The organism is Bacteroides sp. 3_1_23 (assembly GCF_000162555.1).
Classification (GTDB): domain Bacteria; phylum Bacteroidota; class Bacteroidia; order Bacteroidales; family Bacteroidaceae; genus Bacteroides; species Bacteroides ovatus.
Window position 1 is genome coordinate 367,639 of sequence record NZ_GG774955.1, and the last position, 57,671, is coordinate 425,309.

29 protein-coding genes and 3 pseudogenes (1 of these 32 running past the window's edge) are annotated in these 57,671 nt (G+C 42.3%); 21 read left to right on the forward strand and 11 right to left on the reverse strand.

The features are described 5' to 3' along the window. Positions 1-219: pseudogene (locus HMPREF9010_RS26400) on the reverse strand (ISL3 family transposase); the annotation flags it as partial. Between the two features lie 150 nt (positions 220-369). On the opposite strand from HMPREF9010_RS26400, the gene HMPREF9010_RS05205 reads away from it, so the two are divergent. Then, positions 370-2,118 carry a pectinesterase family protein gene (locus HMPREF9010_RS05205; RefSeq protein ID WP_008650704.1) on the forward strand — a complete coding sequence of 583 codons (1,749 nt, stop codon included), beginning with the start codon at positions 370-372 and terminating at the stop codon, positions 2,116-2,118. Between the two features lie 165 nt (positions 2,119-2,283). After that, the gene (locus tag HMPREF9010_RS05200; protein ID WP_008650707.1) at positions 2,284-6,819 is read left to right on the forward strand and encodes a two-component regulator propeller domain-containing protein; all 4,536 of its coding nucleotides are present in this window, start codon (positions 2,284-2,286) and stop codon (positions 6,817-6,819) included. 144 nt (positions 6,820-6,963) lie between these two features. Here the strand turns inward: HMPREF9010_RS05200 and HMPREF9010_RS05195 are convergent, their stop codons facing one another. The 7 genes from HMPREF9010_RS05195 to HMPREF9010_RS05165 form a co-directional block, all read right to left on the reverse strand. Continuing rightward, a complete protein-coding gene (locus HMPREF9010_RS05195; protein ID WP_004309412.1) occupies positions 6,964-8,460 on the reverse strand; it encodes a pectate lyase in 1,497 nt (498 codons plus the stop codon). A gap of 35 nt (positions 8,461-8,495) precedes the next feature. Continuing rightward, entirely contained in the window at positions 8,496-10,157 is a 1,662-nt protein-coding gene (locus HMPREF9010_RS05190) for a pectate lyase (protein WP_008650710.1), read from the reverse strand. 31 nt (positions 10,158-10,188) lie between these two features. After that, positions 10,189-11,772 (reverse strand): hypothetical protein, encoded by a 1,584-nt coding sequence (locus tag HMPREF9010_RS05185; protein WP_004309414.1) that lies wholly within the window; start codon positions 11,770-11,772, stop codon positions 10,189-10,191. A gap of 93 nt (positions 11,773-11,865) precedes the next feature. Next, positions 11,866-13,494 carry a pectinesterase family protein gene (locus tag HMPREF9010_RS05180; protein WP_008650711.1) on the reverse strand — a complete coding sequence of 543 codons (1,629 nt, stop codon included), beginning with the start codon at positions 13,492-13,494 and terminating at the stop codon, positions 11,866-11,868. A gap of 84 nt (positions 13,495-13,578) precedes the next feature. Further along, positions 13,579-15,456: a DUF5123 domain-containing protein gene (locus tag HMPREF9010_RS05175; RefSeq protein WP_004309416.1), complete on the reverse strand. Its 1,878-nt coding sequence runs from the start codon at positions 15,454-15,456 to the stop codon at positions 13,579-13,581. 15 nt (positions 15,457-15,471) lie between these two features. Further along, complete coding sequence (locus tag HMPREF9010_RS05170; protein ID WP_004301514.1) at positions 15,472-17,379, reverse strand: RagB/SusD family nutrient uptake outer membrane protein; 1,908 nt, start codon at positions 17,377-17,379, stop codon at positions 15,472-15,474. Positions 17,380-17,404: 25 nt separating this feature from the next. Next, positions 17,405-20,662 carry a SusC/RagA family TonB-linked outer membrane protein gene (locus tag HMPREF9010_RS05165; protein WP_004301515.1) on the reverse strand — a complete coding sequence of 1,086 codons (3,258 nt, stop codon included), beginning with the start codon at positions 20,660-20,662 and terminating at the stop codon, positions 17,405-17,407. Between the two features lie 347 nt (positions 20,663-21,009). On the opposite strand from HMPREF9010_RS05165, the gene HMPREF9010_RS05160 reads away from it, so the two are divergent. The 13 genes from HMPREF9010_RS05160 to HMPREF9010_RS05110 all read left to right on the forward strand — a co-directional run bounded on the left by HMPREF9010_RS05160 (position 21,010) and on the right by HMPREF9010_RS05110 (position 42,615). Continuing rightward, the gene (locus HMPREF9010_RS05160) at positions 21,010-21,804 is read left to right on the forward strand and encodes a LiaF transmembrane domain-containing protein (RefSeq protein WP_004301517.1); all 795 of its coding nucleotides are present in this window, start codon (positions 21,010-21,012) and stop codon (positions 21,802-21,804) included. Between the two features lie 3 nt (positions 21,805-21,807). After that, the gene (locus tag HMPREF9010_RS05155; protein WP_004309417.1) at positions 21,808-22,626 is read left to right on the forward strand and encodes a LytTR family DNA-binding domain-containing protein; all 819 of its coding nucleotides are present in this window, start codon (positions 21,808-21,810) and stop codon (positions 22,624-22,626) included. Between the two features lie 118 nt (positions 22,627-22,744). Next, entirely contained in the window at positions 22,745-24,274 is a 1,530-nt protein-coding gene (locus HMPREF9010_RS05150; protein ID WP_004320967.1) for a pectate lyase, read from the forward strand. A 394-nt stretch (positions 24,275-24,668) separates the two neighbouring features. Then, positions 24,669-25,553 carry a hypothetical protein gene (locus tag HMPREF9010_RS05145; protein ID WP_032849846.1) on the forward strand — a complete coding sequence of 295 codons (885 nt, stop codon included), beginning with the start codon at positions 24,669-24,671 and terminating at the stop codon, positions 25,551-25,553. A 12-nt stretch (positions 25,554-25,565) separates the two neighbouring features. Then, a complete protein-coding gene (locus tag HMPREF9010_RS05140) occupies positions 25,566-27,371 on the forward strand; it encodes a DUF5123 domain-containing protein (protein ID WP_008650719.1) in 1,806 nt (601 codons plus the stop codon). A 34-nt stretch (positions 27,372-27,405) separates the two neighbouring features. After that, the gene (locus HMPREF9010_RS26615) at positions 27,406-27,699 is read left to right on the forward strand and encodes a BACON domain-containing protein (protein WP_032852881.1); all 294 of its coding nucleotides are present in this window, start codon (positions 27,406-27,408) and stop codon (positions 27,697-27,699) included. Between the two features lie 8 nt (positions 27,700-27,707). Further along, positions 27,708-29,792, forward strand: coding sequence for a BACON domain-containing protein (locus HMPREF9010_RS25030; protein WP_232284370.1), 2,085 nt, complete (start codon positions 27,708-27,710; stop codon positions 29,790-29,792). 44 nt (positions 29,793-29,836) lie between these two features. Further along, entirely contained in the window at positions 29,837-33,049 is a 3,213-nt protein-coding gene (locus tag HMPREF9010_RS05135) for a SusC/RagA family TonB-linked outer membrane protein (protein ID WP_032849850.1), read from the forward strand. A gap of 25 nt (positions 33,050-33,074) precedes the next feature. Continuing rightward, positions 33,075-34,976 carry a RagB/SusD family nutrient uptake outer membrane protein gene (locus HMPREF9010_RS05130; protein ID WP_004301526.1) on the forward strand — a complete coding sequence of 634 codons (1,902 nt, stop codon included), beginning with the start codon at positions 33,075-33,077 and terminating at the stop codon, positions 34,974-34,976. A gap of 20 nt (positions 34,977-34,996) precedes the next feature. Further along, a complete protein-coding gene (locus HMPREF9010_RS05125; RefSeq protein ID WP_008650727.1) occupies positions 34,997-36,649 on the forward strand; it encodes a DUF5123 domain-containing protein in 1,653 nt (550 codons plus the stop codon). A gap of 55 nt (positions 36,650-36,704) precedes the next feature. Then, positions 36,705-38,561 carry a fimbrillin family protein gene (locus tag HMPREF9010_RS05120; protein ID WP_004320964.1) on the forward strand — a complete coding sequence of 619 codons (1,857 nt, stop codon included), beginning with the start codon at positions 36,705-36,707 and terminating at the stop codon, positions 38,559-38,561. 41 nt (positions 38,562-38,602) lie between these two features. Then, positions 38,603-41,014 (forward strand): pectinesterase family protein, encoded by a 2,412-nt coding sequence (locus HMPREF9010_RS05115; RefSeq protein WP_008650728.1) that lies wholly within the window; start codon positions 38,603-38,605, stop codon positions 41,012-41,014. A 26-nt stretch (positions 41,015-41,040) separates the two neighbouring features. Beyond that, entirely contained in the window at positions 41,041-42,615 is a 1,575-nt protein-coding gene (locus HMPREF9010_RS05110; protein WP_032852883.1) for a glycoside hydrolase family 28 protein, read from the forward strand. 819 nt (positions 42,616-43,434) lie between these two features. On the opposite strand, the gene xyl3A is transcribed toward HMPREF9010_RS05110, so the two are convergent. Then, positions 43,435-46,026: a xylan 1,4-beta-xylosidase gene (gene xyl3A, locus HMPREF9010_RS05105; protein WP_008650730.1), complete on the reverse strand. Its 2,592-nt coding sequence runs from the start codon at positions 46,024-46,026 to the stop codon at positions 43,435-43,437. 341 nt (positions 46,027-46,367) lie between these two features. On the opposite strand from xyl3A, the pseudogene HMPREF9010_RS05100 reads away from it, so the two are divergent. From HMPREF9010_RS05100 to HMPREF9010_RS0124700, 3 genes and pseudogenes are all read left to right on the forward strand, one after another. Further along, a pseudogene (locus tag HMPREF9010_RS05100) lies at positions 46,368-47,951 on the forward strand (glycoside hydrolase 43 family protein); the annotation flags it as partial. A 120-nt stretch (positions 47,952-48,071) separates the two neighbouring features. Continuing rightward, positions 48,072-48,371 carry a carbohydrate-binding protein gene (locus HMPREF9010_RS26620; protein WP_232284381.1) on the forward strand — a complete coding sequence of 100 codons (300 nt, stop codon included), beginning with the start codon at positions 48,072-48,074 and terminating at the stop codon, positions 48,369-48,371. A 223-nt stretch (positions 48,372-48,594) separates the two neighbouring features. Next, positions 48,595-49,361: pseudogene (locus tag HMPREF9010_RS0124700) on the forward strand (class I SAM-dependent methyltransferase). Positions 49,362-49,494: 133 nt separating this feature from the next. Here HMPREF9010_RS0124700 and HMPREF9010_RS05095 read toward each other — a convergent pair. Further along, positions 49,495-53,835 carry a hybrid sensor histidine kinase/response regulator transcription factor gene (locus HMPREF9010_RS05095; RefSeq protein ID WP_008650731.1) on the reverse strand — a complete coding sequence of 1,447 codons (4,341 nt, stop codon included), beginning with the start codon at positions 53,833-53,835 and terminating at the stop codon, positions 49,495-49,497. A gap of 477 nt (positions 53,836-54,312) precedes the next feature. On the opposite strand from HMPREF9010_RS05095, the gene HMPREF9010_RS05090 reads away from it, so the two are divergent. Genes HMPREF9010_RS05090 through nagB form a run of 3 tightly spaced genes read left to right on the forward strand, consistent with a single transcriptional unit; the run spans position 54,313 to position 57,406 of the window. Further along, positions 54,313-55,290 carry a TIGR01212 family radical SAM protein gene (locus HMPREF9010_RS05090; protein WP_004305273.1) on the forward strand — a complete coding sequence of 326 codons (978 nt, stop codon included), beginning with the start codon at positions 54,313-54,315 and terminating at the stop codon, positions 55,288-55,290. A 58-nt stretch (positions 55,291-55,348) separates the two neighbouring features. Continuing rightward, positions 55,349-56,545, forward strand: a complete 1,197-nt coding sequence (locus tag HMPREF9010_RS05085; RefSeq protein ID WP_004305272.1) for an FprA family A-type flavoprotein — start codon at positions 55,349-55,351, stop codon at positions 56,543-56,545. 48 nt (positions 56,546-56,593) lie between these two features. After that, a complete protein-coding gene (gene nagB, locus HMPREF9010_RS05080; protein ID WP_004301540.1) occupies positions 56,594-57,406 on the forward strand; it encodes a glucosamine-6-phosphate deaminase in 813 nt (270 codons plus the stop codon). Between the two features lie 102 nt (positions 57,407-57,508). On the opposite strand, the gene HMPREF9010_RS05075 is transcribed toward nagB, so the two are convergent. After that, positions 57,509-57,671, reverse strand: the final stretch of a protein-coding gene (locus HMPREF9010_RS05075; protein ID WP_008650732.1) for a GDSL-type esterase/lipase family protein. The gene runs 1,964 nt beyond the window's last position; 163 of the gene's 2,127 nt are visible here — the last part of the coding sequence; the start codon falls outside the window, past its right edge; its stop codon occupies positions 57,509-57,511.

A 57,671-nucleotide genomic window follows, 5' to 3' on the forward strand; every position in this document is an offset into this window, starting at 1 on the left:
GTGCAATCGGTGACTGAAATGTCCGCAATAAGGACAGGAAGCCCCTTTGCCAGCCGTATGTAGAAAGACCGTCAATGAGCCAACAGCTTCAGAGATACCATCTTGTTGCTGATTATCGTAGCCAAGACTGAATCTGAAATCATGGAATAATCCCCTATTTGTAGGAGCATTTTCTTTTTTTGATGTATATTTGTACGTTGTAGATATGACTTGTTGCATTGTAACTCTTAATGATGTGGTGTCTTTAAAGTTACTAAAAAGCAAACATATCTACAACTTTTAATAGGATTAAGAAAGAAGAAGACAGTTGAAATAAAAAAGAGATTACCACCAAATTTGACGAAGAACCAAAATAAACTCATAGAGAGTATGAAAAATATGAAAACACTTAGGGTTAAAATGGTAGGGCTATTGGCTGTGGCTCTCATTCTTTTTTCTGCGTTTCGTGCAGACAAACCGGTCATCACTATCTTTATGATAGGCGATTCGACGATGGCTAACAAGAAAATGGATGGAGGAAACCCCGAACGTGGTTGGGGAATGGTGCTTCCCGGATTCTTCTCCGAAGATATACGGATAGACAACCATGCTGCCAACGGTCGAAGCTCCAAGAGTTTTATCAGTGAGGGACGTTGGGAAAAAGTGATTTCCAAAGTGGAAAAAGGAGATTATGTCTTTATTCAGTTCGGCCATAATGATGAGAAAGCAGACTCTACCCGTCACACTGATCCGGGGACAACTTTTGATGAGATTCTTCGCCGCTATGTAAATGAAACCCGTGCCAAAGGTGGAATACCGGTATTGTTTAACTCTATCGTCCGTCGAAACTTTGTGCAGCCGAAGGATGATGCCATCGCAAAAGATGTCCGTCGCACACCGGGGGAAAAGGAACAACCGAAGGAAGGTACTGTTTTATTCGATACGCATGGTGCTTATCTGGATGCTCCCCGCAATGTGGCAAAAGAATTGGGAGTAACTTTCATCGATATGAATAAAATCACTCACGACCTGGTGCAAGGACTTGGACCTGTAGAATCTAAGAAATTATTTATGTTTGTCGAACCCAATCAGGTGCCTGCTTTTCCGAAAGGCCGTGAAGACAATACTCACTTGAATGTATACGGAGCACGAACCATTGCCGGATTGGCGGTGGATGCCATCGGCAAGGAAATTCCGGAACTGGCGAAATATATCCGTCAATCCGATTATGTAGTGGCTCAAGATGGTAGCGGTGATTTCTTTACCGTGCAGGAAGCGATCAATGCAGTTCCTGATTTTCGCAAAGAAGTGCGTACCACAATTCTGGTTCGCAAGGGTACCTATAAAGAAAAACTGATTATCCCTGAATCTAAAATCAATATTTCCCTGATTGGAGAAGAAGGTACGGTATTGACTTATGACGGTTTTGCAAACAAGAAAAACGTATTCGGTGAGAACATGGGAACTTCCGGTTCGTCCAGCTGTTACATTTACGCTCCCGATTTTTATGCAGAAAACATCACCTTTGAGAATTCATCAGGTCCCGTAGGACAGGCAGTTGCCTGCTTTGTATCTGCCGACCGTGCTTTTTTTAAGAACTGCCGTTTCCTCGGCTTTCAGGATACTCTCTATACATACGGGAAGCAAAGCCGCCAATATTACGAAGATTGTTACATCGAAGGAACAGTCGATTTTATTTTCGGATGGTCTACCGCTGTTTTCAATCGCTGCCACATTCATAGCAAGTGCGACGGTTATGTCACTGCTCCCTCTACCGATAAAGGGAAAAAGTATGGCTATGTCTTCTATGATTGCAAACTGACTGCGGAACCGGAAGCTACAAAAGTATATCTGTCTCGTCCCTGGCGTCCGTATGCGCAAGCTGTATTTATCCGTTGCGAACTGGGTAAGCACATTCTCCCTGTCGGCTGGAATAACTGGGGCAAGAAAGAGAACGAAAAGACAGTCTTCTATGCCGAATATGAGAGCCGGGGCGAAGGAGCCAATCCGAAAGCGCGTGCCGCTTTCTCCCAACAACTGAAAAACCTGCAAGGATACGAGATTACGACTGTACTGGCAGGCGAAGATGGATGGAATCCGGTAGCGGACGGAAACAAACTGATAACAGTGAAACGTTGACTTGACGAATATGTAAAGAAATGAATTACTAAGCAAAAAACAATGGATATATAAAAGACAATAGATCACTTGTCCTATAGAATGGCTCGATTCTGTTAAATAGCCGCTAAAGATTGCATAAAAGTACAACTATTTTTCTATCTTTACGGCACAGAACCTAGTTATATGATGAAGAAAACCTTAATTTCAGTAATTCTTTTGCTAGCTATTGTGTTCTCGACACATGCGCAGCAGCACTGTTTTTTCACCCACTATTCTACTGAAGATGGATTGTCCCAAAATACGGTGATGAACATCTTGCAAGATCACAAAGACAACCTTTGGTTTGCCACTTGGGATGGAATCAACCGTTTCAACGGTTATACCTTCAAAACATATAAGGCTCGTCAGGGAAATTACATCAGTCTGACCAATAATCGCGTAGACCGTATCTATGAAGACCGTTATGGTTTTTTGTGGCTACTGACTTATGATAATCGTGTCCATCGTTTCGACCCGAAGACAGAGACTTTCGAACAAGTACCTGCTGCCGGAGAGGAGGGGAGTGCTTTCAATGTGCATACCATTGAGGTGATGCCGAACGGAACCGTCTGGCTGCTGACAGAAAATGACGGAGCCATCCGCATCCTAACTCATCCGAATGAGAATAATCGTCTGACATGGGATATTTATTCCAGTAAGACGGAACTGTTTCCCTCTTTGCATGTATTCAAAGTACATCAGGATAAAGCAGGCAATGACTGGTTGTTGACGGATAACGGCCTCGGCATGATCCGCCCCGGCAAGAAAGAACCGGATTCCTATTTTACGGAGACAAAAGGGAAGTTTGGCGGCATGAACCAAGCCTTCTATGCAGTACAGGAGCGGGATAAGGACATCTGCTTTGCTTCGGATCATGGACGTATCTGGTCTTATCAGAAAGATAGCGGAGAATTTACGTTGATCGAACTTCCTACAAAAGGGCAGATCACTTCCATTCACCCCGTTGCACCGGACGTTTCTGTAATTACTACCGATTCGGATGGTTTCTTTACTTATAACCTGCGGACCAAAACAAACGTGCATTACTCATTTTTGACTTGTAAGGCTTTACCCGCAAAACCAATCCTTTCTGCTTATGTAGACCGTTCTTCGGAAGTGTGGTTCGAGCAGGAAGAACCGGGTGTTGTAGCCCATTTTAATCCCTCGACCGGAGTGGTGACCCGTGAACAGATTCTTATTGAATACAGTAATCCCGAACGTTCCCGTCCGGCCTTCCATATCCATGGAGATGTAAACGGGTATCTTTGGGTACACCCTTACGGAGGAGGTTTCTCTTACTTCGATCCTCAAAAAAAACGGTTGGTTCCTTTCTATAACGGACTGGGTAGCCGTGACTGGCGCTTCTCCAATAAGATTCATTCGGCTTTCTCCGACAAACAAGGTAATTTATGGCTTTGCACCCACTCCAAGGGATTGGAGAAGGTGACTTATCGGAATGTACCTTTTGCGATGATGACTCCCATGCCGCATGAACATGAATCATTGCATAATGAGGTACGTGCCCTGTGCGAAGACAAACTGGGTAATCTGTGGGTTGGCTTGAAAGATGGTATGCTTCGTATGTATGATGCCGATAAAGCTTATAAAGGATACCTGACCGAAAGCGGCATCGTTTCTACTACCGGTACTCCCATGTTGGGAACTGTTTATTTTGTTATTCAGGATTCGAAAGGAATCATCTGGATTGCAACAAAAGGAGACGGACTTGTCCGTGCCGAGCCGACTTCTTCCAACGGAATGTCTTATAAACTGACCCGTTATCTTCATCGTGAAGAGGATATGTACAGTTTGAGCGATAATAATGTGTATTGTATCTATGAAGATCATTATGGTCGTATTTGGGTAGCTACTTTTGCCGGAGGTATCAATTATATCACGCAGAATGAAGCAGGAAAGACATTGTTTATCAATCACCGGAATAATCTGAAAGGGTATCCGATTGATCCTTGCTACAAAGCGCGTTTCATTACTTCCGATAATAATGGACGCCTGTGGGTAGGTACAACTACGGGAGCTGTTGCTTTTGATGAGAACTTTAAGAAACCGGAGGATGTGCAGTTTTATCATTTCTCCCGTATGCCGAACGATACGCAAAGTCTGAGTAATAATGATGTCCATTGGATTATTTCCACTAAGAAAAAGGAACTGTATCTGGCTACTTTCGGTGGGGGACTCAACAAACTGATATCTATCAGTAAGGACGGCCACGGAGAGTTCAAATCATATTCCGTACTGGACGGTCTTCCTTCCGACGTCTTGCTTTCTGCCCGCGAAGATAGTAAGGAGAATTTATGGATTAGTACGGAGAATGGAATTTGTAAATTTATCCCGTCTGAAGAACGTTTTGAAAGTTACGACGAACGTAGTATTACTTTCCCAGTGCGCTTTAGTGAAGCGGCTTCCACATTGACGGCTAAAGGAAGTATGCTTTTCGGTGCCAGTGGGGGAGTCTTTATATTTAATCCCGACTCTATTCGTAAGAGTAGCTATATCCCACCTATCGTATTCTCCAAACTGATGGTGACTAATGAGGATATTACGCCCGGAGATAACTCCTTGTTGAAGGTGGATATTGACGATACCGACCCATTGGTGCTCTCACACAAAGAGAATATTTTCTCCGTTCACTTCGCTGCACTCGATTATACTAATCCGCAGAATATACAGTATGCTTATATTCTCGACGGATTTGAGAAACAATGGACTTTTGCCGACAAGCAGCGTAGTGTGACTTATACGAATCTTCCGAAAGGAGAGTATGTGCTCCGTGTTCGTTCAACGAATAGTGATGGTGTGTGGGTGGATAATGAACGTATACTGAACATTGTTATTCTGCCTTCTTTCTGGGAGACGCCGGTAGCTTATGTGCTTTATGTTCTTTTTATTCTGATTATTATTCTCGTAGCCGTTTATATCCTGTTTACTATTTATCGGTTGAAGCATGAAGTTTCGGTCGAACAGCAGATTTCAGATATAAAACTGCGTTTCTTTACTAACATATCGCATGAGTTGCGTACTCCGCTTACGTTGATAGCTGGTCCGGTGGAGCAGGTCTTGAAGAATGATAAATTGCCGGCTGATGCTCGCGAACAGTTAGTGGTGGTTGAACGGAACACCAATCGGATGCTCCGTCTTGTCAATCAGATTCTGGACTTCCGCAAGATTCAGAATAAGAAGATGAAGATGCAGGTGCAGCGGGTGGATATTGTACCTTTCGTCCGTAAGGTGATGGATAATTTTGAAGCTGTGGCCGAGGAACATCGGATTGATTTCCTGTTCCAGACCGAAAAGGAACATCTTTATCTTTGGGTGGATGCCGATAAGCTGGAAAAGATTGTATTCAATTTGCTTTCCAATGCATTTAAATATACGCCGAATGGCAAGATGATTACGATGTTTATCCGGGAAGATGAAAAGACAGTTTCTATCGGTGTGCAAGATCAGGGGATCGGTATCGCAGAAAACAAAAAGAAGTCACTGTTTGTCCGTTTTGAGAATCTGGTAGATAAGAATCTTTTCAATCAGGCTAGTACGGGTATCGGACTTTCATTGGTGAAAGAGTTGGTGGAAATGCATAAAGCGACTATTTCCGTTGATAGTCATTTGGGAGAAGGGAGTTGCTTCAAAGTCGATTTCCTCAAGGGAAAAGAACATTACGATAAGGAAGCCGAGTTTATTCTGGAAGATGCGGATGCTCCGGCAAGAATGGGACAGGTAGTGGATATTGCCAATTCTTCCATTCAGTCTGAAACGTTGGTAAGCGATGATTCGGAGAAGATTGATGATGTGTATGGGGAAGAATTTGCGAAAGAAGAGAACTCCAAAGAATTGATGCTGTTAGTCGAAGATAATCAGGAGTTACGTGAATTCTTGCGCAGTATATTTTCTCCGATGTACCGGGTGGTGGAAGCTGCTGACGGTAAGGAGGGGGCAAACAAGGCTTTGAAGTACCTGCCGGATATTATCATCAGTGACGTGATGATGCCTGAAAAAGACGGTATCGAAATGACGCGTGAACTGCGTGCGGATATGACGACCAGCCATATACCTATCATTTTGCTTACTGCCAAAACTACGATTGAAAGCAAACTGGAGGGATTGGAATATGGTGCGGATGATTATATAACGAAGCCTTTCAGTGCTACCTATCTGCAAGCACGTGTGGAAAATCTGTTGATGCAGCGTAAGAAACTGCAAAGTTTCTACCGGGATAGTCTGATGCATATCAATATTTCTACCGGTCAGGAGGAAGTGCCTGTGGCTACGGATATGCCGTCTGCTGAAGAAGATGTGTCCGAAACTCCACCTACAACTCTCGAAATGTCTCCCAACGACCGTAAGTTTATGGATAAATTGATTGAATTGATGGAGCAGAACATGGATAATGGAGAACTGGTGGTAGATGATTTGGTTCGGGAACTGGCTGTCAGCCGTTCTGTCTTCTTCAAGAAGCTGAAAACACTTACCGGATTGGCTCCGATTGAATTTATCAAAGAAATGCGTATCAAGCGGGCTACACAATTAATAGAAATCGGAGAATTTAATATGACCCAGATTTCGTATATGGTCGGCATTAATGATCCGCGTTATTTCAGTAAATGCTTTAAAGCACAGGTTGGAATGACGCCTACAGAGTATCGGGATAGAGTGGGGAGATAATAATAGGAAAGGAAAGAAATAGAAAGGGGGATGTTCAAAGCTCCCCTTTTATCGAAATCACCCTCACTACAACTATCTGTGGCGAGGGTGATTTTTTGTTTATGAGAGTTCCGATACATTTACCCTCATCTTGGTTATCCGAAATTATTTTTTAGGGTATAGATGATTCACAAGGCTGTTCATATACATTTCCAGGTTTGTATATTCCGGGCTTAATGTATATTTGGCTCCGTCTGAAGGATCATTGGGATTAAGGTTGTGTTTCTTTTCCCATTCATCGGGAATACCATCACCATCTGTATCAACAAGTGCTGTTTCTGATTTATATTCCGGCCATCCTCCTACATCAGACGGTTGGTCAATCATTCCATTCGTGCTTCCGTGAGAACCTTCGTAAGTATAAGTGCCTTTGAGAGTTTCATCTACGATGCGTTGGTCTATGGCGTCACGGCGATATGAAGCACCGGCAAACTCGAGAACATCTTTGTAGGCTTTCTTGGCAGGTTGCAAAGAAGTATGTTCGGCTATGTCAAATGCTTTTTTAGACAGTACTTCCTTTTCTGTGGCAAAGTCCTTTTTGATAACCAGTCCGTAAGAGTTATCCATATTCACTTTATAAAGAGCCTCTTTCTGCTTATCGGTCAGTTTGGGACAGGTAGGATCCATATAGTTACCTTTGAAATAGAATACACCATGAACACCTGCTTTATTGTTGTTTTTGCCATCATCGGCATACGCTGTAAACAAGCGTTTGAAAGAACCTTTTGTCGCACTGAAAGGTCCCGGTTTATAGTAGTTATTGATAAAGTTGTAGGAACCTCCTTCACCGGCATAAGCACCGTCACTGCCATAATTATAAATCACATTATTGAATAATTCCACTTTTTCATCTTCCGGACGACCCGTATAACGGCTTCCGCAAAGACGGGGTGTGCGGTTAGTGTGATGGGCGAGTAAGTTATGGTGAAAAGTAGCAGGTTGTCCACCCCAGATACCCCCATAACCATGTGCTCCCTTTTCGTGGATAGAATTGGCGAGACTTTCACTGATGATGCACCACTGAAGTGTGAAATTACGGTTATCATAGAATGTGGCACATTCGTCCGTACACCAACTCATGGAGCAGTGGTCTATGATAATGTTTTGGTGCGCTTTAGTACCATTCATTGAGTCGTCACCTTTTTGTTTGATGTCGACTCCCATACGGGAACGGATGAAACGGACGATAACATTGTCTGCCTGAATAGAGAATGTATAGTTTTTCAGGCAAATGCCATCACCCGGAGCTGTCTGTCCTGCAATGGTCACATCACCATTGCTGAGTTTTAATGCTTTTTGTAATTCAATAATTCCGCTAACCGCAAAGATAATGGTGCGGGGACCTTTCTTGCTGATAGCCCAGCGAAGTGTCCCTTCCGAACCGTCGTCTGCCAGGGACGTAACAGTGTATACAGTACCTCCGGCACCACCGGTGGTATATTTTCCTGCTCCGTCGGCACCGGGGAAGGCGAGAACTTTGGAACGATCCGGGGTAGGATAGTCCTTTGATGTTTTTTCAACCGAAATGGCAGGTTGCATGGCTTGTCCCACTAGAGGAAAAGCCAATATCAAACTACAGATTGCTAATATATTCTTTTTCATTACTAATTTATCATTTGGGTTTGAATTTACTAAAATTATTCTATAACACTGCCACCTGTCGCACCATTTACCATGATTTCGTGCACCAGACTATTGAGATACATTTCCAGATTAGTGTACTTCCCGTTTTTGTCAATAGTCGTTTCTTTTCCATCAGCAGATTTCTTGGGATTCAAACCATATTCTTCTTCCCAGTAGTCGGGAATACCGTCACCGTCCGTATCTTTCACGTTTGCATTGGTTACAGATTTCAGAACATCGTAGGGATCACTTACTCCTAAGGCTGTGCAGACATCTTTCGGGTCGTTGATATATCCACTTTTGTTTTGTGAGTAGCCGGAAAGACCTTCCCATTTGCTGGCATCTCCCGTGCAACTTGCTTTTCTGTTTTTAACGTCGCTAATTATCAACTCGTCGACTTTATCACGATAGTTGCTGGCTCCTGCATAGCTCATCACACGTTCATAAGCCTCATCCGGCGTATGAGTTCTTACATTTCCTGTCTTAACTACCGGTGAACTTGATTTTATCTGGGTATGTTGGTTCCAAAGCTCCGTAGTTGCACAGTTTTTATTATCCATTTGTTCAAATACGCCTTTTGTCCAGTTATCATTGCTAACAGTCGTATTGCCTACCACTTTATTTCCGTCGATATAAAACTTCCCCCAAGTTTGAAGCCATTTTTTGTAAGCTTCGCCGGAGTAATTTTCCGGATATACATCCGGCTTGGCGATACGGTAAGCACGGTCTGCTTTACCGCTTTCATCGGTTCCGGGGCCTGGCTTGTAGTAGTTGTTAACGATATTCACGTGTTGCGCTTCACCACCGTAGCAGCCTTCGCCTCCCCAATTGTAGTAAACATTGTTGCGCATATCCACTCGCTCTCCATCGTTGTTGTTCAGTGCTAATGTAGTATATCGGGGACCAAGGCGTGGAACACGGCTTTCGCAATGGGCTATCAGGTTATGGTGGTAAGAGGCATAGTTTCCTCCCCAGTTACCGCCATATCCGTGAGAAGCGAATTTACCTGTGGCAGCATTGATCTTTACATCAGTCACACGTAAGGCTTGATAAGCTAAACACCATTGTACGGTAGAATTTTGCATACCATAGACAGAAAGACATTCATCGCTTCCCCAGCTTACTGAACAATGATCGATGATTACATTTTGTTTGTCACAACCTCCTAATCCGTCGCAGTCTACGTTAGAGTTTCCGGGGCGAAAACGGATGAAACGAATGATGATATTGCTGGAATTAATCGTAAATGGGTAATTGGCGATACAGATACCGCCCGGTGATGTTTGTCCGGCAATGGTCAGATCATCTTTCTGGGTTTTTAATTCCGATTTCAAATAGATGGTACCCGACACATCAAATACAATCGTTTTAGGACCGTCTTGTTTCATAGCCCAGCGCAGACTTCCGCTGATACTTCCACTGGTGTCGTCTTCAAGGCTAGTCACATGATAAACTTTTCCTCCGCGTCCTCCGGTGGTATTGCGACCGTGGCCTTCGGCGTATGGGAAAGCAAGAAGTTCTCCATAATCCAGTTGCTTGACATCAGAAGATGTCCCACCTGGATTATTTGTTCCTCCACCTGTATCATCTACAGGATCGTCGGAAGAGCATGAGGTACATAATCCTGCGATGCTGAATGCAATAGCTACATAAAATAGAGATATTTTCTGCTTCATTATCTTTTAACTGTTTGGGGATATAGACGATTTATTTGTTGGGATACAACGTTTCTACCAGACTGTTGAGGTAAACCTCCAGATTGGTATACGTTTTACTTAGAGTATATTTGGCACCGTCGGCCTTACTTTTGGGGTTCAAACCGTTGGCAGTCTCCCATTCATCAGGGATGCCGTCGCCGTCGGTGTCTTTTGGACCGGTTTCCTTTTTATATTCCGGCCAGCCACCTACATCGCTGGCTTTATCAATGAGTCCCTTTTCACTGCCATTGCTGCCGTCTGCCGTATAATCTCCGTTGCGAACGTTGGCTATGATGCGTTTATCGACATCATCATATTTTAAGGAAGCACCGGCATACTTTAATACTGATTCATAAGCTTCTTTTGCCGATTGAGTGAATTCGGATGCATCTTCGGAAATAGTAAATTCGTTACTTGACTGAAGTGCTTTTTCTCCTCCATCGGGTAAAGGAACGGCTTCTGTTGCATTGGGGTGTAACCCTTGCCAGTTGTCATTGTTTACAGAAGTAAGCAGAGATTGATATTCGGCTTTCAATTCAGGACATGTGCCATCAAAATAGTTTCCTTTCAGATAAAAAGTACCCCATATACCTTTGGTGTTTTTATTTGTACCGTCATCACCGTTAGGTTGGAAGATACGGTTTACAATATTTTTCTTGGTATTGGTAACTGGTCCGGGCTTGTAGTAGTTGTTCACGAAATTATAGCTTCCTCCTTCTCCTGCATAGCCACCATTGGTCGGTCCCCAGTTATAGAAAACATTATTTCGTAAATCGAGTTTTTCATTTTCCGGTTTCCCTGTATAGCGGCTACCGCATAAACGTGGTGTACGGCTGCTGTGGTGGGCTAATAAATTGTGGTGGAATGTAGCGGGTGATCCTCCCCATATTCCTCCGTAACCGTGATTACCTTTGGTGTGTACCGAACGATTCAAACTTTCGCTGATGATACACCATTGCATGGTAAAGTTAGTGTTATCGTAGAAAGAAGCACATTCATCAGTGCTCCAACTCATCGAACAATGGTCAATGATAATATTTTTATGTTGCTTTCCCCACAATGCATCACCGCTGTCGGCTTCTGCTTCTGTTGTAAAGTTGTCCGATCCCATGCGGAAACGCATGAAACGGATGATTACGTTGTCCGCCTGTACGGATACGGGATGTCCTTTCAGGCAAATACCGTCACCCGGTGCACTCTGGCCGGCAATCGTTACATCTCCGTTGGTTATCCTCAAGGGGCTTTTCAGTTCTATCAATCCACTTACTGCAAATACGATCGTGCGCTTTCCCGTGCGATTTAATGCGTAGCGTAATGTTCCTTGTGTTGTCTTATCGTTGTCTTCAAGCGAAGTTACTATATATACATCTCCGCCTGCTCCGCCGGTAGTATAACGACCTGCACCGTAAGCACCCGGAAAGGCATAACGCGTTTCGGCAGGTGTCTCTTCTTCACCACCTTCGTTCTCATTACCACCGTTACCGGTATTCTGTCCCGGTGTTTCATCGGTGATACTTGGGTCTTCGCTGCTGCAAGCAACCGATAGGTTGATTACACAGAAGCACAATAATCCCATTTTAATAGATTTGAGCATACAAATTATCTTTTAAAAAAATAGAGTTCTTTGTCTCATACATTATATTTGCTGATGATGTGACAAAGAACTCTTTATTAAATCTTATTGGTTTTATTCGCTTACTGTACCGTACTGGCTTACAGTTTTCACTGTATAAATATTGCTTTCGTCAGTGTTGGTCAGTGTAACGGTAGTGTCTGTCGTTTGCCCTGCATAGTTACCATTCATAAAGATGAGGTAGCCGGCAGCACCGGATACTGCATCCCATGTCAGAGTGTTTCCCGACAGATTGACATTGGTAGGTGCTGCAAGGGGAGTTTCCATATACTCTTTCGGGTTCCAGCTGTCAATAGTTATTATATTCTCATATGTATATTTAGCAGCTTCGGATGCTGTTAGCACTGAACTAGTGAAGGAAACGTTTCCGGAGGTGATTGTTTTACTTTCCGCAATCATATTTCCATTCTTGTCGATAGTGTTATATTCAGCATATAGTGTAGGTACTTGTCCACCATATCCCCAGTGTGAATCTATAATATCCATTTTCAACTTGGTGTTGATCCAGACAGTTTTCGTGGTTGTGGCTTGGGAACGTCCGAATGAGAATTTTGTATCATCACCGTTTACCGTACAATCTTTTATAACATATCCGTATTTATCGCTTTCACTGGTACGCGAAGCAGTTATAACGCTACCACCGTCATTGCCTGTATTATAGAATGTACTGTTTTCGATAAGTACATCGCCACTTCCCCAGATATAATCTGTATGACCTTCAATCCATGAGTTATAAACGTATGCACGATGAGGGGTTGTATTGTTCCAATAACGGGTCCACCATGTATCCTGGTAGGAGACAAGCAAACAGTTATTCAAAGCAAAGCGGTCTTCACGGTTTATCAAGGCTTCTGCCTGTCCGTTTTTACCTAAACCACCAGTGTGACGATTTGAGAATGCACCATAAAGATTGATGATTGAAATATTTTCAGCATAAAAGTCTGTGGCTTCAATCAACACTACTGTGTTTTGGTCTTCACTATATCCGGCTTTGCGGGCTGGTGAATTTTCGTTGAAAATAGAATAAGGCCATGAGGTAGCATTACTTGAATCATCTACACGGTTTACTGCAAACTGGATTTTAACACCATCACGGCTCTCACCGATTAAATGAACAAATGGTTTATTCTTATTGATCCGGACACATTCATTATAAGTTCCGTTGGCAATGAAGATTTTATAAGGACTGGTAGGTGGGGTAGTGATGGCGTTGATTGCAGCCTGGAGAGTAGTGTAATCACCATTCCCTTTTGAATCAACAATTGCATCGAATACTTTTCCATCGCCCGAAATTTCAGATTTGGCAGTAAAGCTTAAAAAGAAGTCTTCGTCGTAAGCTCTTCCCTGCATATCCGTTAATGCTCCGGCAGGAACTTCGAAAGTACATTCTTTGTTTTCCATACCAGAGAAGGTATAACGTACTTTTTCGTAGTTGATGGATACACGCACTACTCCTCCGTTGAAATAGATTTCTGTATCCGGAGCCTGACGCATAGCTTTGCTGAAAGTCAGTTCTACATATCCGCTCGGACCTACTACATCACCATCATTGATATTCTGTGAAATCAGAACAGGGATGCTTGTATCTTCTGCATCATCGTTGTCATTACAGGAAGCACCTGTAAGAATCAACAAGAACAGAAGTAAGTATTTACTTATTGTATTGATTGAATTTGTATTCATAATATCTGTTGCTTTTTAGAGAAGATTCTCCGTCAAGTAAATGCAAATTCCAGACTTGACGGAAAACCTTGTAGTTTTATTTAGTTATTTGTTCCAACGTTGGTCACCGACTCTGTATTCTTCAGGAACATCTGCTCCAAAAGTCAAATCTTCACTTGAACCATTAGGGAATAGCTGATCGGAAGTCAGAGGAAGACTAGTATAGTCTTTTCCCCAGTCGGGTGTAACAAATGAAAAGTCAGAAGCCTTATACAAGCCGTTTACGTTCAGGGTTGTAGCTACGGAACTTGTGTTGTAGAAAGGTTTAACTCCACCTTTGGCAAACAGGGTGTTTGATATAGTTATTGTCATGTCTTTTGTATCTCTGCAGAAAGCATCACTTGCTGACATATCATAGAATGTACAATCTTTGATTGTTATTGTACCGGGTTGTCCTGACTTGTGTCTTATGAATTGAGACGCAGAAGCTCCCTTGGATACAATAATAGAAGTGTTGGAAACCACTAAATTGAGAGTTGTTAATGTTACCTTGTCAGAAAGAAGTAATCCATAATGATTGGATGTTGCTGCTCTTCCCAATCCTTTGATGATACAGTCGTCAATAGTAACAGACATAGCATTACTTGTACTTGCATTCATACGAACGATACCACGGATATTGGTAATTGTACACGAGGTAACTTCTATTTCTTTGATGCAACCTGAAGCACCGTTTTGATAAATAAGGGTTGTATTTCCTTCATCGGTAATATTCAGATTATGGAATTCTACTTTATCACATATTCCGCTGGCACCTATGCCTTTTTTAATAGTCATATTAACCTGTCCGTCTTGACTATCACCCCAGAAAATAAGGTGAGTCACGCCAGCAGCAATGCTTTCTTTTTCTTGTGCAAATCCTTCTGTTCCGGAAACATTGATTAATACTTTTCCTGAAAGATTATCCCAGTTGGCAAGGGCATCTTCCCATGTCATTTCAGTATACCCCGTCGGTTTACCTTTCTTAGTTGTAAAGGTGATACGAGAACATATAGAGCCGTTTGCGAAAGCATAAGCCGTATATTCCGTACTGGAAGCCAAACCTGTGATTGCCACCTTATGTGCAGCAATATCTGCTGGTGATAATTGGGTTCCTGATTCAGGTACTCCTTCGGTAGAAAGAACACAAGCATATTCATCTACATCCACCGTTTCTTCCCATGAGAATACAGCTGAATTTGCTGTTATATCACTGATGGTAGATTCGATTTCCAAACCAGGGATGGTAACAGTCTGTGAACCACGCGGATTATTTCCATTATAAATAGTAATCGTGTATTCAGTGAATGACTTCAAATTTTCAACCCATGCTTCACCTGCGGCAGCTTCTGTTGACGAAATAACACGTGAAGTTGCTTCTGTGGCACCCGTTTCCATGATTTCGAAATGATCGACTGCTAATCCGGCTTCCCATGACATACGTACTTTTCCTTGACCTTCAGGTAAGTCTTCAGTAGTTGGAATATTTAGGATAGCTTCTTCCTTAACTGAAGCAAAAGTCTTTTTATAATTTACCCAACGAGATTCCTTCTCTCCGGAAATAGACTTGATACGCATATAATAAGTCGTATTTACCGCCAGATTATCCATTGTGTAAGGTGACTGCTTGATCCGGTTGGCAGGATCATTTCCATAAACGATATTTCCATTTTCTTCTGATCCCATTGGAGTTTCGTCAGTCATCTCGTTAGGACTAATCTCGATAATGTAATAGTCGGTATTGGATGTTGAGCTCCAAGTTACTACCGCTCTGGCTACTTTACTGTCTGTTTCTATACTGATTCCGTTTTCATCAGTTCCGAAAGGACGGCTATAGGAAGAGTCAATATCCCAATCACTTTTCTCTGTACACGAAGATACAGCCAAAGAGGTCAGGAGCATGAAAGCTCCCATTCCCAATATATTTTTTATATTCTTCATCATTTTACGATTTTAAGATTAATCCGAATAACCATAAGAGTTATGTAATTTACCGTTTGAGGTAGAGATGGTTGTAGAAGCTATCGGCAATAAATAACGATTCTTCACAGCCTTGTTCAATCCGCCAGAAATACTAGGCAAGTTTACTTTCAGATTCTTTTGCTCCTTGTCACTGGTTTCAGCTCCGAAAAAGCTCTTGTTTTCATATTCTCCACCTACTTTAGCTCCAAATACGAGAGAAGTCATATCGATATACATCGGATTGTCCGTGCGATATTTATAGTTCACATACTGTGGATATGTACCATTATACACTGCATTTGTATATTCGTTTTTGAATTCGTCTATTTTTTCGCTCAACAGGTTCCAACGGATTAGGTCGAACTTACGAACACCTTCTCCTGCCAGTTCCCATGCATTTTCGTCAACAATTGCATCGAAGAAGTCTTTTCCCATTAGAGCAGTCCATGCAGCATCACGTTTGGTTGCATCGGTGAAAGCACGGTCGTGTACTTCTTTCAGGGCTGCTGTGGCTGTTAATGTACAACCTTCGGCTGTTGCACCCTTACCATAAAGTTCGTTCACAACTTCGGCATACATCAGCAATACTTGCGGATAACGCATTTTCACTACGTTGATACCGGAACAAACTTTCTGATCGCTGGCCAATACAGCTGCGTACCATTCAGAGTTTTCCATCATCTTACGATAATCCCATTTTCCACAATAAAGACCGAAAGGAGCATTTCCTAACATATATTCTTTAAATACTTTGGTGTTTTTGTCTGTAGAAAGTTGTGAAATAGCACAAGTCAGATCGCGGCGGATATCTCCTTCGCCAAATGACAGATAATAAGGAGCAGTCAGTTTCAACTTACCGGATGAGTTACCTTTCGGACCAAATAGGGAACTGGCACCGTTTATACGATATCCGATAGTATATCCCAGCTCACCACTTTTGTTTAGTCCCATTGGAATCTCGAACAGGTTTTCTTGATAAGTCTGATCTAGTTGTCCGATATTTATTAAACGCCAGTATTCTTCTACAGAAGGATTCAGTTTATGTTTTCCTGAACTGACAACAGCTGCCAGATGTTTTTCGGCCAATTCGAATAGTTCTCTACGTTTGGTATCGCTGCAACGTTGAGTAGGATAAGTAGCGTCACTGTTATCTCCGGTGATATATCCGTCTTTAGCTTGTTCGCGGATAGCATATCCGGCACGTGTCATTGCAATGTTAGCCAAGAGAGCGTGAGCATAGCCTTTGCTTACATGTTCGGTTGTATAACCGTCTTCACCAGCCCAAGGTAAATATCCGATAGCTTCCTCGAGTTCAATTATCAATTCATCCATGATATCGTCACGATCTGCCTTTCCAATGTAAACATTAGACAGGTCGCTGTTGGAAGATTCTGTTTTGAAAGGAATATCACCGAACAAGCGGATCAGATCGAAATAAATCATCGCACGCAATGTCATCGCTTCTGCACGGAATCTCATCATGCTGGTACGGGTTGCTCCTGCTTGTTGTATCAGTTGGCTATTGTTTATACCATCTACTACCAGATTCGCATTCTCGATTACTCCGTACATGGCATCCCATACTTTGGAAAGTTGTGACCATCCCGGATTAGCGTTGTAGTTCATATTACCACGTTCGCTGGACGTGTTGCTTGCATCCGTACCCAAACCGTCAATCAGTTCACAGTCGGTATTGGTTCCGGCAATGATAGGTAGGAAGTTAGAATAAGTCTGGTCTTGCGTCAGGCTGCCGTAAACTTTATTAAGTGCCAATTCTGTATAATAGGCATTATTAAAAGTTGATTCATTATCCAATTCAGACGGTGAGGTCTGATTCAGGAAGTCCGAACAGGAAGACAGGGCAATTAACCCCAGCCCCAGGAATAATGTCTTATATATTTTCATACGATCAATCTGTTTAATGTTTTAATTAGAATGTAACGTTAATACCACCCACAAATGTGCGGCTCTTAGGATAAGCGGCGTAATCTATACCCGGAGTCATCGCATTTTTCTTACTGCTTGTATCGACTTCAGGGTCTGCTCCGCTGTAGTTAGTCCAACAGAACAGGTTATATCCTGTCAGATAGATTCTCACATTCTGCATAAACGCTCTCCTTACAATTGTTTTCGGAAGAGAGTATCCGATAGTAATGTTATTCAAACGCAGGAATGAGGCTTTTTCTACTGCATAATCAGTCAGCTGCATGGTAGTAGCGCTGGCCGGATTGTACATATTGGCGTTAGCGTTTATTTCATTCAGACGTAATCCTGCTGTTGTCATGTCTCCATAGGTATTGAGGACATCTGTAGAGCTGGACGACAGGTTCAAACCAGTTTCCGGATCAATCCATGTGTAACGGTTAGACAATCTGAAATCATTGTTTAAGTTATAACCGGTTCTTGAACCTGAACGGAAAGAAGCTGCCAGTTTTGTTCCATTGACAATTACATTTCCGAGAGAGTAGTTAAAGAATACATTGAAATCGAAATTACCTACACGACCATCGAATCCAAAACCTCCGGTTGTAGGAGCGATAGTGTTACCCAAACGTTGTTTGAGAGGGTTACCATCTTTATCACATTCCAGTTTCAAACCACCCGGATAGTATTTACCACCGGTGATAGTAGGACTGTTATCTTGCATTCCGTCTTTTAATCCCCATTCGCTACCTGCCCAAACCAGTTCGCCGGTAGGGTTGGTGACAGGATCATATACAGTATAATAACCGTTTGTCTTATATCCCCAAACTTCACCCAAACGTCCGCCTTTCTCTACGCGGAAGTCTTCGTATTTGGCCATTGTACTACCTGACCAGTTACTACTTTGCCAGGGAGAGTCTGTATTCAGTTTATCAATGCGGTTGCGGTTGTAAGCAATGTTGGCATTGAAGTTCAAAGAGAAATTCTTTTTATCAAATAAAACAGCACTAACAGACAATTCTACACCTTTATTGGATGTCTGTCCGAAGTTCTTGTACTGATAGTTATATCCGGAGAGAGAAGGAATTTCAGTACGCATCAATAAGTCTCTGGTTGTATTCCAGTAAAAGTCGATAGCACCGGAGATACGATTGTTCCAGAATCCATAGTCAATACCGATGTTACGGGTGACTGTTGTTTCCCACTTCAAATCGGGGTTGTATAAGTTCGTTCCATGTTCCAACATGGTAGTGCTTTCTCCGTTGAAGAAAGGATTGCGTGCATCATTACCTCCCAAAGAGTAAGTGGTGGAAAGCAAACCGGAATTGATACGGTTGTTACCGGCAGTACCGAAGCTTAAACGTAGTTTCAAAGCTGACAGCCAGTCTTGAGTGTTACTCATGAAAGCCTCGTCAGAGATACGCCATGCCAAAGCTGCTGACGGGAAAACACCCCAACGATTTCCGGAACCGAACTTGCTCGAACCGTCTGCACGTACTGTAACAGCAAGCAAGTATTTATCCATCATAGTATAGTTCACACGACCAAAGAATGATAATATGTTTTCTTTTGCAGCAATGGTAGATTGGTTGGCTAAAGCTTTGCCCGAACCCATATTTGCTTTCATATCATCGAAATTCATAGTAACAGGGAAAGCTACAGATACATTTTCTATTGATTTCCTTTGGCTGCTGCTTACTTCATGTCCGATCAATACATTGAGTTTATCACGACCTTTGAACAGTTTTTTGTTATCATAGGTCAATGTGTTGGCATTACGCCAGCTCATCGTCTTTTCTCTCAACAGGTAGGCTTGTGGCTGACCGTTATATCCATATTTAGAATTAGATACTGCATCTACTCCCCAATACTGTTCTGTATCGTCAAACTTCCATCCATATCCGAATTCGGAACGGAATGTCCAGTTCTTGAATGGTTTCCAGTTTAAACCTACATTGTAGTTCTGGTTGAAAGTATTGCGGGTTTTATCCGTTGCAAGCAGACGTTCCAATGGAGATTTCTGTTGTGCCGAACTGTTTTCTTCGTCGTCATCACTGTATTTAAGTGAATCAACCGGACGGAATACGGTAGCATTAGCCACAGTTGAATTGGCAGCATTGGATTCATTGGTATCAGCACCACCACCTAAACCGTCAATGGTAGAGTAACTTAACCGGGCGTTAAAGTCCAGTGTCATCCATTTATTCAGTTCTGATTTAATTTTTGCATTTACATTGTCTTTTTTGAAGCCGGAATTAAGCATGATACTTTTTTCTTCATTATGGGCATAGCTGACACTATAAGTCATTTGCTTGGTTCCGCCACTTACATTAATGTTATATTGTTGCTGGTTTCCAGTACGTCCGAACATCTCGTCTTGGTAATCGGTACCATCAATAGAACGCCAAATATCCATATCGGCAAAGTTTCCATAATCCAGAGAACCGATTTCACGCTGATAAGCAACGAAATCGTAAGGACTCAAGACTTCAGTCAGTTTGGTTACCTGTTTAAAACCGAAAGAAGCACCGAAGTCTACTTGCGTTTTACCTTCTTTTCCGCTCTTGGTAGTAATGATGATTACACCATTTGCACCACGGGCACCATAAATGGCTGTGGAAGAAGCATCTTTCAATACGTCGATGCTTTGAATTTCCGAGGGAGCGATATCACTAATGCTTGAAACAGGGAAACCGTCTACAATATATAAAGGAGAGTTATCCTGTGATAGTGAACCACCACCGCGAACACGGATCTTTATATCTGCATCGGGAGAACCTTCAGTAGTAGTAACACTAACTCCGGCAAGTTTACCGGTAAGGGCTTCAGATGCACTTGCTACTGGTATAGCAGCTAAGTCTTTGGCACTAACAGAGGCTACAGAACCGGTTAAATCTCTTTTATTGACCGTACCGTAACCAATTACTACGACTTCGTCCAAAGCTTTCGAGTCGTCGACCATTTGTACATTAATTGTTTTTCTACCTTGAACGGCTACTTCTTGAGTTTTCATACCTATGTATGAAATAACCAATGTTTTTTTGCCATCAACTTTAATAGAAAAATTACCATCTAAATCTGTAATCGTACCATTGGTAGTATTACCTTTTTCTACAACAGAGGCTCCAATAACAGGCTCTCCGCTGGTGTCTTTCACGTTACCTTTTACGGTAATCGTTTGCGCAGATACGCTAAGCGATATTGCTGAAAATAGTATTAGCAATAAGGAGCGCATGTTTTTCACTTTGTTAGACATTCTTTGCATGTTTATTAATTAATGGTTGTTGTTTGATATTTCATAAAAAATCCCGATGAGAGTTCATTCATCGCTACAAAAGTATGAGAATGAAGATATAGTGATGTGCAATATTTGTTTTTCACCTCGTATTTTTTGTTTTTTAGTTTGTTGCGAGGTGTAGTTATTAGCTTTGAAGGGTGTTATTTGTGTTCTAAAGGCCGGCAAATATACGAATCAGAGATTTATAAATTGATTTTTTCACCGGTTTTTATCCGGCATTCATCGGAATTTATACCGTAAATCAACTGAAAAGCCTGTGGAAGCATAGGGAAATGATGTATCTTTGAACCATTAATCAATTAATAATAGAAACAATGGAAGAGAAACAAAATTTTCCCCGTGCTACAGGCTTTTCCGGTAAAATACTGATAGCTTTGCTTTTTATCCTTTCCGGGATTCTACTGTTTGCCCGTAATATGGGATGGATAACTTCAGAAGTATTTGATTTGATCGTATCCTGGCATTCACTCCTTATATTATTAGGTATATATGCAATGATTCGCCGCCATTTCATCGGTGGAATCATCCTTTTTCTGGCGGGTGTCTATTTTCTGATAGGAGGACTTTCCTGGTTACCGGAAAATTCACAGGCAATGGTGTGGCCCCTCGCTCTGATAATAGCAGGTGTTTTATTTATCTTCAAACCCGGCAGAAATAAGAGGGCGCAATGGGCTCGTCAGCATACAATGGAACATCGTCGGCAATGGATGAAGATGCATCAGGGTAGACCCGGCATGAACTTTGAGAGTGAGCAACAACAATCGGAATCAGTAGATGGCTTTTTGCGTTCGGAGAATGTCTGGGGAGCTGCACGTCACGTAGTACTTGATGAGTTGTTTAAAGGAGCTATGATTCGTACCTCTTTCGGGGGGACGACTATTGATCTTCGCCATACCCATATTGCACCGGGAGAAACCTATATTGATTTGGATTGCAGTTGGGGAGGAGTCGAGATTTATGTCCCGTCGGATTGGACAGTCGTCTTCAAATGCAATGCTTTCTTTGGAGGATGTGATGACAAACGCTGGCAAAATGGGAATGTAAACAAGGAGAATATATTGGTCATTCGTGGAACGCTTTCTTTCGGAGGCTTGGAAGTTAAAGACTAGCGTATGAAACCACATCCGATAATAGATTATCCATTCCGCTGGATTCCGATGCTGGTGCTGGCGTTGATTCTGGTTGCGACACAGGTGGTTTTAGTCTGTGGATATACCGGAAACGACTATCTTCCTGCTCTGGTAGATGGAGTGGCAACAATTGGTTGGCTGGCAGCCATAGCCTATTTGGCCTGGTTTGTGGTCGGTCTTGTTTCGTTGTTCCAGACGGATATAATCATGATAATCGTTGGAAGCCTGTTATGGCTGGCGGGTAGTTTTATGATCTGTGATATCATGGTGAGGATTGTAGGCATATCCTATATTCCTTTTGCGCAGACCATACCTTTCCGGTTATTGTTCGGACTGCCAACCTTGATTGCCATTACTTTATGGTATCGCCTGATTGTAACTAAAGAAGAAGTACAGAATCAGGAACTGGATAAAGAATTGGCTGCACATCAGCTAACTGTGACCGAACAACAAGGAGAACCACAGACAGAATTAATAGATCGCATTACGGTGAAAGACGGTTCCCGCATTCATCTGGTAAAGACAGACGAACTGATCTACATACAAGCCTGTGGAGATTATGTAATGTTGATAACCCCTACCGGAGAATATCTGAAAGAACAAACTATGAAATATTTTGAGACCCATCTGTCTCCTGATACTTTTGTGCGTGTGCATCGTTCTACGATTGTCAACGTAACACAAATTTCGCGGGTCGAGCTTTTTGGAAAAGAAACTTATCAGTTGTTATTGAAGACTGGCGTGAAACTTAAAGTAAGTCTTTCCGGTTACCGGTTATTAAAAGAGCGGCTGGGGATCTAAAATTTGTTCAATCTTATCATAAAAACTGATTTTTCCCCCATATCGGTCAAAAAATGAATGTCAGAATGAAAAGCTTCCACTACTTTTGTTTCCATCATCTAATAATGTGAATAAGGAAATGAAAAGAAAATTAGTTTATGTTTGTCTGCTGGCAATGGTTGCGGGAGGAATGATGTCCTTTTCCTATGACATACCCGAAAAACAGGAGACAGGCGGCCGGGAAGATCGAGTGATCTCTTTTCCCGGAGCTGAAGGACACGGTAGATACACGACAGGCGGCCGTGGTGGTAAAGTGTATCATGTGACTTCTTTGGAAGACGATGGTTCGCAGGGGACTTTACGTTGGGCTTTGAAACAAAATGGACCTAAAACGATTGTCTTTGATGTGGCAGGTACGATTCATCTGAAATCGGAATTACGAACAGGGAAAGATCATCTCACCATTGCAGGACAGACTTCTCCCGGAGGAATCTGTCTGGCTGATTATGGCTTTTCTATTAATTCTAATAATGTAATTATCCGTTTTCTTCGTTTCCGCCCCGGAGAAGCCAGTGGGAAAGAACCCGATGGGTTGGGCGGCTGTGATAAGAAAGATATTATGGTAGACCATTGCTCTGTCAGTTGGAGTGTAGATGAATGTCTTTCCGTTTATGGTATGGAAAACTCTACGGTACAATGGTGTATTGGCTCTGAAGCATTAAGAAAAGCGACTCATGTAAAAGGGGCACATGGATATGGAGGCAATTGGGGAGGACATAAAGCTTCTTATCACCATAACCTGATCGCTCACTGTGAGAGTCGCGTGCCTCGTCTGGGCCCTCGTCCTTCTACATTAGCTCTTGGCGAATGTGTTGATATCCGGAATAATGTTTTCTACAACTGGGCTGGAAACGGCTGCTATGGCGGGGAAGATCAGCATGTCAATATCGTCAATAACTATTATAAACCGGGACCGGCAACAAAACAGGCTTCCAAACAGGTGCAATATCGTATTGCCAAAGTCGGAGTTTATCCGCAAGCTTATGTTTACGTTGATGGAGAACCCAAAAAGAACTTGGCTTTTCAACCTTACCTGCAGAAATGGGGAACTTTCTATATTGATGGAAATAAGATAGAAGGTAACAACAAAGTTACTGCCGATAACTGGACGGACGGAGTCTATGCCCAGTTGAAGAATGATGAAAAAGTAGATTTCCTCTGGACAGAAGATGCCAAAGAATCTATCCGTCTGAAAGAACCTCTTGATTTTGGAGTAATCACTACTTATTCGGCTGACAAGGCTTATGAACAGGTGATGAATTATGCAGGTTGCTGTAATTATCGTGATGAAGTAGACAAACGTATCATTTCCGACACCCGGAAAGGAACGGCAACTTTCACCGGAGAAGGAAATAAACCCGGATTTATCAATAGCCCCAAAGACACAGGCGATTCTCCCTGGCCGGAATTATCAATAGCAGGTCTTTCGGCACCGGTAGATTCGGACGGTGATGGCATACCTGATGAGTGGGAAATAAAAAACGGACTTGATCCGAATAATCCCGTAGATGGAAATACAAAAACGAAAGATCCGAATGGACAATATACGAATCTTGAGGTATATTTGAATAGTTTGGTGCAACATATAGTCGATGCACAGAACAAATAGGTAATCAGCAATTCCCCGTTCAATGCGGAGAATTTAGATGATATGCCCTTCAGGTGTTTTATGATAACATTTGAAGGGCATATCTTTTTTGTGCATGGCTATACCAGAGGGGCACTTTTTTACCCCAGTCCGTTTTTTACTCCTTTTCTACTAAATCTTACTCTATCTTCTCTTGCTTAATCCTCAATTTTGCACTGGTGAAAGAACAAAAAAATCACTCTAGCGAAAAACATCATTAATGTACAATGAAAATCTAAACAAATGAGAAACATGAAGCCAGCACTTATAATAGCCAATCCTCCTTAGGCTTGAATCCGCCTTTTAAAGAAAAGGGCATAGAATTTTTATTCTTTTAATAATTGTATATCTTTAAATTATATATAAACTAATATTTATGAAACATCTAGCAAGTTTATTTCTTCTGTCATTTCTGCTTTGCTCTTCTTGTTCACAGCAAATGGATGATGAATGGAAACCGAATGAACAACTTCCCAATGTGCCCGAAACCCACCCGGTTGGCGTTTCTTTCAGTAGGGCTAGTCTTGAAACTTTTGCTGAACATGGAATTACAGAGGTCGGTGTTTATGTCTACCTGCAAGATTCCATGGTATATGGAAAAAATCTCCCTTTAAATAATGGAGATTTAAAAGTCGACCTTCCTTTAGGAGAAAATCTGCAAACCTTCATCGTGGCAAATGCCGATCATCTGGTGGATACAGATAGTCTTTCCAAAGTGGTAGTTTATCAGGATGCTCATATTCAAAAGCCGGTTTATATTTCGGATGTCGTAGGCTTTACTTCAGATAACTCGGTCAGTTCGCTCAACGTAGAATTGAAACGTTTAGTCGGGCAAGCAGTGTTCCAGCCGAAAGAGACGGAGGAGGAATTGAGTGCTATCACTCGTTTTGACCAGTTGAATGTCACTTTTACAAATGTGGCAATAGGCTATAAAGTAAAGAGTAAAGAATGTATTACAGAAAATGTGACTATCTCCACTAATCTTTCTACCGGCTTTGGAGCTTCCGTTTATTCATTTCCCACAGTGAATGGAGATTCCAGAACATCTATAGATGTGGTATATCTGAAAGGAGGCGAGGAGGTGAATCGCATCATCAGCCCTCTTGATACCGGTATAGGCTTTGAGTCTTCCAAGCGTTCTACCGTACATATGAAAATTACGGATGAGAATTACTTGGACGAGCCGTGGCCTTCGGTACGCACAGTCATGTATAAGAGTACATCCACTCAACCGTTTACAATAGAAGTTTCAGAATTTTAAAACAGGAGTTATATGAGAAATATATTCTATTCACTGACGGGAATAATGCTCCTGTTGGGAATAACAGCTTGTTCGGAAGAAGAACGATATGCCACTTCGGTAGTAAAAGAGATACAACTGTTTCTGGATGACGAACCGTGGGCGGTGAACACAGGTGCCTCTAACAAACCCCTGTTTATCTATACAGCCGATGGTGAGTATGTAGCCAACTATTCGTCGCTTTATCGCTTTCAGTTGCCCAATGGGAGTTATAACATTATTTCTACCACACAATCCGATTCTATTCCCAGTCCGAAGAATCTGAATGATATTGTGATACATCAGGATCCGACGGCTAAAACAAAATATGCCATTTCGGCACCGGTGACGTATAAATCCCCGTTCGACGAACCGCTTAGTGTGCGTATGTACAATCGTACAGGTGTGCTTCGTCTGAAGTCTACCGATCGTAAATCGGATAAAAGCTACTCGAAATTACGCGCAGTCGTTTCTTCACCAATATCAGGATATAAACTATCGGATGCTACTTTTGTAAAAGCTCCGACAGATGTGCAACGCGAGAAAGAGACAACAACCGGTGGAGTGAACTACACCGATGACTTTGTATTGTTTCAAACGCAAAGCGAAGGCGGAACAGTATCTGTGCGTATCGACTATCTGGATAAGAATAATACGGTAGTCCAATCTAAAGCTATCGATGGCACATTCCCCATCTTGCCTGATGATACGGTACAAGTGGCGTTTGCACTGAACAACGTAGATGAACCGATCATACAAGATTACACTGTAACAATTGCTTCGGAAGGATGGAACGAAGAAGATATCAATCCGGAAGCTCCGATGAGAATTCCTGACGGATACAGATATGTAAGTCCGGAAGAGAACCTTGAATCAATCTGTAAATCAATGCTGGCGGATGCTTCTGTAAATGAGGTGAAACTTTTCCTGAAAGCGGGTGCTACCTATAAATTAGGTACACAGACCGAAATACCGAAAGCTCTCTACATCATGGGACAGGCACCGGGTGATGGTGAAGAATTGGCATTTATGGAAATGGGCAACATGAGTATCAACTGTCCTGATGCCATTATTGAAGCCTTCCACTTCGAGAATCTGAAAATAAAGGTGACAACTTCCGATTTCTTTAAGTTTAAAAACCAAGCTTTCCATGTATCTACTATCTCTTGGAAGAACTGTGAAATCAGCGATTTGGTACGTACAATGTGGTATCAGGAAGTAGATGCTGCACAGAAACAGATTGCCGATCATATTGTGATTGAGAATTGTCGTTTCTTAGGTTTGAATTCCGGTGGAAGTGGCCTGTTCGGTCTTTCTACCAAGCAGGACGCGCCGGTACACAACTTTGTGTTCAAGAACTCTACGTTCCATGCCAACAATCTGACAAGAGCTTTGATAACCGGTTTGGGTAGTATGACAGGCGAATTGAATGTGACAATAGAGAATTGTACATTTGTGAGTATGGCTCCTGCTGCAATGACCTTCTTCGACTTAAACCCGAAGAATACCTCTTCATTCCACTTAGTTGTCCGTAATAATCTCTTTAGTGGTGTTTGTGAAGTCGGACAGGGAACTTGGTTCACTACAAGAAACGTCACAAGCAAGACTTTCGAGAATAACTATCGCACCAATGGCTTTGTAGTGGCTAACTGGGGAGTTGATACTGCTGAAATACCGGTAGAAACAGCTCTCCCTATGGAAACACTCTTCAAAGATGTGGCTGGTAGAGATTTCACTATTACCGATAAAAACTCCGAAGTATATACAAATGGAATTGGTGATCCGCATTGGATTAAATAATCAATAGAGTATTAACAATATAAAGATATAAAACATGAGATATTTTCTATTCATATTATTGGTAGGATTGTTGAGCGCATGTAGTTCGGACGACGAATCTAATGCGGGTGCAACAGCTGCCAAACTGGAAGTGTCGAAGAATGAGGTGAAGTTGAGTAACGTAGACGGTTCGTTTACAATCAACGTAACGGCTACCTCTACATGGACTGCCGAAGTGACCTCGACAGGCGACTGGTTGACTATATCAAAAAGCTCCGGAGAGGGGAATGGTGATCTCCGTTTGTTTTTACCGAGAATACAGACGGCCCCAAGCGCACCGGAACAGTAAAAGTATCAATGTCGGGTGCAGGCTCGACATTGGAACAAGAGATTAGCGTAGAGCAACTGGGGGCCGATCCCGATATTTTGTTTGATTATTCATCAGCCCCTTTGTCATTCCGGGGAGGTACATTCACCTGCAAAGTAGTGGCAAATGTGGAATGGGAACTGGAGATAGCAGCAGAGTACGACTGGATCAAGTTGAAGGAAGCAACTCCCAGAACCCGCAGTTTTGTGACGGATGAAGTAACATTTGCCGTAGATGCAAATGCAAACAAAACCAGAACAGCCGTCCTGATATTCAAATCCGTAGGAGATTATACATTGCAGCGTGTCCTGAAAGTGACACAAGACGGTGTAAGCGGTGAGGTGACGATAGAACAGGATGAGTATATCATTCCTTATAAATGTCCTAAACTGGTTATCTCGGCTCCGCAAGGAGAAAACCCGGTAGATTACGATGCTGTAATATCCGAGAGTTGGATTACGCAGGATAAGAAAAACTCTACTGCCAATGAAGTCGTATTGAATATCGAAAATAATGAAACAGTCTTTCCACGTACAGCAACGGTAGAGATGTTGGATAAAGTAATTACCATCTTCCAATATGGTAAACCCGATACAAGCATCGGTGACGATCATTCTACTTCTATACTCGCTTTCCCGGGTGCCGAAGGTGGCGGTCGTTTTACTACCGGTGGTCGTGGCGGCGAAATCTATCGTGTGACCACGCTGGCAGATTATAACAAAAACGAAACCCCTATTGAGGGCAGTTTACGCTACGGAATTGAGAAATCCAACCAACCACGCACCATCATTTTTGATGTATCCGGTATCATCGAACTGAAAAGAGGGCTGTATCTGAATGAATATCCTAATTTGAGTATCATTGGTCAGACCGCACCGGGCGACGGTATCACATTGAAGAATTACAACTTCACCTTTAACCTGTCGAAAGATCCGGCTATTGGTGCAGGTGGCAGTCTGAATGCTATTGTTCGTTTCTTGCGTTGCCGTCCGGGCGATCAGTTTGCCGATTATGGAGAAGATGCGATTGGCGGACGCTATTTCAAAGATGCCATTATCGACCATATTACAGCCGGATGGAGTGTGGATGAAACACTGACTTTCTATGGCGTACAGAACTTCACGGCACAATGGTGTATCGCTTCTGAAAGTATGAACCTGTCTAACCATGCCAAGGGTGCTCATGGTTATGGTGCTATGTTTAGTGGAGATAATGCTTCTTTCCACCACATACTGTTAGCACACCACGGTAGCCGCTGCCCGCGTATCTCCGATTTGTCTGCTCCCGGTACACAAGAATCTTATGACTTTACCGGATATTTCGATGTGAGGAATAATGTCTACTACAACTGGAGTGGAAGAGGACAAGGCAGTTATGGCGGAAAGTATGCTGCTTTCAACCTGACCAACTGCTATTATAAACCGGGGCCAGCTACCGGAACAAACAACCGTTCTTACCGTATCCTGTCAAGTGATCCTACTGCCAGAGCTTATATCAATGGCAATTATGTGTTAGGTAACACAGGTGTCACGGCTGATAACTGGACAGAGGGTGTTTGGGGACAATTCGATTCTTCACTGGGTACGGTTCCTGAAGCAGAAAAGCAAGCTATGAAGATGGCAGATTACCAACCTTTCAGCAAACTGACCAGTCACACGGCTGAACAAGCTTACGATAAAGTATTGGAATATGCCGGAGCTTCTTTGCGTAGAGATGTGATAGATCAGCGTATCGTTCGCGAAGTAAAGAATGGTACTTACACCTATATCGGTTCCAAACCCGAAGAAGACGGCAAAGCCAAGCAACCCGGTATCATTGATACAGTATCAGATACTGAAGGTTACATTAAGGTGAAGTCGTTGAATCCTTGGCCTGATACGGATGGTGATGGAATTCCTGATATTTGGGAAGAAGCTTACGGGTTGAATCCTAACGATCCGAGTGATGCACAAAAAATCAGTTCGTCGGTTGATCCTAACGGACGCTATCCGAACATCGAAGTTTATTTCCACAACCTGGTTCAGCACATTATCTATTATCAGAACCAAGGCGGAATAGTAATGGAAAAGAAATAAAGGTGTGGAGCAAATAAATCTATTTACAATAAAAGCATAGAATGATGAATAAAATAATCATAAGCATATTTATCCTGCTGTGGGTAGCAGTGGGTGCTATGGCACAGACTGCTACCGTGACCGGTACGGTGACCGACGATATGGGGCCGGTAATTGGTGCCACAGTAACGGTGCAAGGCACTTCAATAGGTGCAACGACCGATTTGGATGGTAAATTTACATTGACCAGTGTGCCCAATGTAGCCAAGGCCGTGTTGATAGTTCGCTATGTAGGTATGGAAGAAGCAAAAGAACCGTTGAAAGGACGTACCTCGAACATTAATATCCACATGAAAGAAGCTGTCGGAATGTTGGACGACGTAGTCGTAATCGGCTATGGTACGCAGAAAAGAGGTAACCTGACCGGTTCTATCGCCAGCGTATCCGGCAAGATATTGGAGAAAGTACAGACCACTTCTGCTGCTGAAGCCATCGTCGGTAAACTGCCGGGTGTGCAGGTGACAGCTGTAGACGGTTCGCCGGATGCTGAAATTAAGATTTTGGTACGTGGTGGCGGTTCTATTACACAAGATAACAGTCCGCTTATCATATTGGACGGATTTGAAGTAAGCAGTCTGAACGATGTTCCACCTACCGATATTGAATCTATCGAGGTCTTGAAAGATGCGGCTTCCACAGCTATCTATGGTGCGCGTGGTGCCAACGGTGTAATCTTGGTGACAACCAAACGTCCTGTTGAAGGACGGGTTGTCATTAGCCTGAACACTTATGTGCAGACCAAAGAACTTTCCAACAAACTGGATGTGATGGACCCTTACGAATTTGTATTGATGCAATATGAAAATGCGCGTCAGAAAAGCTCTAATCCTACAGCTTTTAATAATAAGTATGGACATGCTTACGAACACTACATCTATCAGGGAAATGCCGGAACTGACTGGCAGGACGAGGTGTTCGGTTCCAATCCGGTGGCCAAATATGTAGACCTTAGTGTGAATGGCGGTACGGAGAAAGCCAAATATAAACTATCCTTTATCCATCAGGACCAACCGAGTGTGATGGTAGGCAACGGACTGAAACAAAACAATATGAACGCTTCTTTCAACTTCAAACCTTTTAAATTCCTGACGTTGGAATACCGCACGCGTTTGTTGCATAAGGAAGTAGATGGATCCGGTACGGAAGGCGTTAGTTTGTTGACTGCTTTGCGTGAAAAACCGACTAAGGGTCTGGATGAATATATGAAACTTCCCGAAGACGATACGTATTTCGATCCCGATCAACTGGAAGAGGAAACTCTTTTTGATCCCAAAGAAGAATCGAAAAGAAATTATAAAAAGAGAATCAACAAGTCGCTCAATACGATGGGAGCCGTGACCTGGGATATTATGAAGGGTATGACTTTCCGTAGTGAATTTGGTTTCGAGAATAACTCTGAAGAACAACGCCGTTTCTGGGGTATGGAGACCAGTAAAGCTCGTAGCAACAATAACCAGCCGGTGGCGGAATGGAGCATGAAACAAGGTACCAAGTGGCAGCTTACCAACGTGTGGAACTACAACTTTATGCTAAAAGAAGCACATGATATCCGTCTGATGTTGGGACAGGAAATCAAGCATAACCAGACTACTACCAAAACTTACTCTACTCGTTTTTTTCCGGAAAATATCACGGCAGAAAAGGTCTTTGATAATTTGTCGCTGGGTACTCCTTACGAGAACTCCTCGTCAGCGGCCTCTCCCTCTCGTATTTCTTCATTCTTTGGCCGTATCAACTATGGCTATAATGATAAATACCTCGCTACGGTAACGCTGCGTGCCGATGGTTCTTCCAAGTTTGCCAAAGGTAACCGTTGGGGATTCTTCCCGGCAGGAGCGTTGGCATGGCGTATCTCTAACGAAGACTTTTTGAAAGATAATCAGGTCGTATCCAACTTAAAGTTGAGATTAAGCTACGGTTCTTCCGGTAACGACCGTATCGATGCCGACCTTTATCAGAAATTGTATGGGGTAAGCAGTTCCCGTCCTGCCGGATGGGGAGAAGTCAGCCACTATTACTATAACTTCTATAACTCTAAATATGTGTACAATCCTGATGTGAAATGGGAAACCACCATCACACGTAACATTGGTATTGACTTCGGTTTCTTTAAAGAACGCCTTAGCGGTACGATTGATGTGTACTGGAATACAGTCAAAGATTTGCTGGTGCCTTCGGATATTCCAGGTTACACAGGCTACACTAAACTGATGACCAATGTGGGACAGACATCCAATCGGGGTATAGAACTTCAACTGAATGCCTGGCTGATAGAAACGAAAGACTTCTCACTGAACGCCACATTCAATATCGGTCATAATAAAAACAAGATTGATAAACTGGCAAGTGGTGAAAAAGAATGGATTCTCACTTCGGCCTGGAGAAATGACGTCGTGAACTCTGATGATTATCGTGCCTATGTGGGTGGTACCAGTGGTTTGATTTACGGTTATGTCAATGATGGATTCTATACCGTAGCCGATTTTGAATCTTTCGACTCCAAATCCAGAACATGGAAACTGAAAGAAGGAGTGGTAGATTCAAGCCCATTGTCCGACACTCCGCGTCCCGGTAATGCCAAGTTCAAGAAACTCACTCCGGTAGATCCCAACAGCACCAATCCTTATCAGCTGACAGAAGCCGACCGTACTGTTATTGGCAACACTACTCCGAAATTCTCGGGAGGTTTTGGTCTGAATGCTACTTATAAAGGATTTGATATGAGTATGTTCTTCAACTTTATGTATGATTTTGATGTACTGAATGCCAACAAAATTATGCTGACCACTTGGGCGGACAATAAAGAGAACAACTTCCTGATGGACATCGCTTCAGATAAACGCTGGCGTAACTTCGACGACATGGGTAATGAGATCCGTTACAGTCCGGAAGTACTGGCAGAATTCAATAAGAATGCTACCATGTGGAATCCCACTTCCATCGGACGCCCCATCTGTATGTCGTATGCCGTGGAAGACGGTTCATTCCTGCGTCTTAATTCAGCTACCCTCGGTTACACCTTACCAAGTGTGTGGACGAAGAAAGTCGGTTTGAGTAAAGTGCGTTTCTATGTATCGGGCAATAATCTGTTTACCCTTACCGGATATAGTGGTTATGATCCGGAGGTGAACATCGCTACCGGTTTGACACCGAACATTGATTATAACCGTTATCCGCGTAGCCGTACCTATACATTTGGTGCACAGTTGACTTTTTAATTGAAATCTATAAAATGAAAGAACAATGAATAAGAAACTAATATACTCACTCATTGCCGGAACTATGTTCACTTTGACGTCTTGCGATGATTTTCTTGATGTGCAGCCCGCCTCCGGCTTTACTCCCGAGTACATATTTTCCAGCGAATCGGAGATGAAAGCGTTGATGACCCGTATCTACTCTTCCATGACGGAAGACGGATTGTACGGAAGTAACCTTGCCAGCGGTTTGAATACGAATACCGATGTGGAAATGAGTTCGTTCAAGAACAACACTGTCAGTACCAATGGCTCGGATATAGGCTGCTTTGATTCCCGTCCCACCTGGTCGGTATTGAACGCTACTTGGAACAATATCTATTATGCTATCAATTATGCCAACGACTTTTTGCAGGCTGTGCAGGAGTCACCATTGTTTTCCGATAAAGTAACAGGTGATACTCCTTCCGAAACACAACAGATGTATGGAGAAGTGAAAACTCTTCGTGCCATGCTCTATCTGGACTTGATCCGTACATGGGGAGATGTAGTGTTTATTATCAAACCAACGGAAGCGACCGATGACTTCTTCAGTCTGGGTACTACCGACCGCAATGTCATTCTGGAATATCTGATTGATGACTTGATAGCTGTAGAACCGATGATGAAATATGCAGTCGATTTGGATTATGGCGTAGAACGTGCTTCACGCGAATATTGCCAGTCGCTTATCGGACAGTTGGCTCTCTATCGGGGTGGTTGGACTCTTCGTGCCGACAAAGAAGATGTGACTCACGTAGGTTACATGGAACGAGGTGATAACTTTGAACATTATTATGAGATTGCCATCACTTATCTGGGGAAGGTAATCAAAGAAAGCAAACACGACTTGACTCAAAGTTTTGAAAACTTGTGGGTAAATGAATGTAACTGGAAGACTGCCAACAACGATGATGTCATGTTCGCTGTTCCGATGCTGAAAAGTGTCACCAGTCGTTATGGCTATAATATCGGTGTTACTATTGCAGAAGGTAAGCACTCTTATGGCAGCGCCCGCAACTATGTAACTTTCTGCGGTACGTATGTTTATTCGTTTGATAAGGATGATTTGCGTCGTGATATGACTTGTGTACCTTATAAATATGATAAAGACCTGAATCAGGAGATTGATATGGGAGTGACTGGTATGGGTGTTGGTAAATGGTCCAAACTCTATATGCAGTCTCCGCTGGGTGCTTCCAGTGGTTCTAATACAGGTATCAACAGTGTACGTATGCGTTTTGCAGATGTTTTGCTGATGTATGCTGAAGCAGTCAATGAACTTTACGGACCGCGTGACGATGCCAAAGAAGCACTGAAGCGTGTTCGCCGCCGTGCTTTCGATGCGGCTCAATGGACGGATAAAGTAGAAAGTTATGTAGAGAGCCTGACTAATGAAGCAGATTTCTTCCAAGCAGTCATGGATGAGCGTAAATGGGAGTTTGGTGGTGAAGGTATTCGTAAATACGATCTTGCGCGTTGGAATAAATATGGTGAAGTTATCTACAATCTTTATAACGAGATGACTAATTGGGGATTGGTAGCTAACGGAGCTTACGTACCAGGCATTGAGAAAGTACCGTCTAATATCTATTACAAGCAAGTGACGGACCCTGAACATTCTGATAGAAAGGTATTAGACATTGTAGGTATTGACGAATATGGTCCCGGTGTAGGTCGCCCTGCCGGTTACACAGTATTGGAGTATGCGTTGGGATGGAGAGTGTTGAACAAAGAAACACAGCTTTATGAAACGTTGGATGCTATTTCATGGAGTTTCCGTGGATTTATCAACAAGAACAACGATCAATTAGTGAAACCTACCGATCCTGTGAGATACCTGTGTCCTTATCCTGCAAAGGTTATAACAGACCATCGCGGATTGATTCGGAACTATTATGGATACTAATCAGTAAAAAGACAAACGTTATGATAAAGTTATTACGAAAACTTGCAACGGCTATGCTGCCCGCACTCCTTTGCGGCACCCTGTTCATAGGCTGCGAGGCAGATGATAAATATACGAAAGTGGACGACCTGTTCCAGCCCCGGTTTGTATTGGAGAAACCGGAGGTGAAAGCAAACTCTGTGACATTGGTATGGTATAAAGTGAACGATGCTATCTCTTATACGGTACAACTACATCAGGATCAATATTATACCAGCTTGTTTATGGAGATAGAAACCACTGATCCTTATGTGTTTATCGATGATATTCCTTACGGAACTACTTTCTATATTCGTGTACGCAGTAATGCTGCCAACGCTACCAACAACTCGCAATGGAAATACACCAGTGCCTCTACTGAAGCTCGTCCGGAATATGCCCAACTGGTGGAAGATGTTTCCAAAACCGAAATTACGGAATCATCGGCTATCATTCGCTGGAAGAAAGACAATAAACAGAATCCGGTGGATAGTATAAGCATTATCCCTATGATGAATACGACACTGCCTGGTATTAGCCGCTATCTGACCATTGAAGAAATGATGCAGGGATTTGCCGAGGTGGATGGTTTAACGAAGAATACACTGTATGCTGTCAACCTGTATGATACCAGTAAACCGCGTAAATATGACAAACCTTATAATCAGGTAACGTTCCGTACGGCAGGCCCGTCGGCTATGTCCATACCGGTAGGCTTGGATGACGATTTATCTGCGATGTTGCTGAACAACGATGTCGATCCTGAAGTGCCCGAAGGTACAGAATACTATTTGCCTGCAGGTTCTTCTTACCGCGTCACTCCGTTCGCTTTGATGAAAGGCTTCCGTTTGGTCGGTAGTCGTGATGGAGTTAAACCTATTGTTGTTTTGGAAGGTAGTTGGAGTATTGCAGAGGGTTCTTACCTCTCCAGTCTGGAGTTTGATAATATTGAATTCCGTCATGAAGCAAACAATAACTACTTTATGAATACCAGCAAGGCATACACAATAGAGAATGTCAGCTTTGTAAATTGCGATTTCATAAGTCTTCGCCGAGGTTTCTGGCGCCATCAGTCCGCTAATGCCAAGTACATTATGAATCTGGAAATGGAAGGATGCCGTTTCGAAGGTTGTGGATGGCAAACAAGTGCTTATGGTGCATTTAATCTTCAGTCTTTCGACAAAGATAACGGAGTTTCTTATGACCAGGTAGACCGTGCAATCTTCCGCAACTGTACATTTAGCAACGACAATGATGGAACCAATGGTTATGGCTGGGGTAACCTTTTCTATGCTCCTTATATGGATAAACCTATCGACCTGGAATATAAGAATGTAACTATTTACAACTACAGCCGTAATCAACGTCTGATTAACATTGAATCTGCCGTAGGTTCTAAATTGGTAATGGAAGGTATCTTGTTGGCATCCCCTTGCGGTGACTTGTTTGCTATCGGTGCTAACACTACTACTACATTCTCTAATAACTATACCACCGCAGACTATACATTGGGAGGTAAGAATATGAATGCGACCGATTTGAAAATTACGGCAGTCGAACTGTTTGCCGATCCGGCTAATGGAGACTTGACGATTAAGGATACCTCTTCTCCGATTGTAAGCAACCGTGCCGGTGATACTCGTTGGTTGCCTTAAATTTAAATTGAGAATATGAACTTACATGATTAAGAATAAATTAAAATATAATATTATGAATCTGAAACATTTATTTTTCTTAGCGGTTGCCGGAACGTTGGCAGTAGCTTGTAGTGAAGTTAATGAAAATTCTCTTACTGATGGCGATGGTCAAAGAATGCTTCGCACTATCAGTTCGGGCAACGACCGTTTCACTACACGATTGAATAGCGAAACCAGTGAATGGGAGAACGGTGATGCTATTGGTATATATATGTTCGATACGGAAGATAAGAATGTGTTGAACGATGCCCTTAACGTGAAATATACGACGATTGGCGAGGGGCTTACGGCGAACTTCTCGTCCGATCCCGGAATAGCAATCTATGATATGCCTACGAATTTCGTAGCCTATTATCCGCATACTACATCTGCAGATGTTATTGATGCCACAGCAGCACTTTATAAAGTAGATGTAAGCGATCAGTCTGACGGTATCTCTGCCCACGATTTAATGTGGGCAAAGGCTGCCAACCAGTCAACGGAATCATTGTTGGCAGGTGGATTGGCATTCACTTTCCATCATAAGTTAGTGCTTCTACGTGTTAAGATTACGAATGAAAACGTGTCGAATGTGACAAGTATAACGGTAGGGGGGATGAATACCACAGCTACTTTCAGCCTGATAGACGGGAAATTGACTAACATGGATACGCAGAAGTCTATTTCCCTGCAGAAAACAGGAGATAAATCTTTTATTGGTATCATGTTGCCTGCTGAAGAGTTGATAAATAAAATGTCGCTCACTATCATGGCAGACGGTGGTAAGTATCAGTACACAGTGCCTGAAGGCAGCAAGATAGATAAGTTTGTTGCAGGCTATGAGTATACCTTCAATATCAATGTAGGAAAAGAGACTAGCGGAGAAATAGGCGGTGGTTCCGGCAGCAACACACCTTGGGGTGATGGTGGCAGCGAGGATGGCGACGGTGATAAAGTTTCAGAGAATGAAGCAATTCCTGCTGATTATGCTCAAAAAGCGATTAATGCAGAAACAAACCTGTCGACAATATTGTCCGGTGCTTCCGGTAAAGTTGCGTTAGTATTTGCTGCCAATGCAGAAGGTTATACCTTTAGCGATGCAATGGTAGTGCCCGAAGCTGTAACAGAGTTGTTACTGATTGGTGATACAGAAAAACAAGTGAAGATGAATCTGAAACAGATACAATATACCAGTCTTCAAAAGATAGCATTGAATAACTTAGATATTACAGGTGATAACTCAACCGCTCTGCTGACTAACAATGAAACTGCCCAACTCGCTACTGATGCTGTGGTAGATTTCAAGAAGTGTAACTTTAGTAACATGAAGACTGTTTGTGACTGGTCAACCGGAGATAACGGGGCACAAAACTTACTTTCTGCTGTAGTGATCGATGATTGTCTGTTTGCCAATATGCAAAATGTCTTCAACTATTATGGTTCTAAAGCAATCACTATCACTAACTCTACACTTTATAAAATGACAGAACGCGTCATTTACGTGAAAGATGCCAATAGTGTAGTTATCACTGTCGAAAATTGCACATTGGCAGATATGGCAAAGACTCCATTTGAAAGCCGATATGCGAATGGTAATCTCTATTATAAGAATAATATTTCGGCCTGCTTCGTTACAAGTAACCCTAACATAGGCTATAAAATGGATGTACGGGAATTCTCCGGTAACTATGCAGCGGCAGCTACCGAAGCCGGACAGATGCCTGTATTGAATGTACATGGAAAAGCAATTGATACCAATACTTTTCCTAATGCCTGGATAGATACGTCCAAAACAGTTACCGAACTGTTTGAAGATGCAGGAAACGGCAACTTCAAACTGAGAATTGATGCTCAAGTAGGTGACCCGCGTTGGTATAAGAATGTAAAATAACCATTGAATTACTCTTGTAATACTGATTAAACATTACAGTTATGAAATTATTTCATTCATTATTATATCCCTTGTTAGGTGGTTTGTTTTGCCTCTCTTGTTCGGATGATGAGCAAGATTCAGGTACAAAACAACCTACTACTGCGGGAGAGGTTACCTTCGGTGTAGACCTCACAGGTTTCTCAACCCGTGTCACCCAAGACGGATCGTCATGGAATGACGGAGATAAGATCGGAACATACGTATTGGATATGAAGACTCTTGAACCTGTCACAGAAGCAGCGAATGTACCTTATGTCTGCTCGGAAGAGGGTGCGTCGGTTTCTTTCACTTCCACTACACCGCTGAAAGTGCAAAATGATGGAACACCGGTGAAGTTTGTGGCATACTATCCGTATAATGCCGATGTACGTAATTTTAATTATCCCGTGCAACTGGCCGCTCAAGAAAGAGGAAGTACGGCGTGCGACTTACTATATGCTGCCACGAAAGAAGAATACACCTACTCTCCGGAGAACGAACCCCATATCTCATTAAACTTTACCCATCGTCTGGCAAAAGTGATTCTGAAGTTTGTGAATATGGAAAAAGAACCGTTGGAAGTAAGTGATGTACGGATTGAGGGGATGCAAACTGCCGCTTCATTCAATATACAAACAGATGTACTGACGGTTGACGAAAGCTCTGTTGCTACAATCAACCCTTATCACAATGCTACAACAGGATTCTACGAAGCTATCATTCTTCCATCGGCATTGACAGACAGCTATAAAGTGTCTTTCGTATTGGACGATAGAGAGAAAGAGTGGATATTTACTAATTTGGACATTGCTTTGCCGCAATTCCACAAAGGTTATAGCTACACATTCGCACTCTACATAGACGACAGCGGCTTTGTAGAGATGGGACGTCTTGAAAATGTGGAAGGTGGAAACTCATCAGCTCCCTGGGAAGACGGAAGCAGTGAGGACGGAACGGCCGAAGGTGACAAGACTCCTGTATCAGGATATGCCTTCACACCTGCCGACGGCACGCAGCAAGCACTAGCAGATACCGAACTGAAAATAACCTTTGAAGGCACTGCACCCGAACTTGGCACGAGTGGCTACATCCGTATCTATCGTATGAGCGATCATAAACAGGTAGACGAAATTAATATGGCAGAGCGCAGACAGTCTATTGTAGACGGTCAGACCCAACTGAATACGTGGATGGATATTATCGGCGTTACGCCTACCGGTTCTTCCGTCAGTCGTCGTATCGTCAATTATTATCCGGCACGGGTGGAAGGTAAGAGTTTCATTATCAAACCTCATCAACAGCGTTTGCAGCCCGACACCGAATATTATGTAACCATCGAACAGGCAGCTGTGAAGCAAACAGACTTCAAGGGAGTATATGGTCGTGCATGGACATTCAAGACGAAGCCGACACCAGCATTGAACGGACCGAACTATGAGGTGAAGATTAGTCACACCGACCCTAATGCTGACTTTTATACTTTGCAAGGTGCTATTGATTTCTGTGCGGCACATGTCGATTTGAATGCTGCCAAGACTTTCCGGATGGATGACGGTATCTATCAGGAGATTATCTACTTGCGCGATCAAAGCAATATCACCGTAAAAGGAAATGCCAGTGATAATACGGCTGTCAATATTCAATATGATAACAGCAATGATATTAACGGTGGTATAGGTGGTGGAACCAATATCGATCAGTTTGCTCCTGCGGGCACTATTGTACCTTCTTCCGGAGGGCGTTCGGTGGTGATACTGGATGGCAACAGTGATAAAATCCGCTTTGAAAATGTGACGATAGAGAATGCTTACGGTTGGACGCTGGGCAAAAATGGCCAGGCCGAGGCGCTCTATATTAACAACAAATCGGCAGCTTTCATCAATTGCCGTGTTTTGAGTTTCCAAGATACTTTGCTTCCGGGTGGCGGTTACAACTGGTTCAAAAATTGTTTCATAGCCGGAGCTACCGATTTCATCTGGGGGTCGGGTAAGGTGGTACTGTTTGAAGATTGTCAGATCCATGCACCTACCGGCACACGTGCTGTAATGCAGGCGCGGGTCAGGGCGGGTTACTTGGGATATGTATTCCTGAACAGCCGTTTCACGGTAGGCGAAGGCGTTACTAACTCTACTTTGATTTATCAGTTCGAGCCGGACAACCTGACCTTCTTGAATTGTACGTTTGCCGATGTGTATGGGCCCAACTTTGTAGGCGAGAATAAACCGCTGACTCCGGCTGTACCTACTGTTGCTACCGGTTGTAAACTATACAACTGCAAGACGGAATCGGGTTCCGATATTTACCAATCCATTCCGATGGCGGTGAGCAATACGGTATTGCAACTTAGTAAGGAACAGTATGACCAATATTTCGGTACGCGTGAAATCATCATGAGTTGGGATGGCTACACCGATGCGGCTTGGTTCAAATAATAAAATATTTAAGGTAAAAAGAGACAATGAGTAGATTGAATCAAATGGCTGGTTTGGCACCGGTCATCTTAGGACTATTTTGTGCTTGTCAGACTACTGCCAAGCAGGTGGATATGGAGACTGATTTGAAGGCGATGTATGCAGACCTTCCTTTCTCCATGCCCACGATAGAGCGTCCTGTCTTCCCCGATTATCAGGTGAACATCTGCGATTTCGGGGCAAAAAGTGATGGTGTGACGCTGAATACGGAGGCTATTAATAATGCAATCAAAGTGGTGCATGATAAGGGAGGTGGCAAGGTAGTCATTCCGGAAGGCTTGTGGTTGACAGGACCTATTGTTTTGCAGAGTAACGTCAATTTGCATGCGGAAAAGAATGCGTTGATTGTATTTAGTAGTGATACTTCATTATATCCGATCATCACCACTTCGTTTGAGGGACTGGATGCCAAACGTTGCCAGTCGCCTATCTCGGCAATGAATGCGGAGAACATAGCCATCACCGGTTATGGAGTTTTTGATGGGGCGGGGGATAGATGGCGTCCTGTGAAGAAGGATAAGATGACGGACAGGCAATGGAAGAATCTGGTGAACTCCGGCGGCAAGGTGGATGAAAACGGAAAGGTGTGGTATCCTAATGAAGGAGCGCTGAAAGCCTCTGTTCTCATGGCCGGCAGCGGAGATAAACGGACTGAAATCACGAGTGAAGAATGGGAAGATATGAAGAGTTGGTTGCGTCCCGTATTGCTAAGTATCGTGAAGAGCAAAAAGATTCTTCTGGAAGGTGTGACCTTCAAAAACTCTCCGAGTTGGTGTCTGCATCCCTTGTCGTGCGAGTCTTTGACATTGAATGATGTAAAGGTATTCAATCCCTGGTATTCACAAAACGGTGACGCGTTGGATGTGGAATCATGCAAGAATGTATTGATTGCCAACTGTTTCTTTGATGCGGGGGATGATGCTATCTGTCTGAAGTCGGGCAAAGACGAGGATGGCCGCAGAAGGGGCGAACCTTGTGAGAATATAATCGTGAGAAACAACACCGTTTTACATGGTCATGGCGGATTTGTGATTGGCAGTGAGATGTCCGGTGGTGTGAAAAACGTATATGTGTCCGAATGTTCTTTTATCGGTACGGATGTCGGCTTACGGTTTAAAAGTGCCCGTGGACGGGGTGGTGTCGTGGAGAATATTTATATCAATAATATAAATATGATTGATATTCCTAATGATGCTTTGATTGCCGACTTGTATTACGCGGCCAAAAGTGCTCCCAGTGAACCGGTTCCGAGTGTGAGTGAGGAGACGCCTGCTTTCAGAAACATCTATATCTCGGATGTGTTTTGCAGGGGAGCAGGACGGGCAGCTTATCTGAACGGACTTCCCGAAATGCCGATTGAGAATATTTCCATCAAGAATATGGTGGTTACAGGTGCGAAAGAGGGTATTGTTGTGAATAAAGTGGCAAAGCTCAACATTGAGAATGTAGAAATTGACACTCCCGATCAATCTATGATACAGATAGAAAATACAACGGGTATTACTATTAACGGAAAAGAGTTGGGAAACATTTCGGAGAAGCGGTTGCTGACCAAGAACTAACTATACTAATTGTTTTTATACTGTTTTTATTGTCAATCTGTCAGGACGGCAGTTAAAGGTATGAATTACAGTATAATACATGCTGACAATAGAAGCTGACAATAGGCTGACAATAAGAATTGAGAATTCTATTGTCAGCTTGTTTTTTATTGTTTGGCAAGTAAGGATACAAGTCTGTCCATTCGTACATTATAGTATTGATAGGCTGATGAGGCATATATCAATATGCCTATATCATTCATTGATACTTTCATATCATTATTAATATACCGATATAGTTATGCGGACATCTTGGAATTATTGTTTCAAGGTTTTGATGTAGCTGCATTAATATACCTGTACAGTTGAGTAAGTATGCCTGTATCGTTTGGTTAGTGTGCCTGTATAGTTGGACAAAGGTGTCGCTATCTTTACCTTCCCACGGTCGTGGTAATATCTTCTCACGGCTGTGGGAAGATCCTACCACAGCCATGGGGAGATATTGTCACGGCCGTGGAGAATTAACAATATCGGTGCTTTAGGGGAATAATAGCGGCACTCTGGTTGAACGATAACGGTGTCTTAGCGGAATAATGCAGGCTTGGTAAATAAGGGATAATAGCTGCATAGTGTAGTTTTAAACAATAATAGGCTGACAATAAAAGACGGAAATCTTTATTGTCAGCCTATTGTCAGCTTCTATTGTCAGTAGGTAATAGCTTGAAAACAATCACTTTATGAAGCCATATCTCTTGGCCTGACAATAAACCCCATTTTTTATAAATTCTCAATGTAGCCTAAGTTCAACTTAGCCTCAAATTATATATGGAATGGTATTACCTATTGAATCTGAATACTGCACGTTTGCAAGTCATTTTCATTTGAACTGTTTCCGTAAAGTATCTTATATGTTCCGCTTAAAGGACGTATGGTATTGGTCGCTGTATCAAACCATTCGAAAGAATCGTAAGGAAGCTCTATATTGACATTCTGCGTCTTACCTTTAGCAATGTTGACCCGTTGGAAACCACGAAGAGTTTTTTGTGGACCTCCTTTGTCGTCAGGACGGCAGATATACACTTGCACCACTTCTTCACCGTCTCTCTGTCCGACATTACTTACCGGGATAGTAAGGATCGCTTTTTCGCCTTTGGCTAGCTTCGATTGGTTCAGGGTAGCTTTTCCATAAGAGAAACGGGTATAACTTAAACCGTAGCCGAATGGATAAAGGGGAGTTTCTGTCATAAAACGATAGGTACGTCCTTTCATTGAATAATCTTCATAATCCGGTAATTGTTGTATGCTTTTATAGAAAGTGATAGGCAGACGTCCGGCAGGATTGTAATCTCCGAAAAGAACATCGGCAACGGCTGTTCCACCTGCCTGTCCGGGATACCATGCTTGTAGAATCGCATCACAACTTTGAGTTTCGGGTACGATAGCCATCGCCGAACCGGAGAAATTAACAAATACCGTTTTCTTTCCATTCTTTTTCAATAGAGCGAGCACTTCGCGCTGGATGGCGGGCAATTCGATTTCCGTACGGTCGCCACCTTTGAATCCGGGATCAGATACCCGCATCGATTCTCCTTCCAACAGGGGAGAGATACCTCCGGCGAAGATAACTACATCTGCATTTTTCAACTTGTTTAGGACTTCACGGGCATCCATTGGAGTCTGTTTAGCCAGATCGAAATGAAGTGTAGGGTTGTCTTTTACTTGAATAAAATGCAATTGAATGTCATAACTCTTTCCAGCTTCATAATTGAACGAATACAGGTTGGTGTGATTCTTGATATTGGTTGCTTCCGCTATCTGCTTGCCGTTGAGGAATAAGGTAACCCCTCCATTCGTCATCACGCGGAAAGTGGCGGCGCCGGAATCTGTCGGACGGAAAGTAGAACGATAGATGGCGGTGAAATTCTTCAGTCCCACACCCGGAGCAAACACGGTAGAACCTTCTGCGCTGAAATGGAAAGGAGTAGTCAGACGGTCGGTTGCGGCAATCTTACCTTTATATTCGCGGTTATTCCAATAGGTAGCGCTGAATCCGGCCTTTCCGTCGATGCTGCATTGGTTGAACAAGCTGTGCAGGGTGGTATCGTTCGTGTATCCGCACACAGGTTCGTAGATGATTTGTGCGTCGGGGAGCTTGGCGCGTATTCCTTCCAGTAAAGTTACGGTGTGTGAAGGGAAACCGTTGTAATTACCCCATTGCATCACCGAGTCGTTGGCGTTGGGGCCGATCACTGCGACTTTCATTTGACGGTTTAATGGAAGGATATTGTTCTTGTTTTGAAGCAATACCAGACTTTCATGCGCCATTTTCAGTGCCAGTTCTTTATGCTTGGGGCAGTTGATAACAGAATAAGGAATGTTACTCCACGGATGAGTCGGATTCATTTCTCCCAGTTCGAAGCGGGCTTTCAGCAATCTTTTGACTGATGTATTGATTTTCTCTTCCGAAATCAGACCTTTTTTCACGGCATCGGTGATACTTTTGAAGTTACCGCCACATTCGAGGTCTGTTCCGTTTAAAACAGCGTCGGCGGAAGCGTGGGCGGCATCGGGATGCGTTTCATGTTTTTTGCGTTGGAAGAAATCTCCGATTGCTCCGCAGTCGGTTACTACGATTCCTTTGAATCCCCAATCGTTACGGAGAATTTGGGTTAACAGACGATTGCTGCCACAGCAGGGATCGCCCTCAAAACGGTTGTAAGCGCACATCACTTCTTTCACTCCTGCCTTCTGTACCAGTTCTTTGAAAGCTGGAAGGTAAGTTTCCCATAAATCTCTGGGAGCAATGTTCTCTGCATTGAAGCTGTGGCGGTTCCATTCCGGTCCCGAGTGAACGGCAAAGTGTTTGGCGCAGGCGTGAAGTTTGTCATATTCGGCATCTTCCGGTCCTTGCAGACCTCTGACTGCCGCCATTCCCATGCGTCCGCTCAAATAAGGGTCTTCGCCGTATGTTTCCTGTCCCCGTCCCCAGCGAGGGTCGCGGAATATATTGACGTTGGGAGTCCACATGGTCAATCCCTGATAACGTTTATACTGTCCTCTTTCATTGAATTGGCGGTTCTTGGCGCGTGCTTCGTCGGATACGGCATCAAAGACTTCGTATAATAGTTCGTCGTTGAAAGAAGCGGCCATACCTATGGCTTGCGGAAAGACAGTAGCCAGTCCGGCACGGGCAACGCCATGAAGAGCCTCGTTCCACCATTCATACGGCTTAATACCAAGCCGGGGAATAGCCGGGGAATTGTTTTGCATCAACGCTACTTTTTCTTCTAATGTGAGGCGTTGAAGTAAATCGTCCGCCCGTTGTTCCGCAGTCAGCTTCGTGTCCTGATAGGGATACTTGCTGGGTTGTTGTGCCTGTACATTTACCCCTTGAATTCCGATAAGACAGGCAATGATCCATTGCTTTTTCATTTTCTAGTTTTTTGGGTTTTTAGATTTGAGACTGCAATAGTACGCGCTTTTCATTATTTTTGTGGGGAATATCCGGTAGAAAAGGAGGATTTCCTATGCAAGGCTTATTTGGAGCCGATAAATCCATAGACCTGTTCAAAGATAAAACATTTTAGCCGAATAGGACGTGAACTTTATAATGTAAATAGAAAGATACCGAAATGTTTGTTTGAAAGGGTAGGTATGATTGTCCTCCTTTTGTACTGATTATTACTCTGGCAGGATGGAGGAAATGCTTAATGTTGCATTGTTAATTAAGCTCATCCGGGCGTTTATTTATTGATTAAAATGCGAATACTATGATGTATCATTCAACTTGTTCTTTTAAGTGTTTACCTTGTCTTTTGATTCTGGGGTGCATATTGACGTTCCTGCAAGCTTGTGCACCTGTTCAGAGACATATCCTGTTTTCCTCCGATAATGGTGACGGAACCTATACCAATCCGGTGATTAATGCCGATTATCCTGATCCTGATATTATCCGTGTAGGGGAGGATTATTATATGGTTAGTTCGTCCTTTGTGGCAATGCCGGGAATTCCGGTCTGTCATTCGAAAGATTTGATTAATTGGCAAATTATCGGTCATGCTTATGACAGTATCACTTTCCAGCCTCAATATCGGATGGAAAATGAGAAAACGGCTTATAGCCGTTTGTGCTGGGCCCCTACCATCAGATATGATGAAGGTATTTATTATATAGGAGTCAATATTGCGGATGATGGTTTCGTCATGTTTAAGAGTACGAGGCCGGAAGGTCCTTATACGATGCATAAGTTTGAAAAGCGGTTGTATGATCCCGGCTTTTTTATTGATGATGACGGTAAAAAGTATGTCACTCACGGGAAAGGGAAAATCTATCTGACGCGGTTGAAAGATGATGCTACGGGAGTGCTCGACCCTCAAGATAAGGGAACGCTCATTATAACAGCTCCCGAAGGTTACGGCCATTTGTTTGAGGGATGTCACACTTATAAAAGAAACGGATGGTATTATGTCTTTAATCCGGCGTTGGGGTATGATGGAGTGCAGATGATAAGTCGTTCACGGGACCTTTACGGGCCTTATGAAACGAAAGTTCTGATAGATGATGATATTAATTATGCCGGTGCAGGTGTTCATCAGGGCGGATATATAGAAACGGCTGAAGGAGAATCCTGGGCATACACTTTTCAAGATCGCGATTATATGGGGAGGTGTCTGATGTTGTATCCTATGAAATGGGAGAATGAATGGCCGGTTGTCGGACCGGAAGGCAGACCGGGGAAAGGAGTGGTTACTTATCGGAAACCGGCAGTCAGAGGTAAACATAAGATGAATTATCCTCATCATTCCGATTCTTTTGACAAACCGGAATTGGCTCCGGTCTGGGAATTTAATCATGTTCCGCATAAAGAGAAGTGGAGCTTGACGGACAGGCCGGGTTATTTTAGAATATATGCTCAACATGTCAAAGGTTTTTATTAGGCGAGGAACTCGTTAACTCAAAAGGTGACAGGACCGTATAGCACGGGCACGGTATTATTAGACTTGTCCGGCTTGAAGGAAGGTGACTTTGCCGGAAATGGGATTATGGGAAGAATGATGTATCAATTTGGAGTCAGAAAGAAGGACAACCGCTTTTGGCTTGAAATGAGAGAAGGGAACCGGGATGCGGCAGAGATGATTGTGGATAGTCTTGAATTGAATGATGTTCAGAGAATCTATCTGCGCACAGAAACAACGAAAGAAGGGGCTACCCGTTTTCATTATAGTTTGGATAATCGCCAATATCATTGTTTCGGTCCTGAAGATGTTTCTAATTTCTGGGGATTTCTAGGGATACGGCATGCACTCTGTTGTTATAATGTAATGAAAGGAAATCCTTGCGGATATGCCGACTTTGACTCTTTTGAACTGGAAAGTGCGCATCGCGGCAATCATTATGATGCATTTACGGAGATAGACTTCTCTCGTTATGACGACCGGGAAGGGATGACATTGGTTCGTCCTGTCGGCAAACGTCCGATGCAATTTCTAACGGATATAAAGGACGGTGATTGGCTTGTGTTTAATAACTTGACATTTAAGAAAAGACCCGGAAAGGTAACATTGGAATTGCAGGCTTCGAATCCGGGTGGAGTTCTTGAAATGAGAAGAGGCTCTTTACAAGGGGAACTGTTGGCTTCTTGCACTATTCAATCTACTAACGGGGAGTGGACGAAGCAGAGTTTTGAAGTGAAGAAATTACGGAAGAAAGAGAAAGTCTATTTTGTATTCAGAGGTTCAAATAAGGGATTATCTATTAAAAATTTCATATTTGAGTAGAATATCCAACAAGATCATATATTGAACCTTTATCGAAATAGAAAATCACTAAAGTAAAGGTTTTAGAGGATAATCATAGCTGGCTTATAGATATTTACTACATTTGCGAACGACTGGTAGTTCTTCTGGTTGTGTATAGAATATCCTTTTGGTACATTGTACGTTGGGGATATTCTCGTTTGTATAAGAAATAATCGTAAATAATGAATATTGGAGGACATAAATGAATAGTGATTATAAAGTTGGCGATTTAATTTATGATGCAAATATTTATGATGGAATGAATACCAGCATGGATGATTTGCAATTTTATAAGCGGTGGTTACCTAAAAACAAGGATGCCCGAATACTTGAGCTTTGCTGTGGAACTGGCAGACTTACTCTTCCTATTGCAAAGGATGGATATGATATAAGTGGGGTTGATTACACTGCTTCAATGCTCCATCAGGCTAAGATGAAAGCTGCCGAGGCTGGACTAAGAATCAATTTCATTCAGGCGGATATCAGGACTCTGGATTTACAGGAGAAGTACGACCTTATTTTTATTCCATTTAATTCGATCCATCATTTATATGAGAATGAAGATTAATTTAAGGTACTTCATGTCGTTAAAAATCACCTCAAAGACGGAGGCTTATTTCTGTTGGATTGTTTTAATCCGAATTTCGGTATATAGTTGAAGGTGAGAAAGAGCAGCAGGAAATAGACACGTATACAACTGATGATGGAAGAGAAGTCTCGATAAAGCAGACAATGCGATATGAAAATAAAACCCAGATTAATCAGATCGAATGGCATTATTTTATCAATGGTGAATTCAATTCTATTCAAAATCTGGATATGAGAATGTTTTTCCCTCAAGAGTTGGATTCATATTTGGAATGGAATGGTTTTAGTATTATTCATAAATATGGAGGATTTGAAGAAGAAGTATTTAATGATGATTCGGAAAAACAGGTGTTTGTTTGTCAATGTAAGTTTGGATATTGATGTGTTGTTGACAGGCAAATCTCTTTATCTTGTATGAAAAGTCCCTTTATATCAGTTTACTCTATCGAATTTTGATTGATCGAATAATGAGACAACCGGGTATAAAGGGACTTTTTATATTCTTATCAAAGAGTTATTTTTTTCTCTCTTTGTATTCTGACGGGGTAATTCCTATCACTTTCTTGAAGCACTTGCTGAAATATTTCGGATCGTTGAATCCCGTCATATATGCTACCTGGGAGAAGTTATATTCGTCGCTGTCAATCAGTTGTACGGCACGTTTGATACGTATTTCCCGTATAAAGTCAACAGGTGTCAGTCCGACGATTGATTTTAATTTCCGGTAGAAGATTGTACGGCTAAGCATCAACTGTTCTGCAAATTCGTCAATCGTTAGTTCGGCATTGTCCATCTGTTCTTCCATGTATGCCATTACTTTTTTCATAAATTGCTCGTCGTATGGAGTAATCTGTGGTTGTGAAGGAGTCAGAGGATCGGGAGAAGAGGTATTCTTTCCTTCCATCAGCCTATTCATATAGAGCTCCTGCAATGCTTTGCGTTGTCGTAACAAGGAGGCTACACGGGTCTTTAGATAAGTAGCACTGAAAGGTTTGGTGATATAATCGTCAATGCCTTGTTCCAATCCGGCGATACGGTCGTCCAGAGAGGCTTTGGCTGATAATACAATGATGGGGATATGGCAAATATTGTTGTTCTCTTTGATTTGCCTAATCATTTCTAAACCGTCCATCACCGGCATCATAACATCGCTGATAATAAGATCGGGCAGGTCGTCAACAGCATGTTGCAATCCCTCTTCACCATTGGAAGCTGTGATTACCGTATAATTCTCCGACAAAATACTTTTCAGAAAAGCCTTTAACTCTTCATTATCTTCTACCACCAATATGGAGAAACCATCCGAATTAGTCTCAAGGTCTTCTTTTTCTTCCACCTCTTCCGGCGCTTTCATGCTATCGACGGGATGAGGTGCTGAACTCTGACTATCATTCAGGATAAATTCGACTTGTACATCCTCTTCGAAAATTTCCCGTTGTAAAGGCAAGCTTACTGTAAAACGGCTGCCTATTCCGGGTTGACTATTTACTGTAATAGTGCCATGATGCATTTCCACCATCTCTTTCACGAGAGACAGCCCGATGCCGGAAGATGGTTGCAGAATATTCTGTTTTACCAATGACTCGAAGCGTTGGAACAAGGAATGTTGCTTTTCTACTGCAATTCCGATTCCTTCGTCTGCAACCTCTATCTCTACCGTCTTCTCTTTCGTTGTGATATTGACTGTAATCGACTTGTCGGCAGGTGTATATTTGAATGCATTGGAAAGCAGATTGAAGAATATCTTTTCAAACTTATCTCTATCCACCCAGCTATATACCGACTGGATGGTAGAAGTCAGCTGATAGTTTATGTTCTTTTCTTCAGCTATCAGTTTGAAGCTACTCATCACCTTTTGCAAAAGTGGGATCAGATCGGTCTCTTCAATCAGTAGTTTCATTTTCTGATTCTGAATCTTGCGGAAATCCAGAATCTGATTCATCAGTCGGAGCATGCGCTCTGTGTTCTGATGTACCAAAGTCAAATGCTCACGGGCGGAAGGAGAAAGCGGTTCATTCTCTAATACCTCTGTCACAGGGCTACTGATTAAAGTTAGCGGAGTACGTAACTCATGAGATATGTCAGTAAAGAATCGCAGTTTGATATTTGCTAATTGTTGTTCCATATCCACTCTGTGACGTAACCGGTAGATGTAAAATAATACATATACGATGCTTGCCGTAAAGAGTATGAATAGAATGAAATAGAACAGCCATGCCCAGTAGGTTTCCCAAAAGGTGGGGAGTACATGTATAGATAGAGTCCGTACATTGTCCACCCAGACCCCGTCACTGTTTGTTGACTTTACCTGCAACTGATATTTGCCTGCAGGCAAGTTGATGTAGCTAGCGGAACGGTTATTATCTGCTTCATTCCATTCTTCTTCTAGTCCTTGCAGGCGATAGGCATATAAAATCCCTTTTGGATTGACATAATCAAGTGCAGCAAACTGGAAAGTTACATTCCTTTGAGAGGGCTCCAGTTCCAATTCTTCCAGATTGTCAATGGAGTGATCGGTAAGGTGTCCTTGAATCTTGAGTCCTGTAAACACAATAGGAGGAACATAGCTACTCTTCCGCATCTTCTCCGGAGAAACTTCCAGAAAGCCTTTATCAGTTCCTAAGATAATCTGGTTGCGGGCATTGATAATAGGAAGAGCTTCGGAGAAATTGAATTCCTGATAGATGGAACTTAATTCATAGTTCTCAAAAGTTTCTTTGGCTGGATCGAATTTGGAGAGCGCAATCTCCGAAACAACCCATAGTTGGTTCTGTGTATCTTCAATCATTGATAGTGCCAGATCGGAAGCCAGCCCGTTGTTCTTGTCGTAGTTTTTGAATTGGATATTCTCGTTCAGCAGATTGGGAGATATCACTTTATTTACTCCTCCGGTAAAGCTGACAACATAAGTCGTTTTATTCTTGTCCGTATAGATATGCATGATATCGTTGGCACTAAGACTGTTTTTATCTCCCGGTCTACGGATATTCCGGTAGAATTTAATCTCTTCCAGGCGTTCGAAGTTGTTCGAGAATGTCAGCAGTCCGTTAGTCGTTCCCACTAAAATCACTCCTCCCGGAGCTTCTGCAATATTGCGTACTTTCATACCGTAAGCTATGGGATAGTTTCTTAACTCATTATTACTATGAATAAATGAAACTTTTCCATCTTTAGCTTGTGCCAGCAGATTTAATCCACCCCCATAACATCCTATCCAAATATTATTACGACTGTCCTGAAAGATAGCATAAATGCTATTACTGCTTAAACTATAAGGATCATTTGTCTGGTGTTCAAAATGGTGAATAGAGTAATGATTTGCTCCTGTCTTTTTAAGTTGGAAAAGTCCGATTTCTTTAGTCCCCAACCATATATTTCCATCTTTGTCTTCCAGAATTGAATATACCCCATTATAGAACGATTGTTTTTCCTTAATGATATTTCCTTGTTTGGATAAGTACCCCACCAGGTTACCATCCGGTGCGAATATTTGGATATAATTAGATTTCGATGCTGTCCATAGACGTTTATTGCTGTCTTGCAGGAATGCACGTGTTTCTGCCTCGTAATCAGTCAGGTTAAATTGATAGCTCTGTGGAAAGAAGCATAGTTTCTCTACACCACGTGCTGTTGCAAACCAACAGTTTCCCTGATTATCCAATGTATAAGACCTGACTAACGGACTGAAAATAGACTTAGGATTATTGATATCCGTAAGAAGCGGTTTGAGAGTTCTTTCTTTCCGGTCATAGTAGCAAAAGTTTCCTTCCGTGGGGAGTAACCATAGGTTTTTCGCATTATCTTCAAAAATAAGTTTGCGACTTTTACGCCCATGCTTGATAATCTCATCTTTTGGGGTGAACAGATGCTCTTTTTCATTGGTCACGAGGTTAAGATGGACAATGCCCGGATCTTTTGAAAAAATCCAGATATCTCCCAAGTGGTCTTGATAGACAGATTCTACATCGTTGGAAGTTTGGGTAGCTGTACGGATGTCTATTTGCTGGAAACTGTTCTTCGGGATAGAATACAAAATCACTCCATTATCCGTTCCCAAGGCCAGCATATCTTTTCCTATGGTGGTGACATTGTTTATTTTATGATGCGGATAAGGAATATCTACGAATTTCAGTTTTTTAGTGTGGAAGTCATATCTGGCTAACTTGTCATTTTCTGCAATCAGATAGATCGTTTCCTTTATTTGGGTGATGAACTGGAAAGGAAAGTCAGTATCCAGTGTTTTCTTTCCTATGATGGAAACACCTTTGTCTGTCAATATCCATTCATCTTCTTCAGAGTCTTGATAAATGTTAAATATTTGATATCCTTTCAGGTTGTGGTTGGAAGCTGAATAAAGTGTGATACCTTCTCCTTTTTTGCATAATTGTTCGTCCACTCTGAATGCATATCCGCTTTCACAGAGAATCCAGGCAATCCCTTTCTCCAGCGAATAAATGCGTGTAACATTGTTAGTTTGTTTCGTGGAAAGTTCAATAGGTTGGAGAACATCAATAAACTTCTCGGTTTCCACATCAAAAAGACAGGCTTGTCCATCGTAAGTGGGGCACCATATATCTCCGTATTTGCTTTCTGAAATAGTTCCCATGCGATTACTGCCGAATGCATATTTACTCTCTTGCGAAGTTTTATATGTCTTAAAAGTGTATCCGTCAAACTTGTTAAGCCCGTTCCAGGTACTAAACCAAACAAGCCCTTTCTGATCCTGTAAAATGCTCATTACATTACCTTGAGCGAGACCGTCACTCACGGAGAAATGTTTAACTTGGCAGATAGGTTGAGCAGCTATATCGATCGCTATTGTTAGAAGAAGAAATAAAGTATGGAGCCGTTTCATAGTAGTTACTTTAATGTTTATAGCAAAAATAAACAAAACAATGCAGAATGGAAAGTCCGATAAGTGGTTTGAACGAATAATACTCGTTTTTTCCTATTTTTTCCTCTTCATCCTATACAGCATTGATCTCTATGTTGTGTTTTGAACAAAAATAAGAGAGTAATATTAGTTAAAAAAATCCTCTTTATAATCTGAATAAGATTATAAAAGAGGATAATTTTATTGACAAGAGTTGCATGGGGTATGGTGAGATGAAATCATAATTGGGGAATAAATTGCACAAGACTTTCACAAGTATCCTCCTGCCAATGCCTAAAATCATAGCAAAGCTAATTAAATAGTTTTTCGAATTGCAATATTTATTAATTTATCTTATGGTATTTATGAAATTTTTAATATATTGAAGATATTTTGTGCCAACTTTCCGTAACTCGTTGATTTTGCTTATGTTTGTAGGTAAAATAAAGAATGAAGTGAATGAATATGTCTACACAGCTATTATATAATGATTTCCCTACTTTTTTGCGGAAATATTTTCCTTACAAAGTACAAAAGATTTCATTGAATGCAGGTTTCACTTGCCCCAATCGTGATGGTACAAAAGGGTGGGGTGGATGTACTTACTGCAATAACCAGACTTTTAATCCGGATTATTGTCGGACAGAGAAATCTATTGCTATTCAATTGGAAGAAGGTAAATGCTTTTTTGCCCATAAATATCCGGAAATGAAATATTTGGCCTATTTTCAGGCCTACACCAATACATATGCGGAGTTGGAAGGCTTGAAGCGTAAGTATGAGGAAGCATTGGCGGTGGATGGGGTAGTCGGGCTGGTGATTGGTACGCGTCCCGATTGTATGCCGGAAAGTTTGTTGCGTTATCTGGAAGATTTGAACAAACATACGTTTCTCATGGTAGAATATGGGATCGAAAGCACTTGTGATGAAACCTTAAAACGCATCAATCGGGGGCATACTTATGCAGATACAGTAGAAGCTGTGTGTCAGACAGCGGCCTGTGGTATCCTGACAGGTGGACATATCATCCTCGGACTTCCGGGAGAAACACATGATACAATGGTGGCACATGCCGAAATTCTTTCCGATCTGCCTTTAGCTACACTTAAAATCCATCAGTTACAGTTGATCCGTGGTACGCGAATGGCGCATGAGTATGACGTAACTCCTGCTGGCTTTCATTTGTTTAACGAGGTTGAGGAATATATTGATCTGGTGATTGATTATGTAGAACATCTCCGTCCCGATATGGTTGTGGAACGTTTTGTTTCCCAATCTCCTAAAGATTTATTAATAGCTCCGGACTGGGGATTGAAAAATTATGAATTTGTAGCTCGTTTACAAAAAAGAATGAAAGAAAGAGGTGCTTATCAAGGTAAGAAGTATAGGGATTCGGAAAAAAGGATTATTTTTGCAAACGATAAACTTACCACTTAATAAATAGCTGTTTTGCGGAGTATAGAATAGTGGAAGAAATATTTAATGGATTTGAAAGATGGAAAGTAAAACAAGAATTAAAGGAAATGTCCACTATGTGGGAGTAAATGACCGTAACAAGCACAGATTTGAAGCGATGTGGCCATTGCCCTATGGAGTTTCATATAACTCTTATCTGATTGATGATGAAATGGTGGCATTGGTAGATACGGTAGATATCTGTTATTTTGAAGTCTACTTGCGTAAAATCAAGCAAGTGATTGGAGAACGTCCCATTAATTATTTGATTATAAATCACATGGAACCAGATCATTCGGGATCTATCCGATTGATTAAACAACATTATCCGGAAATTATTATCGTGGGTAATAAGCAAACATTCGGTATGATTGAAGGTTTCTATGGGGTAACCGGTGAACAATATCTGGTAAAGGACGGTGATTTCCTCGCTTTAGGACGTCACAAACTGCGTTTTTATATGACTCCAATGGTGCATTGGCCGGAAACGATGATGACTTTTGATGAAACGGATGGAGTTCTTTTCTCCGGTGACGGATTCGGATGTTTTGGTACTGTAGATGGCGGATTCCTGGATACCCGGATCAATGTCGATAAGTACTGGGGAGAAATGGTTCGTTACTACTCTAATATCGTTGGTAAATACGGAAGCCCCGTGCAAAAGGCTTTGCAGAAATTAGGTGGACTTCCCATTTCTGCCATTTGTTCTACTCACGGACCTGTATGGACAGAGAATATTGCAAAGGTGATCGGCATATATGATCGTTTGAGTCGTTATGATGCGGATGAAGGTGTTGTTATTGCCTACGGAAGCATGTATGGAAATACAGAGCAGATGGCGGAAGCTATTGCTGAAGAGCTTTCTGCACAGGGGGTTAAGAATATCGTTATGCATAACGTAACAAAGAGTCATCCTTCTTATATCATAGCGGATATTTTCCGTTATAAGGGATTGATTATCGGTTCTCCTACGTATAGTAATCAGATATTTCCGGAGGTGGAAGCGCTGCTTTCAAAGATTCTGCTGCGTGAGGTGAAGGGACGCTATTTGGGTTACTTCGGTTCTTTTGCATGGGCAGGTGCTGCGGTGAAACGTCTGGCGGAGTTTGCTGAAAAGAGTAAATTCGAATTGATCGGTGATCCGGTGGAGATGAAGCAGGCTATGAAAGACCTGACTTATACCCAGTGCGAAAATCTGGCACGTGCCATGGCGGACCGTTTGAAGAAAGATCGTTAAAACAGTGAATGAGATAATTTATTAACTAACCTATAAAATAATCGACTTATGAGACTTATTATTCAGCCGGACTACCAGTCCGTATCTCTGTGGGCTGCACATTACGTTGCCGCTAAAATAAAAGCTGCCAATCCAACCCCCGAGAAACCATTTGTATTGGGCTGTCCCACCGGATCATCTCCTCTGGGCATGTATAAAGCTTTGATCGACCTGAATAAGAAAGGAATCGTTTCCTTCCAGAATGTGGTAACATTCAACATGGACGAATATGTAGGATTGCCGAAAGAACATCCGGAAAGCTATTATTCTTTCATGTGGAATAACTTTTTCGGTCATATCGACATTAAACCCGAGAATACTAATATTCTGAATGGTAACGCTCCGGATCTGGATGCAGAATGTGCACGTTACGAAGAAAAGATCAAGTCATACGGTGGCATCGACCTGTTCATGGGTGGTATTGGTCCTGACGGACATATTGCATTCAACGAACCGGGATCTTCATTGACTTCACGCACTCGTCAGAAAACGTTAACAATGGATACCATCATTGCTAACTCCCGTTTCTTTGATAATGACATCAACAAAGTTCCTAAGACTTCTTTGACAGTGGGAGTAGGTACTGTGCTTTCTGCAAAAGAAGTGATGATTATTGTAAATGGTCATAACAAAGCTCGTGCTTTGTATCATGCGGTAGAAGGTGCTATCACACAGATGTGGACAATCAGTGCATTGCAAATGCATGAAAAGGGTATTATCGTTTGTGATGATGCTGCTACAGCTGAATTGAAAGTGGGTACTTACCGTTACTTCAAAGATATCGAATCTGCTCATTTGGATCCGGAATCATTGATTAAGTAATTTGTGATGAAATAATAGAAATAAGGGCTGCGCACTGAAAATGTGACGCAGCCCTTTTAATTTCTGATACTATTATGTGAAGATTAGATTTTGGATGATTGTCTAACGAGCAAGTATTTTGGCTATTTCTGTTGCTGCTACTTTATATCCTTCACCAGTGAAATGAATGTAATCATTTCCATAAAGTCCGTCTTTCATAGTTCCGTCCGCTTCGGTGAACCATTTGGTGGGATTGATATATTCAACTTTCTCGAATCGGTGATGT

What these genes read in the sequence shown, in the direction of transcription:
- HMPREF9010_RS05205 (WP_008650704.1), top strand. Translation starts at nt 370, where the DNA reads ATGAAAAATATGAAAACACTTAGGGTTAAAATGGTAGGGCTATTGGCT.
- HMPREF9010_RS05200 (WP_008650707.1), top strand. Translation starts at nt 2,284, where the DNA reads ATGATGAAGAAAACCTTAATTTCAGTAATTCTTTTGCTAGCTATTGTG.
- HMPREF9010_RS05195 (WP_004309412.1), bottom strand. Translation starts at nt 8,460, where the DNA reads ATGAAAAAGAATATATTAGCAATCTGTAGTTTGATATTGGCTTTTCCT.
- HMPREF9010_RS05190 (WP_008650710.1), bottom strand. Translation starts at nt 10,157, where the DNA reads ATGAAGCAGAAAATATCTCTATTTTATGTAGCTATTGCATTCAGCATC.
- HMPREF9010_RS05185 (WP_004309414.1), bottom strand. Translation starts at nt 11,772, where the DNA reads ATGCTCAAATCTATTAAAATGGGATTATTGTGCTTCTGTGTAATCAAC.
- HMPREF9010_RS05180 (WP_008650711.1), bottom strand. Translation starts at nt 13,494, where the DNA reads ATGAATACAAATTCAATCAATACAATAAGTAAATACTTACTTCTGTTC.
- HMPREF9010_RS05175 (WP_004309416.1), bottom strand. Translation starts at nt 15,456, where the DNA reads ATGATGAAGAATATAAAAAATATATTGGGAATGGGAGCTTTCATGCTC.
- HMPREF9010_RS05170 (WP_004301514.1), bottom strand. Translation starts at nt 17,379, where the DNA reads ATGAAAATATATAAGACATTATTCCTGGGGCTGGGGTTAATTGCCCTG.
- HMPREF9010_RS05165 (WP_004301515.1), bottom strand. Translation starts at nt 20,662, where the DNA reads ATGCAAAGAATGTCTAACAAAGTGAAAAACATGCGCTCCTTATTGCTA.
- HMPREF9010_RS05160 (WP_004301517.1), top strand. Translation starts at nt 21,010, where the DNA reads ATGGAAGAGAAACAAAATTTTCCCCGTGCTACAGGCTTTTCCGGTAAA.
- HMPREF9010_RS05155 (WP_004309417.1), top strand. Translation starts at nt 21,808, where the DNA reads ATGAAACCACATCCGATAATAGATTATCCATTCCGCTGGATTCCGATG.
- HMPREF9010_RS05150 (WP_004320967.1), top strand. Translation starts at nt 22,745, where the DNA reads ATGAAAAGAAAATTAGTTTATGTTTGTCTGCTGGCAATGGTTGCGGGA.
- HMPREF9010_RS05145 (WP_032849846.1), top strand. Translation starts at nt 24,669, where the DNA reads ATGAAACATCTAGCAAGTTTATTTCTTCTGTCATTTCTGCTTTGCTCT.
- HMPREF9010_RS05140 (WP_008650719.1), top strand. Translation starts at nt 25,566, where the DNA reads ATGAGAAATATATTCTATTCACTGACGGGAATAATGCTCCTGTTGGGA.
- HMPREF9010_RS26615 (WP_032852881.1), top strand. Translation starts at nt 27,406, where the DNA reads ATGAGATATTTTCTATTCATATTATTGGTAGGATTGTTGAGCGCATGT.
- HMPREF9010_RS25030 (WP_232284370.1), top strand. Translation starts at nt 27,708, where the DNA reads ATGTCGGGTGCAGGCTCGACATTGGAACAAGAGATTAGCGTAGAGCAA.
- HMPREF9010_RS05135 (WP_032849850.1), top strand. Translation starts at nt 29,837, where the DNA reads ATGAATAAAATAATCATAAGCATATTTATCCTGCTGTGGGTAGCAGTG.
- HMPREF9010_RS05130 (WP_004301526.1), top strand. Translation starts at nt 33,075, where the DNA reads ATGAATAAGAAACTAATATACTCACTCATTGCCGGAACTATGTTCACT.
- HMPREF9010_RS05125 (WP_008650727.1), top strand. Translation starts at nt 34,997, where the DNA reads ATGATAAAGTTATTACGAAAACTTGCAACGGCTATGCTGCCCGCACTC.
- HMPREF9010_RS05120 (WP_004320964.1), top strand. Translation starts at nt 36,705, where the DNA reads ATGAATCTGAAACATTTATTTTTCTTAGCGGTTGCCGGAACGTTGGCA.
- HMPREF9010_RS05115 (WP_008650728.1), top strand. Translation starts at nt 38,603, where the DNA reads ATGAAATTATTTCATTCATTATTATATCCCTTGTTAGGTGGTTTGTTT.
- HMPREF9010_RS05110 (WP_032852883.1), top strand. Translation starts at nt 41,041, where the DNA reads ATGAGTAGATTGAATCAAATGGCTGGTTTGGCACCGGTCATCTTAGGA.
- xyl3A (WP_008650730.1), bottom strand. Translation starts at nt 46,026, where the DNA reads ATGAAAAAGCAATGGATCATTGCCTGTCTTATCGGAATTCAAGGGGTA.
- HMPREF9010_RS26620 (WP_232284381.1), top strand. Translation starts at nt 48,072, where the DNA reads ATGCAATTTCTAACGGATATAAAGGACGGTGATTGGCTTGTGTTTAAT.
- HMPREF9010_RS05095 (WP_008650731.1), bottom strand. Translation starts at nt 53,835, where the DNA reads ATGAAACGGCTCCATACTTTATTTCTTCTTCTAACAATAGCGATCGAT.
- HMPREF9010_RS05090 (WP_004305273.1), top strand. Translation starts at nt 54,313, where the DNA reads ATGAATATGTCTACACAGCTATTATATAATGATTTCCCTACTTTTTTG.
- HMPREF9010_RS05085 (WP_004305272.1), top strand. Translation starts at nt 55,349, where the DNA reads ATGGAAAGTAAAACAAGAATTAAAGGAAATGTCCACTATGTGGGAGTA.
- nagB (WP_004301540.1), top strand. Translation starts at nt 56,594, where the DNA reads ATGAGACTTATTATTCAGCCGGACTACCAGTCCGTATCTCTGTGGGCT.